This is a genomic window from Rhodococcus sp. OAS809 (assembly GCF_040546695.1).
Classification (GTDB): Bacteria; Actinomycetota; Actinomycetes; order Mycobacteriales; family Mycobacteriaceae; genus Rhodococcus_F; species Rhodococcus_F qingshengii.
Map to the genome: position 1 here is coordinate 634,306 of NZ_JBEPOI010000002.1, position 50,695 is coordinate 685,000.

A 50,695-nucleotide genomic window follows, 5' to 3' on the forward strand; every position below is an offset into this window, starting at 1 on the left:
CACGGTGCCGCACCCGACATCGCCGGGAAGAATCGGGCGAACCCGACGGCACTGTTCCTCTCGAGTGCAATGATGCTCGACTGGCTCGGTGATGCGCGTGGCGATCGGTTGTTGTCTGCGGCAGCACGCCGGATTTCAGATGCCGTTCGCACGACCATCGCGTCGGGCATCGCGACCGCCGACCTCGGCGGTTCGGCATCGACCAGCGAATTTTCCGAAGTCGTGTACGCACACACTCTGCGTCGCTGATTCTTGTACGACAGGCCGGAATCTTGCGAAGTCGGCGACGGTGGAACTCCTGCCGTAACCTACCGTTCGACTGAATTTCGGATGGACGTTGCAAGTGCGGCGATCGACGAGTGGAGAGCAGAGTCGTGGTCGATGAAAACGCACGGGCACCAAGGCCACGTGGCGTGAGTTATGGCTCGAGCAGTGGCGGGCGTATCCGCGCCAACGTGGTGCGAGTCTTGTTGGTGGGCTTGATCGTCGCACTGTGCGGCGGGTGTGTGACCAACAACGAGGGTCTCGTTCCGGAAGGGCCGCCACTTGATGTCCAGAAGGTGCCCGAGATCGCCGCACTTCTGCCGTCCAAGGTCACGGATTCGGGCAAACTGCAGGTCGGGGTCAACATTCCTTACGCGCCAAACGAATTCAAGGACGCGGACGGCAACATCGTCGGTTTCGACGTCGACCTGATGAATGCCGTTGCCGCCGTGCTCGGGGTCGAAGCTGTCTTCAACCAAGCCGACTTCGACAAGATCATCCCCGCTATTCAGTCGGGAAGCTACGACCTCGGCATGTCTTCGTTCACCGACTCCAAGGAGCGCGAGAAGACGGTCGACTTTGTCACGTACTACAGCGCGGGTATCCAGTGGGCCCAGCGGCCGGACAAGCCAGTCGATCCGAACAATGCGTGCGGGCTTCGGGTGGCGGTGCAGACCACGACCACCGAGGACATCGACGAGGTGCCCGCCAAGAGCGAGGCCTGCGTGGCCGAGGGCAAACCCCCGATCGACAAGATCAAGTACGACAGCCAGGACGACGCGGCCAACGCGCTCATTCTCGGTCGAGTCGACGCGCTGTCCGCTGATTCACCAGTGACCGGCTATGCGATCAAACGGAGCAAGGGCCGGATGGAAGCTGCGGGAGAACCCTTCGATTCGGCGCCTTACGGCTGGCCGATCGTGAAGGGCTCCGCCCTCGGTCCCGCCCTGCAGCAGGCAATGCAGTACCTGATCGACAACGGTGTCTATCAACAGATCGCGCAGACCTGGAGTGTCGAGGCCGGCGTCATCGAAGTATCCAAGATCAACGGCGCGGAAAGCTGATGAACATGACAACAACTGAGACCGGCGATCCGGTGCCGATCAAGGCAATTCCACTACGCAGACCTGGTCGTTGGATTGCCGCGGTCGTCGTCGTGGTCCTCTTCGGACTGTTCGTTTACGGCGCGGCGACCAACGAAGCCTTTGCATGGGGGACTTACGGTCAGTATCTGTTCGACAAACGCATCTCCGCTGGTGCGTGGACAACGATCCAGCTGACGGTGCTGGCAATGGTGATCGCGATCGTCCTCGGTGTGATTCTGGCAGTCATGCGACTCTCTCCCAACCCGGTGCTTCGCGCCGCGGCTTGGGGCTATCTGTGGATCTTTAGAGGAACACCTGTCTACGTGCAGTTGGTCTTCTGGGGCCTGTTCCCGTCGATTTACAAGAGCATCGATCTCGGTATTCCCTTCGTACATCAGTTTGCGCACATCAATCTCCAGGACTTGCAGGCAGCGTTTCTGTTTGCCGTGATCGGTTTGGCATTGAACGAGGCCGCCTACATGGCCGAGATCGTCCGCGCCGGCGTGAGTTCGGTCAACGAGGGCCAGACCGAAGCATCTGTTGCATTGGGTATGACGTGGAGTCAGACGATGCGACGAACCGTTCTACCGCAGGCGATGCGCGTCATCATTCCGCCGACCGGTAACGAGGTCATCAGCATGCTCAAGACCACCTCGCTCGTGACGGCGGTCCCTTACAGCTTCGAGTTGTACGGTCGAGCGCGCGATATCTCGGGCGCCAACTTCGAGCCGATTCCCCTGTTGATGGTGGCGGCGACGTGGTACCTCGCAATCACGAGTCTGCTCATGATCGGGCAGTACTACGTCGAGCGTCACTATTCGAAGGGCGCAACCCGAGCACTGACCACGCGCCAACTTCAGGCACTGGCCGACGCGCAAGGAAAAGCTACGGTAGTGGAAACGCTTCCGGATACCCCCGGAGGAGAACGCAAATGACACCCATGGTGAAAGCAGACCGAGTTTGTAAGAACTTCGGCGCATTGGAGGTCCTGAAAGGGATTTCGCTCGAAATCGACCCCGGTCAGGTCCTGTGTCTCGTCGGTCCGTCCGGATCAGGCAAGTCGACGTTCTTGCGCTGCATCAATCACCTCGAGCAGGTCAACGCCGGCCGACTGTACGTCGACGGCGACCTGGTGGGCTACTCGGAGAAGAACGGAAAACTGTACGAACTTCACCCGCGAGCAGCGGCCAAACAACGCCGCGACATCGGGATGGTGTTTCAGCACTTCAATCTGTTCCCGCACCGCACCGCTCTCGAGAACATCATCGAAGCGCCGACGCAGGTGAAGCGCGTCAGTAAGAAGAAGGCTGTCGAACGAGCGAAGGACCTCCTCGATCAGGTCGGGTTGAGCGCCAAAGCCAACGCCTACCCGGCCCAGTTGTCGGGTGGTCAGCAGCAAAGAGTTGCCATCGCCCGCGCACTCGCGATGGACCCGAAGCTCATGCTGTTCGACGAGCCGACGTCCGCGCTCGACCCCGAACTGGTCGGTGAAGTTCTCACCGTGATGAAGCAGTTGGCCAAAGAAGGCATGACGATGGTGGTCGTCACCCACGAGATGGGTTTCGCCCGCGAGGTCGCCGACCAGTTGGTGTTCATGGACGGGGGAGTTGTGGTCGAGGCAGGCGAGCCGCGGGAACTCCTGGCCAATCCTCAGCACGACCGGACCAAGGCTTTCCTGTCGAAGCTCCTGTAGCCGTCAGGGTTTGACGGCGCTGAAAATTGCAGTGCCCGGAAAGAGTTGGCCGCGCAGGGGACTCCACTGTCCCCATTCGCGGTCCAACCACTCCGGCCATTCGGGCTCGATGATGTCGCGCACCTGAAGTCCGGCGGCGACGATCTCACGAACCCGGTCGCCGATGGTGCGGTGATGCTCGACGTAGGTGGGGACTCCGTTGTCATCGACCTCGACATACGGGGTGCGGTCGAAGTAGGGGAGGGTCGCGGTCAAGCCCTTCGGCCCGGGATCGTCGGGGAAGATCCATCGAATTGGATGGTTTACGGCAAAGACCCACGATCCGCCGGGACGCAGAACCCGGGCGACTTCGTTCATCACTCGCTGCGAATCGGCAACGAACGGGACGGCGCCGAACGCGGAACAGACGATGTCGAAACTCCCATCGGCAAACGGCAGGAGTTCCGCACTTGCCTGAATCAACGGGACTGCCGGCCCGCCGGCATTCATCGCGTCCTGCCCGCGGGCGAGCATCCCCATCGAGATGTCGAGACCGACGGCCCGAGCACCGTGTCCGGCGAGCCATCGGGCGCACGGCGCGGAGCCGCAACCCACTTCCAATATGTCTTTGTCGACTATGTCGCCGAGCAAGTGGTGATCGCCCTCGTGCAGCCCTTCGGGGCACCAGACGAACTCACCTTCCGCGCTGTTCACGCCCAGAAAATCGCCGTGGGTTCGGTGGTAATCGTCGGCGTCGGCGTCCCACCACGCACGGCTGGCGCGGTCGCTGGAACTCGAATCGACACGGACTCGGCCGACGCCGCTGGTACCGAGAATGGAATTGGCAGCGGCATGGCGCTCGTCAGACATGAACAACACAGTAGAACGGGTGATGCGGGCGCAGGGTACCCGGGTTTGCCCGGCAAGATAGCCGACGCGTAGTCTTACTCACGCGAGTGTCTGTCATCCGACCGATTGTCTATACGAGATCTTTACCAAGGTCTCGGAATCAGTCGGACCGAGGGAGCTCGCGGTGCGCTTCCGCGGTGTGGAATGTGATCCGGTATTCGGTTGTTCGTTATTGATGCAGCTGGGTACTTCGATCTAGTACTTCACAAAGTACTTCCAACATTTGTACGCCACAGTTGCGCATCTCGTCCGACAAAATCCATCAACCGACCACAACTCGTCCGGAGCAATTCAACATATGCCCTCCACAACCGTCACCTCGCCGCAGGTTGCCATTAACGACATTGGCTCCGCCGAGGACTTCCTCGCCGCCATCGATGCCACGATCAAGTACTTCAACGATGGCGACATCGTCGAAGGAACCATCGTCAAGGTCGACCGCGACGAGGTTCTGCTCGACATCGGTTACAAGACCGAAGGCGTCATCCCTTCTCGTGAGCTCTCCATCAAGCACGACGTCGACCCCAATGAGGTCGTCTCCGTGGGAGATGCGGTCGAGGCTCTCGTCCTCACCAAGGAGGACAAAGAAGGTCGACTGATCCTGTCGAAGAAGCGCGCTCAGTACGAGCGTGCCTGGGGCACCATCGAGGAGCTCAAGGAGAAGGACGAGGCCGTCAAGGGCACCGTCATCGAGGTCGTCAAGGGCGGCCTCATCCTTGACATCGGTCTTCGTGGCTTCCTCCCCGCTTCGCTCGTCGAAATGCGTCGCGTCCGCGACCTCCAGCCGTACGTCGGCAAGGAGATCGAGGCCAAGATCATCGAGCTCGACAAGAACCGCAACAACGTGGTCCTGTCGCGCCGCGCATGGCTCGAGCAGACTCAGTCCGAGGTTCGCAGCGAATTCCTGCACCAGCTCCAGAAGGGCCAGGTCCGCAAGGGCGTCGTGTCCTCCATCGTCAACTTCGGTGCATTCGTGGACCTGGGCGGCGTAGACGGTCTGGTTCACGTTTCCGAGCTGTCTTGGAAGCACATCGATCACCCGTCCGAGGTTGTCGAGGTCGGCACCGAGGTCACCGTCGAGGTTCTCGACGTCGACCTGGACCGCGAGCGCGTCTCCCTGTCGCTCAAGGCAACGCAGGAAGATCCGTGGCGTCAGTTCGCCCGCACGCACGCCATCGGCCAGATCGTGCCCGGCAAGGTCACGAAGCTGGTTCCGTTCGGTGCATTCGTGCGCGTCGAAGAGGGAATCGAAGGCCTCGTTCACATCTCGGAGCTCGCTGAGCGCCACGTCGAGGTTCCGGACCAGGTTGTCGGCGTCGGCGACGATGCACTCGTCAAGGTCATCGACATCGACCTCGAGCGTCGTCGTATCTCTCTGTCGCTGAAGCAGGCCAACGAGGATTACAACGCCGAGTTCGATCCGTCCAAGTACGGCATGGCCGACTCGTACGACGAGCAGGGCAACTACATCTTCCCCGAGGGCTTCGATCCCGAGACCAACGAATGGCTCGAGGGCTTCGACAAGCAGCGTGAAGAGTGGGAGAACCGCTACGCCGAGGCTGAGCGTCGCCACAAGATGCACACCGCTCAGATGGAGAAGACCGCTGCAGACGAGGCCGCTGAGGCTGCCACCGCTGCTGCCGGCTACTCCTCGGAGACGGCTGCTGCAGACGACGCCGAGGCTCCGGCTGCTGCCGGCTCCGCTCCGGCCGAGTCCGCTGGCGGATCGCTTGCCAGCGATGCACAGCTCGCCGCACTTCGCGAGAAGCTGTCGGGCAACGCATAAGGATTACCGCTTGATCTGATCAGGCGAGATCTGTGAAGAACCCCGCCCCTGCACGTGCAGGGACGGGGTTCTTTTCTCTGCCAGGTGTCACTTGCGAGCGAAGAATCAATTCAGTGAGTGAACACAAAAATGACCGGCACCGAGGGGTTGCCGGTCATTTTGTACTTCGTGAAGAGAACTCAGTTTGCGGGAGCAGGCACCCAGTAGGTGGCGGTCGCTTCGGCTGTGCGCTTACGCATCGACGCGAAGCTGTGTCGGCCTTGGCTCACGAGCATCGTGAACCACGTACGACGGTGCTCTGCCAGGGCAAAAGCAACTTCGGGAAACTCTATGCAGTGCACGCCGTTCGGCATTCCGAGGCGGTGCTGACCGTGATGGTCGCGATCTGCTCGCATGGCGTCCACTTTCTCGAGAAGGTGCAGGTACAGGTGCGTTCGCTAGAACATAACCGCACGGTCACCGAAATTGTGGTATTTGAGCCTCGAACGCCCCGGCGTGTTCGATCAGTAGGCGTGTCTGAATCTCTCGGGCGCGGAGATGAGAGACTGTCGAGTGTGTTGAGAGTTGGCCTCACTGGAGGCATCGGAGCCGGTAAGTCGACAGTGTCGAAAATCCTCAGCGAACTGGGAGCCGTCATCGTCGACGCCGACCTGATCGCCCGAGAAGTGGTCGAGCCCGGTACCCCGGGACTTGCCGCTCTGGTCGATGCATTCGGCGACGGGATTCTGTCCGAGGACGGCAGCCTCAACCGACCCGCGCTGGCGTCGTTGGCGTTTGCCGACGACACGTCACGCGGAACTCTCAACGGCATCCTCCACCCACTGATCGGTGCGCGGACGATGGAGCAGATTTCGTCTGCGCCGTCGGATGCAGTGCTCGTTCAAGATATTCCGCTGTTGGTCGAGGGTTCGATGGCGCCGGCATTCAATCTGGTCGTCATCGTTTACGTCGACGAGGAGGAACGAGTTCGACGCTTGGTGGGCTCGCGCGGCATGCCTGAATCCGACGCTCGTGCGCGCATCGCAGCGCAGGCAAATGACGATCAGCGTCGTGCTGTTGCCGACGTGTGGCTCGACAACAGCGGAGAGCCGGGTTCACTCGACGACGTGGTCCGCGACTTGTGGGCGAATCGACTTGTTCCCTTCGAGAAGAACCTCCGCGAGGGCACGGTAGTGCGCGCACTGCCCGAGCTGACTCCAGCCGACCCGTCGTGGCCGGCGCAGGCCGAACGAATCATCGGCCGGTTGTCGTTGGCGTCCGGTGACCGCGCGCGCCGTATCGATCACATCGGATCGACCGCAGTGCCTGGTCTCGATGCCAAGGACGTGATCGACATTCAGATCACTGTCGAGCACCTCGGCGTTGCCGACGACCTCGCGGAAGATCTGGCCGCTGCCGGGTTCCCCCGGATCGAGCACATCGTCGCCGACGACCCGAAACCGTCGTACCTCGGTGGCGAGACCGATCCGGCAGTGTGGGCGAAGCGGATCCACGGGAGTGCCGATCCAGGGCGCCGCGCGAACATTCACATTCGGGTGGACGGTTGGCCAGGTCAGCAGTTCGCGATCCTGTTCCGCGACTGGCTTCGCGCCGATGCGTCGGCGCGTGCCGAATATGCCGAACTCAAGGTCAAGGCAGCCGAGAGTGCCGCAGGCATCGACGACTACGCCGCTGCGATCGACGCCTACCTGGGAGTCAAGACGCCGTGGTTCGACGCCGCTTTCCACCGGGCATGGGAGTGGGCCGAGAAATCAGGCTGGTCCCTCTAACCACTAGCGCCACGTGACCGGCATGCCCACCGAGGTGAGCCAGGCGTCGAGATCGTGACCGTGGGCGGCGATGCCGTCGATAGCGCGGGCCGCGTTCAGCATCGCACGCTCTGACGTCTTCGGGTCGAGAATCCCGGCGGTGTTCGCCGCGAGCAATTCGTCGACGTCGAGCAATTCGACGCTGCGTCCGGTCTGCACAATCAGGTCGAGGTAGTGGTCCTCGGACGTCCAGACCTGGTCGCCGCGGATGAAGTCGCCGATGTCGACATAGAAATCCCAGTCTCGGATGTGTTCCGGGGTGAAGTGCAGGATCGACGCCCGAATTCCGAGTTCGGGAATGATCCAGGACTCCAGGTAGTGAAACCGGGGATGGTCGGCGTGACGCGCCATGTACAACCCCCACGGTTGTTCGCGGTAGTGCTCGACCGGGCGAACGAAGCCCTTGGGATCGACGTTGGTGCGAGCTGCGATGTCGAAGGTTTCGACCTTCGGCCGGTGAATGTGGGGACGTTCCTCGCTCATGGTCGAAGAACCTACCGCCGAACTGCATTTTCGGCTGAACGCGGACGAGCGGGCATTGTGTCGGTAGGTGCGCTTACCCTGGTTTCATGGCGTTTGCTTCCGAACATCCCGTGGTCGCGCATTCCGAGTTTCGGCCGGTTGGTGACATCGAGCGCTCAGACGCGCGCTTCGAGGTCGTCAGCCCGTACGAACCGGCAGGCGATCAGCCGGCAGCTATCGCCGAGCTGGAGAAACGGATCAACGAGGGGGAGAAGGACGTAGTCCTCCTCGGTGCGACCGGTACCGGTAAGTCGGCCACGACTGCGTGGTTGATCGAGAAGCTGCAGCGCCCAGCTCTGGTGATGGCTCCGAACAAGACTTTGGCGGCTCAGCTCGCGAACGAGCTTCGGGAAATGCTACCCAACAACGCGGTCGAGTACTTCGTCTCGTACTACGACTACTACCAACCCGAGGCGTACATCGCCCAGACGGACACCTACATCGAGAAGGATTCGTCCGTCAACGACGATGTCGAGCGGCTGCGCCACTCGGCGACGTCCAGCCTTCTGTCACGACGGGACGTGGTCGTGGTGGCTTCGGTGTCGTGCATCTACGGCCTCGGTACACCGCAGTCGTACCTCGATCGCTCGATTCAGCTGGACGTCGGTGTGGAGGTACCGCGGGATGCGTTCCTGCGTCTGCTCGTCGACGTTCAGTACAACCGCAACGACATGGCGTTCACGCGAGGTTCGTTCCGCGTGCGCGGCGACACGGTCGAGATCATTCCGTCGTACGAAGAGCTGGCGGTCCGCATCGAATTCTTCGGTGACGAGATCGAGGCACTGTACTACCTCCATCCACTGACCGGTGACATCGTTCGCCAGGTCGACACGGTTCGTATCTTCCCGGCGACGCACTACGTCGCCGGCCCTGAACGCATGGAGCGTGCCGCCAAGGACATCGAGGCGGAACTCGAAGAGCGACTCGCCGAGCTCGAAGGCAAGGGCAAGCTCCTCGAGGCTCAGCGTCTGCGCATGCGTACGCAGTACGACCTCGAGATGATCAAACAGGTCGGATTCTGCTCCGGCATCGAGAACTACTCGCGCCACATCGACGGCCGTGGCCCTGGAACTGCCCCCGCAACCTTGATCGACTACTTCCCGGAAGATTTCCTTCTGGTCATCGACGAGTCGCACGTGACGGTTCCTCAGATCGGCGCCATGTACGAGGGCGATATGTCGCGCAAGCGAAACCTGGTCGAGTTCGGATTCCGGCTACCGTCGGCAACAGATAACCGCCCTCTGACTTGGGAAGAATTCAGTCAGCGGATCGGTCAGACCGTCTACTTGTCGGCGACACCAGGTAAGTACGAGTTGGGTCAGTCCGGCGGTGAGTTCGTCGAGCAGGTGATCCGCCCGACCGGATTGATCGATCCCGAGGTCATCGTCAAACCCACCAAGGGACAGATCGACGATCTCGTTCACGAAATCCGCGAGCGAGCGGAACGTGACGAGCGTGTGCTGGTCACCACGTTGACCAAGAAGATGTCGGAAGATCTGACCGATTACCTGCTCGAACTCGGTATTCGCGTCCGCTACCTGCACTCGGATATCGATACGCTCCGGCGAGTCGAGTTGCTCCGTCAGCTCCGCCTGGGGGAGTACGACGTGCTGGTCGGCATCAACCTCCTGCGTGAGGGACTCGACCTTCCCGAGGTGTCGCTGGTCGCGATTCTCGATGCCGACAAAGAAGGTTTCCTACGTAGCTCCACCAGCCTCATTCAGACGATCGGCCGAGCGGCTCGAAATGTATCCGGTCAAGTGCACATGTATGCGGACAAGATCACCGCTTCCATGGCGCAGGCCATCGAGGAAACCGAGCGACGACGCGAGAAGCAGGTCGCCTACAACGAGAAGATGGGCGTCGACCCACAACCTCTACGCAAGAAGATCGCGGACATTCTCGATCAGGTGTACGAGGAGGCAGAGGACACTGCGGCGTCCGTGGACGTCGGTGGTTCGGGTCGCAATGCGACGCGTGGTCGGCGTGCGCAGGGTGAGGCCGGTCGTGCGGTCAGTGCGGGTGTGTACGAGGGGCGCGACACCAAATCGATGCCTCGCGCCGAATTGGCAGATCTGGTCAAGGAACTCACCGATCAGATGATGAACGCTGCCCGCGACCTTCAGTTCGAGTTGGCTGGGCGATTGCGAGACGAAATCTCGGATTTGAAGAAGGAGCTTCGAGGAATGGACGCCGCGGGTCTCAAGTAGGTCGCCTCGCGTGCGTTCGTGCTTTCGACCGCTACGGTTTCAGGTATGGATGCACAGACTGCAGGCAAGACCGCGCGGACTCTCGAACTTCTCCATTCCTTGGCGTACTTCGTCCCGGAGACGGAGAAGGAACTTGTCGGCGTCGGGTTGGAGCCTGGCCGAATGGTGTACTTTGCCGGGCGATCAGCTCCGCTCGGCGCTCCACCCGCGACTGTCGTCACGGCCACCTTCTTCAACTTCAATCCTGAATTGATCGCCAGTGTCATCCCACGTGCCTGGGAATTGGCAAGGCCCACAGAGGTTGTCGCCGCGCGGTATCGGGCAATCGACGCGGCGTACGCCCGCCTGTTCGGTGCAGACGTGACAGGATCGGCGGACATGGCCGAGGCCGCCGAACTCGTGTCGATCGCTGCCCAGAACATTCCTGGAGTGGACGGCCGCCCTCTGTACGCGGGTTGGGCGTCGCTCGACTGGCCGGCCGAGCCGCACCTGCGTTTCTGGCACGCGCTGACACTGCTGCGTGAGTATCGCGGTGACGGCCACATTGCGGCCCTTCAGACCGCGGGATTGAACGGCCTGGACGCGTTGATCACGCACACCGCGACGGGAATCGGGTTTCAGCGCAAATTCGCGCAGACTCGTCGCGGATGGTCGCAGGAACAGTGGGACGAGGCCGTCGAGAGTTTGAAGGACCGCGAACTGCTGGATCGTTCGTCCGGTGCGCTGACCGAGGACGGGCAGGACTTGCGTGACGTCGTCGAAGACCTGACGGACGACCTCGCTTTGGCTCCGTGGGATGCGCTGGGTGAGGAGGGTGCCAAGCGGTTGCTGGAATTGGCGACGCCGTGGCGTACCGCCCTGGTCGAGCAGGAAGTATTTCCGGCGGCGCTGTTCGGGCCCCGCTTTGGCAAACTTCGCTGAGTGGTCACCACCGAACAAATGTGTCTGTGACGAAGAATCACATTCACTGTGGGCTTGTGGCGTGTACTGCAAATAACACTATCCGCGGCACAATCCCGCTAATGTCAGCGCAGCGGTTGTCGAGCGGGCGCAACAGCGTTGCGCCCGGTGCCGGCCGTACCGTCCGTCCCGTAACCATGGAGGAATGAATGAGTGCCTACCGGACCGTTGTCGTAGGAACCGATGGCTCCGAGTCGTCACTGAAGGCAGTCGACAGAGCTGCCGCCATTGCCAGTGGCTCGGACGCTCAGCTCGTCATCGCGTGTGCGTACTACCCGGCTGATCCCAAGGACGTGAGCGCTGCCGCTGATGCGTTGGGTAACGAGGCCTACCAGGTCACCGGTTCCGCTCCGACCTACGAGATCCTTCGCACCGCTCGTGAGCGCGCACATGCCCAGGGGGCAAAGGATGTTGTCGAGCGCGCCGTCGTCGGCGCTCCCGTCGAATCGCTTCTCGCTTTGCTCGACGAGGTGAAGGGCGACTTGCTGGTCGTCGGAAATCGCGGATTGAACACGTTGACCGGGCGTCTACTCGGATCGGTGCCTTCCGATGCCGCTCGCAAGGCGACGTCCGATGTCCTGATCGTGCACACCGTTCGCTGAACTACCCGCAGTAGTCGGCCTCGGCCGCATCGACGAACACTTCAGCCAGCTGATCGGCGCTGGGGGGTGTTGTCGATGCGGCCGAGCCGTTTCCGGAGGTGACCATTGGTTCGCTTGCTCCGTTCAGCGATACCGCCCGCAGATTCGCGATGATCATCGCTCGATCCGTTCCGGCCGCGAGCTGCTGGCAGACGCCGTCACCGAGCGCCTGCAACATGTCGTCGGAAAAGGCGGGCGTGACCCCGGTAGACGCAAGCGCCGCCCGCAGCCGATCTGCCTCGTCTACCGGTTTTTCTGTCGGTGCGGCAGCAACAGCAGCGATGTCGTCGCTGCCGGCAGCAGCCGTCGAACTCGAATCATCCTCTGAGCAACCGGCTGTCACCGCCGCAAGCATCCCGACGCCGATCACCACGCGAGCGATCTTGCGGATGGGTGCGGCGGAACTTGCGGGCAGGCCAAGCACGAGGGGTCATTCCTTCAGTCGTCGACAGAAATTGGAGTGACACCACCATTCGTGGTGTCACGCACGAACCTACTCCGTGATGCTCACGAATCGAAGGCCAACTCTGCTGCTTCGACGCCGTCGAGAACCGAGGGGAGCGACTCGACGTGAATGATGCCGAGCCTCTGGGTAGCGCGGGTCAATGCGACGTAGAGGTCGTTCATTCCGCGTGGTGACTCGTCGAGAATGTCGGCAGGTTCGACGATCAACACTGTGTCGAACTCGAGTCCCTTGACGTCCTTGACGGACAGGACGCTTACGGTGTCACTCGCAATGCCCGCCAGATCGGCAACGACCTCGGAACCGGCGATCACTGCGGTGATACCGGGATGCGACTCGGACTCGATGCAACGGCGCACGGTCGATTCCAATTCTTCGGCCGTGGTCTTGAGTGCCCACGGCGCGAATCCGCTGTCGCGTACCGACCGGGGCACGGATTGCTCCGGGTCGATCTCTTCGAGTACACGGTGCGCGACATCCATGATCTCCGAAGGAGTTCGGTAGTTGACGGTCAGTTCGGTGAGCTTCCAGCGCTTGGCGACGTAAGGCTCGAGAATCTTCTGCCAGGACGAGGTTCCAGCCGGATCCCCGGTCTGGGCTGTATCGCCGACCAACGTCATCCAGCGATTCGGTATGCGCCGCATCAGCATTCGCCACGCCATTTCGGAGAGCTCTTGGGCTTCGTCGACGATCACGTGACCGTAGGTCCAGGTTCGGTCGCCGGCAGCGCGTTCTGCCGTGGTCTGGCGCTGGCCCTGATCGTGGCGTTGGGCGAGTTGGCTGGCGTCGATCAAGTCGTACGCCATCAAGATCTCGGGATCCATCTCGTCTTCGAGATCCTGTGGTGCAGACCCGGTGAGGATGTCGAGGGCGCCCTGGGCGTCGGCGATCTGCGCGCGCCATTCACGTTGTGCGCGTTCGCGTTCGGCGGCGTCGTCGACGCCGAGAATCTCGGCCAGTTCGTCGAGCAGGGGAGCATCGGCCGCACTGAAACCCGGTCCGACGCTCTGCAGAAGCTCGTCGCGTTGGGCGTCGTCGAGTTGCGGCGCTGCCTTGGCCAACCTCGCCGGCGACGTCCACAGTTCCGCGAGGATTTGCTGCGGCGACAATTCGGGCCACAGCTTTCCGATGGCGGACATGATGTCAGGGTCCTCACGCATCTCGTCGCGAATGTCGGCGATGTCGTCCCGACTGAGGAGTGACCCACCGTCGACGAGGTTTCCGCCGATGAGTTCGGCCATTTGCAGTGCCAACGCCTCGATGACTGCTGCCACGAAGATCGGGCGCGCCAGGTTGTGTGGGCGACGCGACGACCGAGCACGCCCGCGCGCCTTCGTGACAGTCTTGCGATCCAGTTTCAAGTCGTACGTGTCGAATCGAAGGGTTATCGGCTTCGACGGAACTTCCTGCCGATCCCGGACGGCGTTCTTGAGTACGTCGAGGATCGCGAGGGAACCCTTGATCTCACCGGCGGCGAGGGAATCCGTACGAGTCGCACGCACTCCGGGATACAGGTCCCCGATCGTCGAGAGCAGAACTCCGGTCTCGCCGAGTGAAGGAAGGACCTGGCTGATGTAGTCGAGGAACGTCGCGTTCGGCCCGATGATGAGAACACCGGCCTTGGCCAGTTGCTGACGGTAGGTGTAGAGCAAGAAGGCGGCACGGTGAAGGGCGACTGCGGTTTTACCGGTACCCGGACCGCCCTGGACGACCAAAACGCTCTTGTGCTCGGAGCGGATGATGGCATCCTGCTCACTCTGAATGGTCTCGACGATGTCGTTCATCTGACCCGTACGCGCTGCGTTCAGAGCGTCCAGGAGAGCGCTCTCACCGGCGACGCCGCCGGCTTCGGTCACCACGCCGGCGGCGCGGGCCGCGTCGAGGTCCAGATATTCGTCGTTGATGCCGGTGACTGTGCGGCTCCGACTGCGAATATGGCGTCGCCGCTTCACGCCCTCAGGTGCCGCGGGCGTCGCCAGATAGAACGGGCGCGCCATCGGAGCTCGCCAGTCGAGGAGCAGCGTTTCGTAGTCGTTGTCGGTGTCCAGGATTCCCAGTCGGCCGACGTAGCGTCGCTCGTCGTCGAAGTCGATGCGTCCGAAACACATTCCGTTCTCGGCTGCGTCGTACTTGGCGAGATCCTCGGTGTACATGGCGTTGAAGGATTCGCGTTCACTGCGTGCTTGCGGGGTTCCGCCGGTCTCGAGGAGGACCGTGCTCAAGCGAGTTTGGGCATACTTTCGAAGATCGTCGAGACGGGAGTACAACATCGTCACGTACTGCTGCTCGAGCTCTTGCTCGTTCAGTGACGGGTCCGCGTCGGGCAAAGGATCTCCTAGGCTTGATGAGAAATTCACGCGCTGCAAAAGCGCCAAGACAGTCTAGTTCCCCCAGATGAACTGCCGCATAGATACAGGTCAGGCCACCCGAAGGTGGCCTGACCTGTCTTTCGGTGCACTCAGTGCGTCAATTCGTCCTTCTTGGCGCGAGCCTTTTCGAGCGCCTTCTCGGCGCGCTTTCGGGCACGCTTACCCAGCACCTCGGTTTGCTCCGACGCCGTTTCGGCCCACTCGTTGCTCTTCTCGAGGGCGAGTTCGGCGAACTCAGAGCTGCGCTTGCTCGCCAGCTCTGCCAGTTCGGCGCTGCGCTCGCGTGCGGTCTCGGCCAGTTCGGAGCCGCGCTTCTGCGCGACTTCGAGGATGTCCGGGCCGCGTTCTTTGGCGACCTCTCCGAATTCCGCGGCTCGCTTGCTCGCGATCTCCGCAAACTCGGAGCTGCGCTCCTTCGCAAGTTCGAGCCAATCCGTGCCGTGTGCCTTCGCGGTTTCGGCAAGCTCGGAACCGCGTTCGGACGCCACCGACAGAGCATGCTCGACGCGATCGCTCGTGTGATCGGTCTGCGATGCGACCAAAGGAATTGCTGCGGCGATAGACGCCTGGGCCTTCTTCGCGGCGCGGCGGCCACGCCAGCCGAGCGACGGCTTGCCCTCGGTGTCGACGGAGGCGATCATCAGTCCGCCGAGCAAGCTGACGTTCTTGATGAAGTTTGTGCGCTGCATCGCTCGCAGTGACGGATCGGTTTCGTTCCAGAAGTCGTGACCGGCAAGCGTGGTCGGTACCAGGCTCCCCGCGAGCACCAACGACGCGAGCCGCGGCGCCTTGCCGGTGGCCAGCAGGGCACCGCCGCCGATCTGGACGGCGGCGTTGATCTTGACGAGTGTTTCCGGATCAGCAGGCACCTTCTGCGTCACTGCTCCTGGCAGCGTCTCGACGGATTTGTCGATCAGCGGTGACGCTTTGGCTGCTCGCTGAGCGGGGTTGCGCAAAGCATCGATTCCCCCGGCGATGAAGATCGTGGAAAGCAGTGGACGAGCAATTCGACGTACCAGCATGTTTCAAGCCTCCCGATGTAGGTTCGTTTTCCACCCTAGCGATCTCACAAGGAATTGGTCCGGTTCGGCGATCCCGGCACGCCTGACCCGGTCGCCGGATTCCTGGTCGCCGAAGCGCGTTGTACTGCGACGATGACTTCTCCACTGATCCGGACACACCGTTCTGAAGTATCCGTTACCGCGTATCCGCATACGGCGTGTTCGAAGGTGTCACAGTATGCGCACCGTTCGAGCACGATGGTGTTGTGACCACCAAGATGACTCAGAACTTCGGCTCGACCCTTCCCACCGGCTGGGGACAGCTGTCGGACGAGGAGAACGAGAGAAACTGGGCGATCTTTCGTGACCGCTTTGGGTTCACGCCCGGCATCGACGCACGGTCTTGGCCCGCCATCGCCGAGCCCATCCCGTCCGTGGTCTTCGATTTGGGTGCGGCGCCAGCTGCGACTCCAGGGGCGTGGGCCGCTCGCGTGGATGCGATCAACGCCGAAGCGTTGCGCTGTTTTGTCACCGATTGGAACGACGATCCCAACTTCGTCGTTCTGGATTGGCAGCATCCGGGCTACACCTTCGACGCGGAGGCACACGCTGCTGCGAAGGAGCTTGCGGAGTGGCGTGTCCCGGTCTATCCGAACGGTGACTACTACATATTCAGTCGGGACGACTTCACGGAAGGGACCTTCGGCCATCCGTGGGAACGCACGCTGTGTGTGTTCGGGGAACGGATGGTCGAAGGACTGGGCCGGACTCTGTCGACCTGGCTTCCGCGACTTCGAGTCAACGGTGAACAGGTCGACAGCCAAGTCGGTTAGCGGGGTCCAGTACGGAACAGGTGAAACGTCACCAACCGCGTTCGCGCCACTCCGCCAGGTGCGGGCGCTCGGCGCCGAGCGTCGTGTCCTTGCCATGCCCGGGGTAGACGACAGTCGCGTCGTCGTACCTTCCGAACAGCTTGTTTTCCACGTCGTCGAGCAGAGAAGTGAACTTCTCGGGGTCGGCGGTCTTGCCTACTCCGCCGGGGAAGAGTGAGTCGCCGGTGAAGAGGTGAACCTGTCCGCTCGGTTCGGTGAGAGCCAGCGCGATGGAGCCGGGCGTGTGGCCGGACAGGTGAATGACGTCGAGGCTCAAGTTGCCAACGGTCACCTTGTCGCCGTCTTCGAGGAGCACGTCCGGGGTGACGGGAAGGACCTCTGCGTCGAGGGGGTGCGCGGCGGTCGGCACCTTGGTTGCGGCGTGAACGTCTTCGAGGGCCAACCAGTGATCGCCGTGCTGGTGGGTGGTGACGATGGAATCGAAAACAGGTGCTTCCTGTTCGATGAGCGCGATGATCTTCTCGGCTTCGTTGGCCGCATCGATCAGGAGAGATTTCCCGGTCGTGGAACAGGCGACGAGGTAAGTGTTGTTGTCCATGGGGCCGACCGACATCTTCGTGATGACGGCGCCTTCGACTGTGCGCCGCTGAGGGGCAGAATCGGGGGAGACCTGACCGGTGTAGGAGTCGTCGATCACGATGGGCTGATTCGTCATGAAACGCAGGCTACCTTCGAATAGGGGCAGGTAGAGCGATGGGCTCGCCTGGTGAGAAAAACGTGTCGGTGGCTCGGCCTACGATGACGATCGCTCGAGGACTCGCGTTTGCGAGGCCACTCGAGACTTCTCCGGGGGGACGGCCCCGGACGATTGACAATGAAGGGAATTGGTGTGGCGGATCGCCTGATCGTGCGGGGTGCGCGTGAGCACAATCTGCGAGGAGTCGATCTCGACCTCCCGCGAGACAGCCTGATCGTCTTCACCGGGTTGTCCGGCTCCGGCAAGTCCAGCCTCGCGTTCGACACGATCTTCGCCGAAGGTCAGCGCCGCTACGTCGAGTCGCTCTCGGCATACGCGCGTCAGTTCCTCGGCCAGATGGACAAGCCGGATGTGGACTTCATCGAGGGATTGTCTCCTGCGGTGTCGATCGACCAGAAGTCGACCAACCGCAACCCCCGTTCGACGGTGGGCACCATTACCGAGGTCTACGACTACCTCCGACTTCTCTATGCCCGCGCGGGTTCGGCGCACTGCCCGGTGTGTGGTGAGAAGATCGCACGTCAGACGCCCCAGCAGATCGTCGACCAGGTGCTCGAGATGGAAGAGGGCATCAAGTTCCAGGTCCTCGCACCGGTAGTCCGTACTCGTAAGGGCGAGTTCGTCGACCTTTTCGATCAGCTCAATACCCAGGGCTACTCGCGAGTGCGCGTCGACGGTGTCGTCCATTCGCTGGCGGATCCGCCGAAGCTCAAGAAGCAGGAAAAGCACGACATCGAAGTAGTGGTCGACCGATTGCAGGTCAAGGCGAGTTCGAAGCAGCGCCTGACCGACTCGGTCGAGACCGCACTTCGCTTGGCTGAAGGCATCGTGGTCCTCGACTTCGTCGACCGTGAAGAAAATGCACCTGATCGTGAGCGTCGTTTCTCCGAGAAGCTGGCCTGCCCGAATGGCCACGCACTCGCGATCGACGATCTCGAACCGCGCTCGTTCTCCTTCAACTCGCCCTACGGCGCCTGCCCGGAATGCACCGGCCTCGGTATCCGCAAGGAGGTCGACCCGGATCTGGTGGTTCCCGATCCCGACCTGAGTCTCGAAGACGGAGCGATCGCGCCGTGGTCGATGGGCCAGAGTTCGGAGTACTTCGGACGGTTGCTCTCCGGCCTCGGCGACATCCTCGGTTTCGACATGAAGACGCCGTGGAACAAGTTGCCGGCGAAGGCCCGCAAAGCAATCCTCGAAGGCAGCGAGGAGCAGGTTCACGTCCGGTACAAGAATCGGTACGGCCGTACCCGTTCTTACTACGCGGAGTTCGAAGGTGTGATGCCGTTCCTGCATCGCCGGCTCGAACAGACCGAATCGGATCAGATGAAGGAACGGTACGACGGGTACATGCGCGACACGCCGTGCCCGGCGTGTGGTGGTGCTCGCCTGCGCCCGGAAATCCTGTCGGTAACTATCGCGGCTGGAGACTTCGGCAGTAAGTCCATCGCCGAGGTCTGTGAACTGTCGATCTCCGATTGCGCGGACTTCTTGAACAGCCTCACTCTCGGTTCGCGCGAAGAGGCGATTGCGGGTCAGGTCCTCAAGGAAGTTCAGGCACGACTCGGGTTCCTGCTCGACGTCGGCTTGGAATACCTTTCCCTCTCGCGTGCCGCTGGCACGTTGTCCGGTGGCGAGGCCCAGCGAATCCGCTTGGCAACGCAGATCGGTTCCGGACTCGTCGGCGTGCTGTATGTACTCGACGAGCCGTCCATCGGCCTGCATCAGCGTGACAATCGACGACTGATCGAAACCCTGACGCGCTTGCGCGACCTCGGCAACACGCTGATAGTCGTCGAGCACGACGAAGACACTATCCGCACGTCCGACTGGGTAGTCGACATCGGACCGTACGCCGGCGAGCACGGCGGCAAGGTCGTCCACAGCGGACCGTACGAAGAACTGCTGACGTGTGAAGAATCTCTGACCGGCGCCTACCTGTCGGGTCGCAGCTTCATCGAGGTTCCGGCCATTCGTCGGCCGGTGGATCGCAAACGCCAGGTCACGGTCGTCGGAGCTCGCGAGCACAATCTCGACGGCATCGACGTGAGTTTCCCGCTGGGTGTTCTCACCGCTGTCACCGGTGTCTCCGGTTCGGGCAAGTCGACGTTGGTCAACGACATTCTCGCGACCGTCATGGCGAACAAGCTCAACGGTGCACGCCAGGTGCCTGGCCGTCACACACGAATCAACGGACTCGATCAGCTGGACAAGCTCGTGCAGGTCGATCAGTCTCCGATCGGCCGGACTCCGCGATCGAATGCGGCGACGTACACCGGTGTGTTCGACAAGATTCGAACCCTGTTCGCGGCCACGACGGAAGCGAAAGTCCGCGGTTACCAGCCCGGCCGATTCTCGTTCAATGTCAAGGGTGGACGCTGCGAGGCGTGCTCCGGCGACGGAACCTTGAAGATCGAGATGAACTTCCTGCCGGACGTGTACGTGCCCTGCGAGGTATGCCACGGCGCTCGGTACAACCGCGAAACGCTCGAGGTCCACTACAAGGGCAAGTCGATCGCCGAGGTACTCGACATGCCTATCGAGGAAGCAGCCGAGTTCTTCCAGCCGGTCACCTCAATTCACCGGTACCTCAAGACGCTGGTCGACGTCGGCCTGGGCTATGTCCGACTGGGTCAGCCGGCTCCGACTCTGTCCGGTGGTGAAGCGCAGCGCGTCAAGCTCGCCGCCGAATTGCAGAAGCGGTCCACCGGTCGCACGGTGTACATCCTCGACGAGCCCACCACGGGTCTGCATTTCGAGGACATCCGAAAGCTCCTGATCGTGATCAACGGTCTGGTCGACAAGGGCAACAGCGTGATCGTGATCGAGCACAACCTCGACGTGATCAAGACGTCGGACTGGGTCGTCGACATGGGACCCGAGGGTGGATCCGGCGGCGGAACCGTTGTGGCGCAAGGTACGCCGGAAGACGTTGCCGCGGTCCCCGAGAGCTACACGGGCAAGTTCCTCAGTGAGGTTCTCACCGCACAGCACGCGCCGGTCAAGGCCAAGCCGATCACCAAGAAGCGTGCGACGAAGGCAGTTGCCGCAAAGAAGGCCGCGCCACGGAAGAAAGCCGCTTCCGTGAGCTAGTAGAACGTGAGCAAGTAGAAATCGGTCAGTGATGCCGGGTCGGAATCGACCCGGCATCACTGCTTTGTCGATCAGGAAGTGCTGGTCTCGAGAATTACGTTGGCGACCTCTTCGGGGCGCGACCACATCGGCCAATGGCCGGTCGGGAGGTCGACGTACGTCACGGGGAGTTTCGCCAGTTCGGCGGCCATCGGATGACCTCCGTCGGCCATCTGGGCGATCACCGCGGAGGGGAACGTGCTGCAAACGACGGTTGACGGCACCTGGTAGCGCTTTTCGTTCGTCAGGACAATCGGCTCACGCGCGGGCCCAGCCGGTTCGGGTACCGCGTTGGCGCGGAACGTCTCCAGAGCTTTCTCGTCGAGTCCTTCGAGGCTGCTGCCGTCCGCTTCGAGCTCTGCCCACGTGGGGAGCGGAATCTCGATGACATCGGAGGCCAGATCCGGTCGCAGCGCTGCGCCGTCGGGCATGGGGCCCGAGTCGACGTAGACGATCCGAGCGACGCGATCCGGGATGCGATCGGTGACGGCGTACCCCACCGGGCCGGCGCCGCTGTGTACGACCAAGACCGTGCGCTCGTCGGAGTCCGATACGGCGTCGACGACTGCACGGACGTGAGCGTCGAAGGTGACCGCTGATCGATCTGTGTCTACTGAGTCGAGCCCGGGCAGTGTCAGGCTGGTCACGCGGGTGTCGGAACGTTCGAGGTGGGGGAGGACTGCGTCCCAAGCCCATGAACCGAGCCAGAATCCGGGAACAAGAACGATGTGAGTTTTCATGTACTCACAGTGCACCCGGGTTGGTGACAACAGAGTGTCACCAATTATGTCACCGTTTGGTATCGGAATCTGAGACACTGGTGAACGTGAATCGAGCTGCGAGATTGCATGCTCTCGTCGAGGAACTTCGGCGACAGGGCGATCGAGGGACTACGTGCTCCCGATTGTCCGAGGAATTCGGTGTCACCACCCGGACGATCAAGAGGGATATCGAGACGCTGATGATGTCGGGTGCGGCGATCGAAGCGCGCTCAGGTCCCGGAGGTGGATACCGACTCGTGGGTCGCGCCACGCTGCCGCCGGTGAATTTCACTGTTCCGCAGGCAGTTTCGATCGCGTTGGCCTTGACGGCGATGGGTGATGCTCCGTTTGCGCCGGATGGGCGAGCAGCGCTGGCGAAACTGCTCGATGTGATGGACGAGGAGAGTCGTCGCAAGGTCGCCGAGCTCGGTGGCCGCGTGTGGATTCGCGGTGACGGCGGGGCTCTGACGGATTCGCGCGCGAACCGGCAGGCCGTCGAGCAGGGTCTCGAACAGAGTCGAGTCGTGTCGTTGCACTACGTGGATGGGGACGGTGCGGAGACGGTGCGGGCAGTTGAGCCGCACATTCTGGCGCAGGACCGTGGTCAGTGGTTTCTCATCGGCTGGTGTCGCGAGCGCGACGCCGTGCGGTGGTTTCGACTCGATCGAATGCGTCGGGCCACGCTGACGAACGATCACTTCACACCACGCGATTCGACCGTCTTCGGGCAACCGCCCGAAGACGCTCGGCCTGTTTCTCCCCGTAGGTGAGTGACTCAGTCGATCATGTTGCGGGCTGCGGCAACGGAATCCGTGATCAGTTCGGTCAGGGTCGTCATATCGACGTCGCTCAGCCGTTTGACGTACAGGCAGCCCTTGCCGATTTTGTGCTTGCCGAGGCGAGCGAGCGTGTCGGTGTAGTCGTCGAAGTTCAGCGACAAGTACAACGTGAGCGCGGTGGCCCTGGGGGAGAATCCGATCAGTGGGGTGTCACCTTCGTGGCCACTCGCATATCGGTAGTGCCGTGCCCCGAATCCGATGATGCTCGAGCCCCACATGACAGCAGGCTCGCCGGTTGCGGCCGACAGCAGGGAGATCAGCTCCACGGCGTCGGCGCGTTTGCGGTCGTCGACGCGTGAAATGAATGCGTCGACGTCCTCGGGCGTCGGTTGAGTCTTGTTGGCGGTTGCCAACTCAGTAGACCGGACCGGTGAACTTCTCGCCCGGTCCCTTTCCTGGCTCGTCCGGGTGCGAGGACGCCTCACGGAATGCGCGCTGCAGGGCTTGGAGGCCTTCACGGATGGGTCCGGCATGAGGGCCGAGGTATTCGACCGACGCAGTCACGAGTCCGGCAAGTGCCGTGATGACGCGACGCGCTTCGTCGAGGTCCAGGTAGGGGCTGGAAGACGGATCGGCGTCGGAGAGGCCGAGTTTTTCGGCAGCCGAACTCATCAGCATCACTGCAGCGCGGCTGATGACCTCGACCGCGGGAACTTCGGAGAGTTCGCGGACGTCGGGGTTCGCGCCGTCGGTGTTCTGTTCTGCCTCGAAGTTCTCACTCATGGATGTAAGGATTCCATCAGGCCGTGACGGTGTTGAATCGGGCCTCTCCCGGCAGCACTGGGAGCGGCACCGATTTCTTTCATCTGTGGCGACCTGTTACTCTTGTTGCAACGACCGCCTCCGACTTGTTCGGGGGCAGCAAGTGGAGTCCGACTCCCACCTCTGCGCGGCAGGTGAAACTGCAGTTCAGTGGTTCCGGTCACCTGTTATCGGAGATCATTCTTCGTCAGGTTCCTCGCTCAGTCGAGGAGATAGGTTTCGGCGTGAGCTGGATCTTATGTGATCGGTCGACATCGGGCCCCGCGGATGAGCAATCATCACAGCGGGGCTTTTTTGTTGGGGTGCGGGCGGTACGGGCTGCGTGCGGTCATGAAGACCGCACCGTTCAACCTAGGAGGCCCCATCAGCACTGAGACCCGCATCAACGATCGTATCCGCGTTCCCGAGGTTCGTTTGGTCGGACCTGGCGGCGAACAGGTAGGCATCGTGCGTGTTGAAGATGCACTCCGCTTGGCCCTTGAGGCCGACCTCGACCTGGTCGAGGTAGCTCCTGACGCCCGTCCACCGGTCTGCAAGATCATGGACTACGGCAAGTTCAAGTACGAGGCTGCACAGAAGGCACGTGAGTCACGTAAGAACCAGCAGCTGACGGTCATCAAGGAGCAGAAGCTCCGACCCAAGATCGACGACCACGACTACGAGACCAAGAAGCGCAACGTCGTTCGCTTCCTCGAAGCCGGTTCCAAGGTCAAGGTCACGATCATGTTCCGCGGACGTGAGCAGTCACGCCCCGAACTCGGCTACCGCCTTCTGCAGCGTCTGGGAGCAGACGTCGCAGATCTCGGATTCGTCGAAACCTCGGCAAAGCAGGACGGCCGAAACATGACGATGGTCCTGGCACCGCACAAGGGCGCCAAGACTCGTGTCAAGGCGCAGGAGAGCGCTCAGGCGCCAGTGGCTCAGGCTGCTCCGCGTCCGGCTCCGGCCGCACCGGCTTCCAGTGAAGCAGCTCCGGAAGCACCGGCGACCGGCGATGCCGCTCCCGAGGCTCCGGCCAGCTAGTCGATTTCCCAAGATCCACCACGTAACAAGAACTGAGGACTCCATGCCCAAGATGAAGAGCCACAGCGGCGCCTCGAAGCGATTCAAGGTGTCCGGCAGCGGAAAGCTCATGCGCCAGAAGGCCGGCCGTCGCCACCTTCTCGAGCACAAGTCCAGCAGGGTTACCCGTCGTCTCGACGGTGTCGCTGTTGTCAGCCCTGACGACGCTCCGCGCATCAAGCGCATGCTCGGCATCTGAGTCGCCCCCTTACTGACCACCCGGGGCCGTACTTTCAGCCCCTAGATTGACAGGATTTTTCAAGTGGCACGCGTAAAGAGGGCGGTCAACGCCCAGAAGAAGCGTCGTTCAATTCTTGCTGCATCCAGCGGCTACCGTGGACAGCGTTCGCGTCTGTACACCAAGGCCAAGGAGCAGCAGCTCCACTCGCTCACCTACGCGTACCGCGACCGTCGTGCGCGCAAGGGCGAGTTCCGCAAGCTGTGGATCACGCGTATCAACGCTGCAGCTCGTGCAAACGACATCACGTACAACCGCCTCATCCAGGGCCTGCGTCTGGCAGAGGTCGACGTCGACCGCAAGATCCTGGCCGAGCTCGCTGTCTCCGATGCCGAGGCCTTTGCCGGCCTGGTCGCACTCGCGAAGGCCGCTCTGCCGGCTGACGTGAACGCTCCTGCCGGAGAAGCAGCCTGATTCACGCATCACAGCAACGGCCCGTGGACCCGCTCACCGAGCGGACTCCGCGGGTCGTTTCTGCTGTCAAGCTCCTGCGCACAGCAGAACGACGCAAAGCAGGACGTTTCCTCGTCGAGGGCGAGAACTCGGTCACCGAACTGTTGAACGGTGCACTCTCGAATGGCGAGGCCCGCCCGGTACACGACCTCTTCTACACCGAGGACGCAGCCGAGCGCTATCAGCACGTCATCGATCGGGCGCTGACCGCTGGAGTTCGTGTTGCTCTTGTGACCGATCGAGCAATCAAAGCTCTGAGCGATACCGTCACGCCGCCCGGACTCGTTGCCGTCAGCGATCTACTGGATGTACCGCTGAGCGCAGCCGTCCATCAGGAGACCCGCCTGCTCGCAGTGCCGGTCGAGGTCAACGAACCAGGTAACGCGGGCACCGTCATTCGCATCGCCGACGCAGTGGGTGCCGATGCGGCAATCCTCGCCGGTGACAGCGTCGATCCGCATAACGGCAAGGTCGTTCGTTCGTCGGCGGGCAGCCTGTTTCACCTGCCAGTCGTCCGCGATCGAGACACAGTGTCGGTGATCGAGCAGATTCGCGCAGCAGGCATTCAGATTCTCGCGACTGCAGCTGACGGCGAGGTCGATCTCGACGAGGCCGACGAGTTGCTGAGCAAGCCGACGGCCTGGCTGTTCGGTAACGAAGCGCACGGTCTCGATCCGGCGATCGCCGCGCAGGCTGATCATCGGGTCAGGATTCCGATCCATGGCCGCGCCGAAAGCTTGAACCTCGCGACAGCGGCGGCAATTTGCCTGTACGCAAGCGCGCGGGTGCAAAATCGCGCCACCGATCACGGCTGAAAACGCACGCGAAGACCTCACGGAATCCCATTTGCGGAAGCCTGAGACAATACAAGAGCAGAGACAATGCTCGAGCGAGTTCGAAAGCTCGCTCGCAGTACAAGAAGTAAGCAGTACAAGAAGCACGCAGTACGAGAAGTAAACCGAGAAGCGACAGGAGCGTCACAGCCGTGGCCAAAAATGAGGGCGCGACACCGCCGGAGGTCGACGCGAGTGTACTCACCGAAGAGGCGTTGACCGCTGCGGCTGAGAACGCCGAGAAGGCGCTGGCGGACGCCGCTGACCTGGACGCGCTGGCGCACGTCAAGGTGGAGCACCTGGGGGACAAGTCCCCGATCGCCCTCGCGCGCCGGGGTCTCGGCAGCCTTCCGGGCAAGGAAAAGGCGGACGCCGGTAAGCGCGTCAACATCTTCCGCACTCGGATCAACAACGCGTACGACGCTCGTCGTGAGGTCCTCCTCGCCGAGCGTGACGCCGCGGTGTTGGTTGCCGAGGCAATCGACGTCACTCTGCCCTCCGATCGCCACCCCGTCGGGGCGCGTCACCCGATCAGCCTGATTTCCGAGCAGGTCGCCGACGTATTCGTCGCGATGGGTTGGGAAGTTGCCGAGGGTCCGGAGGTGGAGACCGAGCACTTCAACTTCGACGCGCTCAACTTCTTGCCGGATCACCCTGCCCGCACGATGCAGGACACCTTCCACCTGGCACCCGAGAACTCGCGCCAGGTGCTGCGTACCCACACCTCGCCGGTGCAGGTCCGCACCATGCTCTCGCGTGAGGTACCGATCTACGTGGTGTGCCCGGGCCGCACGTTCCGCACCGATGAACTCGATGCGACCCACACGCCTGTCTTCTCGCAGGTCGAAGGCCTGGCCGTCGACAAGGGCCTGACCATGGCCAACCTGCGCGGGACTCTCGACGCGTTCGCTCGTGCCCTTTTCGGCCCCGAGACGCGTACCCGTATGCGCCCCAACTACTTCCCGTTCACGGAACCGTCGGCCGAGGTCGATGTCTGGTTCGCGAACAAGAAGGGCGGCGCAGGCTGGGTCGAGTGGGGCGGCTGCGGCATGGTCAACCCGAACGTTCTGCGCGCCAGCGGTATCGATCCCGACGAGTACTCGGGTTTCGCATTCGGCATGGGCCTCGAGCGGACCCTGCAGTTCCGCAACGGTATCCCGGACATGCGCGACATCGTCGAAGGTGACGTGCGTTTCACGCTGCCCTTCGGTGTCGCAGGCTGACCGATCCGGTCCGCGGAACCTTCACAAAGACTTATCGACAAACGAGAGAGCTGAGCAGACGTGCGAGTAGCGCAATCCTGGCTGACCGAGATCCTGCAGCGGGCAACTCCGGACTGGGAGGTGACCCCGGAAGAGCTGGACGCCGGGTTCGTCCGGGTGGGACTCGAAGTCGAGGAACTCGACACACTCGAGGCGATCGACGGCCCGTTGGTCGTCGGCAAGGTCGTCTCCATCACCGAACTGACCGAGTTCAAGAAGCCGATCCGCTTCTGCCAGGTCGAGGTCGGCGAACCCGAGCCTCGCGGCATCGTCTGTGGCGCGCGTAATTTCAACGAGGGTGACCTCGTCGTCGTTGCGTTGCCCGGCGCGGTGCTGCCCGGCGGATTCGAAATCGCCACTCGCAAGACGTACGGCCAGGTGTCCGACGGCATGATCTGCTCCGTCTCGGAACTCGGTATCGGCAAAGACCATTCGGGCATCTTGGTGCTCGAGCCCGGTACCGCCGAACCCGGCGCGGACGGCAACGAGTTGCTCGGTCTCGGTGACACGATCATCGAACTGAACATCACCCCGGACCGTGGCTACTGCTTCTCGGTCCGCGGTCTCACGCGAGAACTCGCGTGCGGCTTCGATCTCGAATACGCCGATCCCGCTTCGGTTCCCGCTCACCCGGCTGAGGGTGAAGCCTGGCCGGTGCGCCTCGAACCGGAGTCCAAGGCTTCGCGTTTCGTGATGCGGAAGATCACGGGTATCGATCCGCAGGCAGTGAGCCCGTGGTGGCTGCAGCGTCGACTGCTGCTCTCGGGTGTTCGCCCGATCTCGCCGGCAGTCGACGTCACCAACTACGTGATGCTCGAACTCGGTCAGCCTCTGCACGCGTTCGATGCGACCGCAGTGCAGGGCGACCTGGTGGTCCGTCGCGCCAAGGCGGGGGAGAAGCTGACGACGCTCGACGACGTCGAACGCACGCTCGATCCCGAAGACGTTGTCATCGCCGACGATTCCGGAGTCATCTCGCTGGCTGCCGTCATGGGCGGCGCAACCACCGAGGTGGGAACGGCAACGACGGACATCCTCCTCGAAGGAGCTACCTGGGATCCGCTCGCAGTCTTCAAGACGGCGCGCCGGCACAAGCTGCCGAGTGAGGCGAGCAAGCGTTTCGAGCGCGTCGTCGATCCGGCAATTCCGCTCGCGGCCGTCGACCGCGCAGCCGCTCTGCTGGTCGAGATTGCCGGCGGACGGATCGAACCGGTCCTGACCGACGTGGGCGATGTCGCCCCTCGCGCTGCCATTCGCATGGATATCGACCTGCCCGACCGTGTCGCCGGAGTCACGTACCCCAACGGCACCGCAGCTCGCCGCCTCACCCAGGTTGGCTGCAACGTCGAGGTCGGCGTCAGCGAAGAGGGACACGGCCAGTTGGTCGCGACGCCGCCGTCGTGGCGTCCGGACCTGGTGCAGCCTGCGGACCTCGTCGAGGAAGTTCTTCGCCTCGAAGGTCTCGAGCAGATCCCGTCTGTGCTTCCCGCCGCTCCGGCTGGACGCGGATTGACTCCGTCGCAGCGGCGGAAGCGCACGGTGTCGAAGGCCGTGGCTCACGCCGGTTACGTCGAGGTCCTTCCTCCGGTCTTCCTGCCGACGAACGTCTTCGACGTCTGGGGCCTCGACGCGGATGATCCGCGCGGCAACACCAGCAAGGTCCTCAACCCGCTCGAAGCCGATCGTCCGGAGTTGGCGACCACGCTGCTCCCGGGTCTGCTGGAGATCCTGGCTCGCAACGCTTCTCGCGGTCAGCGTGATCTGTCGCTGTACGGCATCGCGCAGGTCGTCCTGCCGGGCCCCGACACCAAGCCGGTGGATGCATTGCCGGTGGATCGTCGTCCGACGGACGAGCAGATCGCGAACCTGATCGCGTCGTTGCCGGCTCAGCCCGTGCACATCGCTGCAGTGTTGAGTGGTTTGCGTGAGCCGAGCGGCCCCTGGGGCCCTGGCCGTCAGGCCGAGGCTTCGGACACTTTTGCAGCAGTGCGGGTCATTGCAGCTGCAGCAGGCGTCGAGGTGGAACTACGTGCGGCGCAGTACCTGCCGTGGCATCCCGGCCGTTGCGCCGAGGTTGTCGTTGACGGCAACGTAGTCGGTCATGCGGGCGAACTGCATCCGGCTGTTCTCGAGCGTGCGGGATTGCCTGCGCGCACTTGTGCACTGGAGATCGACCTCGACGCTTTGCCGTTGGTCGAGAACCTGCCGGCGCCGCGCATTTCGCCCTTCCCCGCAGTGCTCCAGGACGTGGCGGTTGTTGTCGATCGCGATATTCCTGCGGCGAAGGTCCAGGAAGCTCTGCGTTCCGGCGGCGGCGAACTACTCGAAGACATTCGCCTCTTCGACGTCTTCGAGGGCGCGCAGGTCGGTGAAGGCCGCAAGTCGCTCGCGTTCGCGTTGCGATTCCGTGGTGTCGACCGGACGCTGACCGAGGACGAGGCCAGTGCCGCGCGTGATGCGGCAGTGGAGGCGGCTTCCAAGGCCGTCGGTGCGCAGATGCGCGGCTGATTTCCTCAACTGATCACAGAGCCCACGTCCATCCCAGGTGGTCGTGGGCTCTGTCGTGTTATCGGCTTTTCGACTGAGGTGAATCGGAAAGCCACACATCTGGCGCAACGGTGTCCGTCCGTCGCCCTTGCTGGTCGAGCAAGTGGCCGAGCAGTTTGCGCAGATACAGCACGATGGATCGTTCCGTGACGCAAAGACCCGGAATCTCCTTGCGCAGACGAGTTTCGAATGCATCGAGTTCTGCAGGAGAATGCAGCCACAACTGAACCACCAGGTTGTCGGGGCCGACTACAGCGAAGCAGTTTCGAACTTCCGACGCCCGACTCAGCACTCGTCCCGCCGTATCGAGAAGCTCGGGTTCGACGCGGCACCACAAAGTGGCGAGCACGGGAAGGCCGGCCAGCGGCCGCGCGAATTCACACCGCAGCGCCACCAACCCCGAAGACGTGAGCCGGTCGATCTGGCGTTTGCACGCAGCGGGACTGACACCGATCGCGTCGGCCAACTCCTTCATGGGAGTGCGCCCGTCGTAAGCGAGCTTCGTCAGAACCTTGCGATCCTGTTCGGATATCCCGGTCGGCCGAGCGCGCACGGCAGGACGGTTTTCGCTGGTGGTCAGCACACCCTTCTCGGACGGTGCCAGCGCATTGAGTCTCCATCGCCCACCTTCGGTGAACCAGCGTGTGATGATCGAGGTACGTGTCGCCAGTACACCGTCGATCGTTGCGACGTCTTCCGAGATGAAGCGCGACATCGACGCCAGATCCGCGGTACCGGCTGTGACGAGCAGATCTGCTCTGCCCGTTGATGCTTCGATGGTCACGGCGTGGGCCGAGCGAGTCAGCCGTGCCGCGACGGTGTCGAGAAGAGCAGGTGAGCAATCGATTTCGATGATCGCTGTGACGATGCTGCCCAGCACCTGTGGCCCTGGAGTGACCGTGACCCAGGCCAACGACGATTCGGAGAGTCGATTCCAACGACGGGCGAGAGTCGCGGCGTCGAGTTCGAGTGGTTCGGCCAACGAAAGCCACTTCGATCGCGGTGCGAGCTGGAGCGCATTGATTATCCTCAGATCGATTTCATCTATCCTGCGACCGTTGCCGGCATCTGGTGCACTCATAACGTCATTATCCGGCATATTGCTGCAAGATTCGGACTATCTGCGACGCTCGACGGATGATCACAGAGGAGAAGTACGCGCTGATCGGAGCGGGCCCGTCTGGATTGGCCGGCGCGCGAAACCTCGATCGGGCCGGGATAGCGTTCGACGGCTTCGAGAGCCACGACGACGTCGGTGGGCTCTGGGACATCGACAACCCGCACAGCACCGTCTACGAGTCGGCGCACCTCATCTCTTCGAAGGGCACCACCGCATTCGCGGAGTTCCCGATGGCTGATTCGGTGGCCGACTACCCGAGCCACGTCGAACTTGCCGATTATTTCCGCGACTACGCCGATACTCACGATCTTCGCAGGCACTTTGCCTTCGGCATTACCGTCGTCGACGTTTCGCCGGTCGATTCGCTATGGCAGGTCACCACGCGCAGTCGCAGCGGTGAGACAACAGTCGCGCGGTATCGAGGCGTGATCATCGCGAACGGAACGCTGTCGAAGCCGAACATGCCGACTTTCCGGGGCGACTTCACCGGCACGTTGATGCACACGAGCCAGTACCGCAGCGCCGAGATCTTCCGCGGGAAGAAGGTACTGGTCATCGGAGCGGGCAACAGTGGATGCGACATCGCCGTCGATGCCGTCCACCAGGCCGAGTGCGTCGACCTGAGCGTTCGGCGAGGCTACTACTTCGTCCCCAAGTATCTGTTCGGCCGACCCTCGGACACCTTGAATCAGGGAAAGCCGTTGCCGCCGTGGATCAAACAACGCGTCGACACCTTGGTACTCAAGCAGTTCACGGGTGATCCGGTGCGGTTCGGATTTCCGGCACCGGACTACAAGATCTACGAATCGCATCCGGTCGTGAACTCGTTGATCCTGCACCACATCGGGCACGGTGATGTGCACGTGCGCGCCGACGTCGACCGGTTCGAGGGGAAGACGGTGCGGTTTGTCGACGGATCGTCTGCCGACTACGACCTCGTTCTCTGCGCCACGGGGTATCACCTCGACTATCCCTTCATCGCGCGCGAGGACTTGGACTGGTCGGGCGCTGCCCCGGACCTGTTCCTCAACGTCGCGAGTCGCCGCCACGACAATCTCTTTGTTCTCGGCATGGTCGAAGCATCCGGTCTTGGGTGGCAGGGCCGTTTCGAGCAGGCCGAGTTGGTGGCCAAATTGATCACCGCACGTACCGAAGCCCCCGCCGCGGCGCGGGAATTCTCGGCGGCGGCGGCCGGTCCTCCTCCCGATCTGTCCGGGGGATACAAGTACCTGAAGTTGGGACGAATGGCCTACTACGTGAACAAGGACGCCTACCGCTCGGCGATCAAGCGGCACATCGGACTGCTTGATGCCGCTCTGACGAAGGGAGGACAGTGATGCCGATCGACGACGTGGTGCTCAACTTCAACCCGGGATCGTTGATGATCCTCAACGCGGTGCTGGCCGCGATCATGCTGGGGATCGCCCTCGACACCTCGGTCGACGACTTTCGTCGTGCGCTCACCAAACCCAAGGCGATGGCGGTGGGTATTGCTGCGCAGTTCCTGCTGTTGCCGGCAGTGACTTTTCTCCTGACGCTGATTCTCTCGCCGGCTCCGTCGGTAGCACTCGGCATGATCCTGGTGGCGTGCTGCCCGCCAGGGAACATCTCGAACGTCCTGACTCACCGGGCGGGCGGCGACGTCGCACTCTCGGTGTCCATGACGGCGGTGTCGAACGTCCTCGCGATCTTCCTCATGCCGCTCAATCTTGCGTTCTGGGGGAGCCGACGCCCGGAGACCGACGCTCTGTTGCAGTCCGTGAACCTGAATGCGCTCGAGATGGTCGCGCAAATCGCCCTGATCATCGGTGTGCCGTTCGTTCTCGGCATCTGGGCGGCACGAAGGTTTCCGGAGATCGCCGCGAAAGCGCAGCCTTGGGTGAAAAACGGTTCGTTGGTGGCGTTGTTGATCTTCATCGTCGCGGGGGTGTCGGGGAATGCGTCGTACTTCGTCGACTACATCGGGGTGGTACTGCTCGCGGTCTTCCTGCACGACACGGTTGCCCTCGCACTGGGATACTTCTGCGGCGCCGTCACCGGGTTGAACGAATACAGCCGTCGCGCCGTCTCTTTCGAGGTCGGCATCCGCAATGCGGGGCTGGGGCTTGGCCTGGTGTTCACGTTCTTCGACGGTCTCGGTGGCATGGCCGTCGTGGCCGGCTGGTGGGGGATCTGGGACATCATCGCCGGGTTGGCTCTGGCGACGATCTGGTCCAAGCGACGCGCCCGAAAGGCGGTACCGGCATGACCGTCGCACTCGTCACGGGCGGAAACGGGTTCCTGGGTACCGCTGTCATCGACGCACTGATCGCGCAGGGCATCACCGTCGTCTGTGTCGACCTCACGGTCAAGGACACGCCGGACGATCGCATCCGCCGCGTCAGGGCGGACGTCTGCGACCCCACAGAATTGGGGCGGGTGTTCGGTCAGTACCGACCGAACGTCGTGATCCACCTTGCGTCCATCGTGAATCCCGGCAAGAACACGACAGCAGAGCAGGAGTACCGCGTCGACGTCGACGGGACACGAAACGTGCTCGCGGCCTGCGTCGAACACGGGGTTGGACGGATCGTCGTGTCTTCGTCCGGAGCGGCGTACGGCTACCACTCCGACAGCCCACCGTGGATCACCGAGGACGTACCTGTCCGAGGCAACGACGAATTCACATACAGTCGCCACAAACGCCTGGTCGAAGAGATGCTCGCCGAATATCGCGTCGAACACCCGGAGTTGGAACAGGTTGTCTTCCGGATCGGCACGATCTTGGGTGAGAGCGTCGACAATCAGATCACCGCGTTGTTCGATCGCCGCAAGCTGCTCAAGGTTGCCGGGAGCGACAGCCCCTTCGTCTTCGTCTGGCACACCGATGTCGCGGGCGCTTTTGCGGAGGCCGTGACCGGAAACCAAGTGGGCATCTTCAATGTCGCGGGCGACGGCTCGTTGACCGTCGACGAGTTGGCTTCCCGGATGGGCAAGAGCACGGTGACGCTTCCTGCATGGTTGTTGCGAGGCGTTCTACGCGTCGGACGGCGATTGGGCGTAACGGAACACGGTCCGGAGCGCGTCGGATTTCTCCAGTACCGACCGGTTCTCGACAATCGGCGGCTCAAGGAACAGTTCGGATACGTCCCCGAATATTCGAGCGAGGAAGCGTTTGCCGCGTATCTCGCGTCACGCTGACCCCTTCGACGGACGGTCGTGGAAGGATCGGAATTGTCCGTCGGCGTTTTCGAGAAGGGACTGACAGTGTCACGAAATGATGGGCCCGAACATGATGGGTCCGAGCACGATGGGTCCGTGCACCAGGTAGTCGAGGCCGCCAGTGCACTCGACGACAAGGACTTCCTCGCGGTCGTCCGCGCAGTGGTCGAGCGTCGTCCGAGCTTGTCGGTCCTTCTTTCCGTGGTGGACACCGCTGCCGCGAGCCTCGAGCCGCACCGTGTAGAGGACGACAACACGATCACGGACGCCGAAGAAGTCGAACTGCCCGACACCGTTGTGGAGGTCGACGAGATTATCGACGTCCCGGTGGTACTTGCGACCGACCCGAGAATTCCCGAACCCGACTACACCGAAGGGGGAGTCCCCACTTTCGACCGTGTTCGGGAGAAGATAGAGGGGCGCTTCGGTACTTCCATAGGTTCGGCCGAATTGGCGCACGAGAGTCCTGCCGGAAAGTCCGTCGACGAGCAGTGGGACGAGCGCCAGAAGGCCGCAAAGGCCAAGCTCGAGGAGATCCGGCGATCCATGGGTAAGTAATTATGCATTCCGATGCACAATGATGCATACTGTGTGACATGACTGAAGGTGGTACGACCGAGAACGCACGCAAGCCGATCAGAGTCGCCGTTGCCGGCGCCAGTGGGTACGCCGGTGGTGAGGTTCTGCGTCTGCTCCTCGGGCACCCCTCCTATGTCGACGGCAGTCTGGTGATCGGTTCGCTGACCGCCGGTGGCAACGCCGGTTCGACGCTCGGTGAGCATCATCCGCACTTGCTCCCACTCTCGTCGCGGGTACTCGAAGAGACCACTGTCGAAATCCTCTCGGGTCACGACGTCGTCTTCCTCGGTCTCCCGCACGGAAATTCGGCTCAGTATGCCAAGTTGCTACCCGAATCGACGGTCATCATCGACTGCGGCGCGGACTTCCGGCTGCAGGATTCCGCAGCCTGGGAGAAGTACTACAAGAGCACTCATGCCGGTACCTGGCCATACGGTCTTCCTGAATTGCCCGGTGCCCGTGAGAAATTGGTAGGCGCAACCCGCATTGCCGTTCCGGGCTGCTACCCGACGGCTGCGAGCCTCGCGCTGGCCCCCGCCGTTGCCGCGGGGATCGTGGAGTCGCACGTGAACGTGGTTGCGGTCAGTGGCACTTCGGGCGCCGGCCGGGCGCCGAAGGCCGATCTGCTGGGTTCCGAGGTCATGGGCTCCGTCCGTGCGTACGGTGTCGGAGGTGTCCACCGCCACACCCCTGAGATCATTCAGAATCTTTCGGCCGCAGGCGGCAAGGACATCAGTGTTTCCTTCACTCCAGTCCTCGCGCCCATGCCGCGCGGCATCCTCGCGACCTGCACGGCAGCCACCACGGCCACCGAAGAGCAAGCGCGTGAAATCTACGAAAAGGCATACAACGACGAGCCGTTCATCCACGTACTGCCTGCCGGAGTCTTCCCGCAGACCGGTGCCGTGATCGGATCCAATGCCGTACAGATCGGGGTCACCGTCGACGCCGACGCCGGTCAGCTCGTTGTCATCTCGGCAATCGACAATCTCACCAAGGGCACCGCCGGTGGCGCGGTGCAATCGATGAATCTCGCCCTTGGCCTACCCGAGACCGCAGGTCTCTCTACCGTGGGAGTAGCTCCGTGAGCACCGACAATCCGCAGCAGATCGACAACGCAACCGAGCCTGACGCGACCGTTGCAGACGTGGTTCACGTCGCCGGGGGACGTCTGCTCCGCACGCAGGGCGTCACCGCACCTGCCGGATTCCGCGGTGCCGGAATTGCTGCCGGTATCAAGAAGAGTGGCAAGTCGGACCTCGCATTGGTGCTCAACGAGGGACCCGATCTGGCCGCTGCCGGCGTCTTCACCCTGAACAAGGTCAAGGCAGCTCCGGTGCTCTGGTCTCAGCAGGTCCTGACGACGGGCAAGCTGCGCGCGGTGGTGCTCAACTCGGGCGGCGCGAACGCCTGCACGGGCGCGGGTGGATTCCAGGATGCACACAAGACTGCCGAGGAAGTTGCTTCGGCACTGAGTAATTGGGGCACCGAGACGGGCGCGATCGAGGTCGCTGTCTGTTCGACCGGACTTATCGGTGACCGCTTGCCCATGGACAAGCTGATCCCCGGTGTCACCGAGGTAGTGCACGAACTGGCCGGCGGAATCTCCGGCGGCACCGACGCGGCATACGCGATCATGACCACCGATACCGTGCCGAAGCAGGCGTCGCTGCACCACGCGAACAAATGGAACGTCGGCGGAATGGCCAAGGGCGCAGGCATGCTCGCGCCTGCGCTGGCCACGATGCTGTGCGTCGTCACGACCGATGCTGTCGCAACGGCCGAGCAGCTCGATATTGCTCTGCGCGCCGCCACCCACCTGAGCTTCGATCGCCTCGACGTCGACGGCGCCACGTCCACCAACGACACAGTGCTCCTGTTGGCCTCCGGCGCCAGCGGTGTCACGCCGACGCAGGACGAACTGAACGCCGCAGTGCTGGCCGTGTGTGATGACCTCGCGGATCAGTTGATGGCAGACGCCGAGGGTGTCACCAAGCGGGTCAAGGTGACGGTTCGCGGCGCGGCGTCCGAGTCCGATGCGTTGATCGGCGCCCGGACCATCGCCCGCGACAGCCTGGTCAAGACAGCGCTTTTCGGTTCCGATCCCAATTGGGGTCGCGTTCTCGCCGCAGTGGGTATCGCTCCCATCGAGCTCGATCCCGATCGAATCAGTGTGTCCTTCAACGGGAGTCCCGTCTGCATCGACGGCGTCGGTGCTCCGGGGGCGCGTGAGGTGGACCTGAGTGGGATCGACATCGAACTCGACATCGATCTGGGAATCGGCAACGAGTCCGTGAGCATTCGCACCACGGACCTCTCGCATGCTTACGTCGAAGAGAACTCGGCGTATTCGTCATGACCGAGACGTATCCCGTGATCAGCGAGCATCAGAAAGCGCATGTCCTTGCCGACGCGCTGCCGTGGCTGCAGCGATTCCGCGACAAGGTGGTCGTGGTCAAGTACGGCGGAAACGCCATGATCGACGAGACGCTCAAAACGGCATTTGCCGCCGACATGGCGTTCCTGCGGACTGTCGGCATCCATCCCGTCGTCGTGCACGGCGGTGGCCCGCAGATCAACGCGATGCTGGCACGCCTTGGCATGAAGGGTGAGTTCCGCGGTGGTTTCCGTGTGACGACGCCCGAGGTGATGGACGTCGTGCGGATGGTGCTTTTCGGTCAGGTCGGCCGTGAACTCGTCGGCTTGATCAACGCGCACGGTCCTTACGCGGTCGGTATCTCCGGTGAAGATGCGCACCTGTTCACCGCTACTCGACGCACTGTTGCGGTCGAGGGGGAGCAGACCGACATCGGGCTGGTCGGGGACGTCACCACCGTGAACCCAGACGCGGTACTCGATCTCATTGCGGCAGGACGTATTCCGGTCGTCTCGACCATCGCACCCGACGCCGACGGTGTCGTCCACAACATCAACGCCGATACCGCTGCTGCAGCACTGGCCGAGGCGATCGGTGCCGAGAAGCTCGTTGTCCTCACCGACGTCGAGGGCCTGTACACCGATTGGCCGGACCGAGCCTCACTGGCCACCGAAATCGACACCGACGCCCTGGCCCAGTTGTTGCCGAGTCTCGACGCCGGCATGGTGCCCAAGATGGAGGCCTGCCTTCGCGCGGTGCGCGGAGGTGTGCCGTCGGCGCACGTGATCGACGGTCGGCTCGAACATTCAGTCCTACTCGAACTTTTCACCGGTGAAGGAATCGGCACGATGGTCGTGCCGGGTTCCTCGGTCGCCGGTCCCCAGCAGGGAGCTATCTCATGAGCACGATCGATCTGCAGCAGCGGTGGTCCGCTTCGCTGATGAACAATTACGGCGTACCCCGGGTTGCTCTCGTCCGCGGTGACGGCGCCGTACTCACCGACGCCGACGGCAAGCAGTACGTCGACTTCCTGGCAGGAATCGCCGTCAACATCCTCGGACACGGACATCCGGCCGTCGTCGAAGCCGTCACTACTCAGTTGTCGACACTCGGCCATGTTTCCAACCTGTACGCCAGCGAGCCGGTCGTCGAGTTGGCGGAGCAGTTGCTCGCTCATCTCGGCAACGTCACCGGGCGCGCGTTCTTCTGCAACTCCGGTACCGAGGCGAACGAGGCTGCCTTCAAGCTCGCTCGCGCCACCGCCCGGAAGAAGATCATCGCAGCCGAAGGCTCCTTCCACGGTCGCACGATGGGGGCACTCGCTCTGACGGGTCAGCCGGCCAAGCGGGCGCCGTTCGAACCGATGCCCGCCGGTGTCGAGTTCGTGCCGTACGGCGACGTCGAGGCACTCGAGCAGGCCGTCGATTCCGACACCGCCGCTGTGTTCCTCGAACCGATCATGGGTGAGGGCGGCGTCGTGGTGCCACCCGAGGGATACCTCGTCGAGGCTCGGCGGATCACCGCCGAGCGCGGTGCACTTCTCGTGCTCGACGAAGTGCAGACCGGCATCGGCCGGACCGGCTGGTTCTACGCCCATCAGGCAGTCGGCATCGTTCCGGACGTCATCACTCTTGCGAAGGGACTCGGTGGCGGAATGCCGATCGGCGCCTGCATCGCGACCGGGGCAACGGCCGAGTTGTTCGGACCGGGTAAGCACGGTACGACGTTCGGTGGCAATCCGGTGTGTGCTGCGGCGGCACTTGCCGTGCTGAAAACCATTGCAGCGGAAGACCTGATCTCACGCGCCGACAGCTTGGGTAAGTCGATCTCGGCGGGCATCGAAGATCTGGGCCATCCGTTGGTCGACTACGTACGGGGATCAGGACTGTTGCTGGGTGTCGTGCTGACCGAGGACGTCGCGCCGGCGGTGGAAAACGCAGCGCGCGAAGCCGGGTACCTTGTGAATGCAGCGCAACCCGGAGTGATCCGGTTGGCGCCGCCGCTCATCCTCACGGACGAGCAGGCCGAAACCTTCGTGGCAGCACTACCTGCCATCTTCGACAGTGCACTATCGGCTGACCAGCCGGGGGAGAAGTGACTACCGTGGTGAAACACTTTCTCAGGGACGACGATCTGACTCCTGCGCAGCAGGCCGAAGTTCTGGAACTCGCTGCGATTCTCAAGAAGGACCCGTTCGCTCGGCGTCCGCTCGAGGGTCCCCGCGGAGTCGGTGTCATCTTCGAGAAGAACTCGACGCGTACACGTTTCTCGTTCGAGATGGGCATCGCACAGATGGGCGGTCACGCTGTCGTCGTCGACGGGCGCAGCACTCAACTCGGTCGTGAAGAGACCTTGGCGGACACCGGACGCGTTCTCTCCCGCTACGTCGACGCCGTCGTGTGGCGCACGTTCGGCCAGAAGCGCCTGGAGCAAATGGCTACGGGCGCAACGATTCCCATCGTCAATGCATTGTCCGACGAATTTCATCCCTGTCAGGTTCTGGCCGATCTGCAAACGCTGATCGAGCAGAAGGGTGAGCTCAAGGGACTGAAGCTGACCTACCTGGGCGACGGCGCCAACAACATGGCTCACTCGCTGATGCTCGGCGGAGTCACCGCAGGCATCGACGTCACCATTGCCAGCCCCGCGGGCTTCGAACCGGCGGACTGGGTCGTGGCAGCAGCACGCAAACGCGCCGAGGAAACCGGCGCGACCATCACCCTGACGCAGGACCCACAGGCCGGCGTCGTCGGCGCCGACGCGTTGGTCACCGACACCTGGACCTCGATGGGTCAGGAGAACGACGGGCTCGATCGAGTCGGACCTTTCCGTCCGTTTCAGATCAACAAGGAACTGCTCGCAAAAGCAGATCCGAAGGCTGTCGTCCTGCACTGCCTGCCGGCCCATCGCGGCGAAGAGGTCACCGACGAGGTTCTCGACGGACCCCAGAGCGTCGTCTGGGACGAGGCGGAGAACCGTCTGCACGCCCAGAAGGCGTTGCTCGTGTGGCTGCTGGAACAGCGAACCCAACTGGACCCGGCGTGAGCGTCGCTCCCACTCGGGCTGGTCGCCAGTCGCGCATCATCGCGCTTCTGGCGGCTCACCCTGTCCGAAGTCAGACGGAGCTGGCGGCCTTGCTCGGTGCCGAGGGCATCGAAGCAACGCAGGCGACGCTCTCGCGTGACCTCGAAGAGCTGGGAGCGGTGAAACTGCGTGCCGCCGACGGCGGCGCCGGTGTTTACGTGGTGCCGGAGGACGGGAACCCGGTACGCGGTGTGTCCGGCGGTACCGACCGTCTCTCACGGCTGTTGGGTGAGCTGTTGGTCTCCACCGATTTCAGCGGCAACATGGCGATTCTCCGGACACCGCCGGGAGCCGCGCACTACCTCGCGAGCGCACTGGATCGGTCCTCGATGCCCGACATCGTGGGAACGATCGCCGGAGATGACACCATCTTCGTGGTGGCCCGAGAACCGCTTTCCGGAGCGGAACTCGCGGCCATGATCGAATCGCTCGCCTGACCCCTTATTCTTTGATAGAGATTTTCAACCGAAGGAGCACAAAAACCATGGCCGATCGCGTCGTACTCGCCTACTCGGGCGGGCTGGACACTTCTGTTGCCATCAGTTGGATCGGTAAGGAGACGGGCGCTGAAGTTGTCGCCGTCGCCATCGATCTGGGGCAGGGTGGCGAGGACATGGAGGTCGTGCGTCAGCGCGCGATCGACTGCGGCGCAGTCGAATCCGTTGTCGTCGACGCCCGCGACGAGTTCGCGGACGAATACTGCCTGCCGACCATCGCGGCCAACGCCCTGTACATGGACCGCTACCCGCTGGTCTCGGCCATCAGCCGTCCGCTGATCGTCAAGCACATCGTCGAAGCTGCACGCTCGCACGGCGGCACCATCGTCTCGCACGGTTGCACCGGTAAGGGCAACGACCAGGTTCGCTTCGAGGTCGGATTCGGCGCCCTCGCACCCGACCTTCAGGTCATCGCACCGGTCCGCGACTACGCCTGGACCCGCGAGAAGGCCATCGCCTTCGCCGAAGAGAACAACATCCCGATCAACGTCTCCAAGAAGTCGCCGTTCTCGATCGACCAGAACGTCTGGGGCCGCGCCGTCGAGACCGGATTCCTCGAGGATCTGTGGAACGCGCCGACGAAGGACGTCTACGACTACACCCAGGACCCGACGGTCAACTGGAACGCACCCGACGAGCTCATCATCAGCTTCGACAAGGGCCGCCCGGTCGCCATCGACGGCCGCCCGGTGTCGGTTCTCGAAGCCATTCAGGAACTGAACAAGCGCGCAGGCGCTCAGGGCGTCGGCCGTCTCGACGTCGTCGAGGACCGTCTCGTGGGCATCAAGAGCCGTGAGATCTACGAAGCTCCCGGCGCCATGGTTCTCATCACCGCGCACCAGGAACTCGAACACGTCACCCTCGAACGCGAACTCGGTCGCTACAAGCGTCAGATGGAGCAGCGTTGGTCCGAGCTGGTCTACGACGGCCTCTGGTTCTCGCCCCTCAAGGACGCACTGGACACGTTCGTCGACAAGACGCAGGAGCGCGTCACCGGCGACATCCGTCTCTTCCTGCACGGTGGAGCCATCACCGTCAACGGTCGTCGTAGCCCCGAGTCGCTCTACGACTTCAACCTCGCGACGTACGACGAGGGCGACAGCTTCGACCAGTCCGCATCGAAGGGCTTCGTCGAGATCCACGGTCTGTCGTCGAAGGTCGCCGCGAAGCGCGATCTGGGACTCTGAGCCATGACGGCTCGCGGTGACGGAGACGCCCAAAAACACGGCACCAACGAAGGTGCGCTGTGGGGCGGGCGGTTCGAGTCCGGACCGGCCGCTGCCATGGCGGCGCTGAGCAAGTCGACTCACTTCGACTGGGTCCTCGCTCCGTACGACGTGCGGGCGTCGCAGGCGCATGCGCGTGTGCTGAACAAGGCCGGTCTGCTCAGCGAAGCCGACCTCGCGACGATGCTCGACGGTCTCGACCGTCTGGCGGCAGATGTCGCCAGTGGCGCCTTCGGACCCAGTGATTCGGACGAGGACGTACACGGCGCACTCGAGCGTGGTCTGATCGAGCGCGTCGGGCCTGAGGTCGGTGGACGCCTGCGTGCCGGTCGTTCACGTAACGACCAGGTGGCCACGCTGTTCCGCATGTGGCTTCGGGATGCGGTCCGCCGCATCTCCACCGGAGTTCTCGACGTGGTCGACGCATTGGCGACTCAGGCCGGGGCGCATCCGGATGCCGTGATGCCGGGCAAGACGCACCTGCAGGCGGCTCAGCCGGTCCTGTTGGCGCATCACCTGCTCGCTCACGCACATCCACTGTTGCGGGACGTGCAGCGCCTTCGCGACTTCGACGTGCGAGCTGCGGTGTCCCCGTACGGTTCCGGTGCACTGGCCGGTTCCTCACTCGGACTCGATCCCGAAGCGATTGCGGCGGAACTGAAGTTCGACAGCTCGGCCGAGAACTCGATCGACGCAACGGCTTCGCGTGATTTCGCAGCCGAGGCAGCGTTCGTGCTCGCAATGATCGGTGTCGATCTCTCCCGTATGGCGGAAGAGATCATCATCTGGAGCACACCGGAGTTCGGCTACATCACGCTTGCCGACGCGTGGTCGACGGGATCGTCGATCATGCCGCAGAAGAAGAATCCGGATGTCTCGGAACTCACGCGCGGTAAGTCGGGTCGTTTGATCGGCAACCTGACCGGATTGTTGGCGACGCTCAAGGCTCAGCCGCTGGCGTACAACCGCGATCTGCAAGAGGACAAGGAACCGGTTTTCGACTCGGTTGCGCAGCTCGAGATGCTGCTCCCGGCCATCACCGGTCTGGTGCAGACGCTCGAGTTCCACACCGAACGCATGGCGGAACTAGCTCCGGCCGGGTTCACGTTGGCCACCGACATCGCGGAGTGGATGGTGCGTCAGGGCGTGCCGTTCCGGGTTGCACACGAGGCTGCTGGAGCGTGTGTGCGTGTCGCCGAAGCGCGAGGCGTCGGACTCGAAGATCTCACGGACGAGGAACTGGCCGGCGTCGACAGCGCGCTGACACCCGCTGTTCGTGAGGTGCTGACAGTCGAGGGTTCCATCGCTTCGCGCAACGCGCGAGGCGGCACCGCGGGGGTGCGGGTTGCCGAGCAGCTGGACGGAGTCAAAGCAGTGGCGCAGTCACTGCGGGAATGGACCCTGTGACCTCGCGGTCACGAGTGTTGTCGCTCTCTTTTCGGCAGTAGTCCTTCGGTCGTACGCGGTCAGGTAGCAGAATTTGCTCCCTGACCGCGTACGCGTATTCGTCGTCAGTAGGCTTGTCGCGCGCGGGAAAAATGAGACTGACGTCACATGGTGAGTAACTTGGGAGTGAAATGGTGGGATTGAATTCCAAGTCTGTGCTGGGCCCGATTCGTCGGGTGGTTGCGACAGCACAAAACGGCCTCGAGGTCGTCCGGTTGGGTGGGCTGGAAACGGATGCGACCACGTCGCCGTTCGAGATCGTCGAACGCGCAGCGATGTATCGGCTACGGCGCTACTTCCCGGACAGTGACCCGGAAACCGTCGGCGCACCGATCTTGCTGATCCCGCCGATGATGATGTCGGCGAACGTGTACGACGTGACCCGTGACCAGGGCGCTGTGGGAATTCTGCATGAGATGGGCCTTGATCCCTGGGTCGTCGATTTCGGTTCGCCCGACTCCGAAGAGGGCGGTTGGGATCGCAATCTCGCCGATCACATCATCGCTCTCAGCGACATCGTCGATCACATCCACCGTCACACCGGAAAAGATGTTCACATCTCCGGTTATTCGCAGGGTGGCATGTTCGCCTATCAGGCTGCCGCGTATCGGCGTAGTCGAAACATCGCCAGCGTCATCACCTTCGGCAGTCCGGTCGACACACTCGCCGCGCTACCCTTCGGCATCCCGGCGGGATTGGCAACCAAGGGTGCAGATTTCCTCGCCGATCACGTCTTCAATCGCCTGGCGGTCACCGGGTGGATGGCCCGTACCGGGTTCCAGTTGCTCGATCCCGTGAAGACGCTGAAGATGCGCGTCGACTTTCTGCTTCAACTGCACGACCGGGAGGCGTTGCTTCCGCGGGAGCAGCAACGACGCTTCCTCGCGACCGAGGGTTGGGTCGCGTGGTCGGGGCCCGCGGTAGCCGAACTGCTCAAGCAGTTCATCGTGCACAACCGAATGATGACCGGTGGGTTCGTCATCAAGGATCAATTGGTCTCGCTCGCCGAGATCACCTGCCCCATCCTGGCATTCGTCGGCGAGGTCGACGACATCGGCCAGCCGCAAGCGGTTCGAGGCATCAGTCAAGCCGCTCCGCGGGCGAAGGTCTACGAATCTACCTTGCGTGCAGGTCATTTCGGTTTGGTTGTCGGTTCCACCGCGGCCAATCACACCTGGCCGACCACCGGTGAATTCGTGCAGTGGACCGAGACGGGTGGACCCCTCCCGGACCGTATCGCGAACATGGTCTACGGCGCCGACCTCGAAGACCAGACCGGTGTGTCGATCAGCAATCGGATCATCCACACCGTCGCCTCGGTCGCTGAAGTAGGTGCAGGAGTCACCAAGGGAATCAGTGACCTTGCCGCCGGTGCGTTGCGCGGCACTTTCGAATTGTCGGGAGAAGCGGCACGAGCGTTGCCACGTCTGGCTCGACTCAACCAGATTCAGCCGCACACCAAGATCTCGCTGAGCCAGTTGCTGGCGGAGCAGCGTCGAAAGGCGCCGAACGGCGAGTGCTTCCTTTTCGACAATCGCGTGCACACGTATGAAGCGGTCAACGCGCGTATCGACAATGTCGTGCGTGGATTGATCTCCGTGGGAGTGCGTCCGGCAGCGCATGTCGGTGTCCTGATGGAGACCCGCCCCAGCGCACTCGCGGCCATCGCGGCCCTGTCGCGACTTGGTGCCGTCGCGGTCATGCTTCCGCCAGGCTCCGACATCACGGCGGCGGTCAAGCTGGGGTCGGTCGATCGGATCATCACCGATCCGGAAAACGTCGATGCTGCAGTGGTTACCGGTCGGCCGGTACTGGTGCTCGGCGGCGGCGATGCCCGTGGCCTCGAGGTGGATCCGTCACACGACGTGATCGATCTCGAACAAATCGATCCGACGAAGGTCAATCTGCCCGGGTGGTACCGACCGGATCCCGGTGTCGCCCGCGAACTCGCCTTCATCATCTTTGCGGAATCCGGCGGTGTGCTCGAAGCCAAGCAGATCACCAACTACCGGTGGGCATTGTCGGCCTTCGGCACGGCCACGGCGGCAGATCTCGATCGCGGTGACACCGTGTACTGCCTTGCGCCACTTCATCATTCGTCGAGTCTGCTCGCGACCATCGGTGGTGCCATGGCCGGTGGCTCACGCATTGCGCTCTCACGTGGACTGAACCCCGCGAGGTTCGTCGAGGAAATCCACCGCTACGGCGTGACGGTCGTGAGTTACACGTGGTCGATGATGCGCGAGATACTCGACGAGGATCTTCTTCTCATCGACGGTAGTCATCCGGTCCGCCTGTTCATCGGTTCGGGCATGCCCCATGGTCTGTGGAAGCGGACAACGGAGGCGTTCGACCCCGCGCAGGTACTCGAGTTCTATGCGTCGACCGAAGGCGACGTGATTCTTGCCAATGTTGCAGGCTCCAAAGTTGGTTCCAAGGGGCGCCCACTGCCGGGTAGCGCGCAGGTGCGGTTGGCGGCATACGACCCGCTGAGTGGTCGGCTCCTCGAGAACGGAAACGGATTTGTCCGTGAGTGCGCCGAAGACGAGGTCGGATTGCTGCTCGGGCGCGCGGGATTCACCGCCGATCTCTCGGGCGGAGCCATGCGAGGTCTCTTCCAAGCCGGCGATTCGTGGATTCCCACCGAAAATCTCTTCCGCCGGGACGCCGACGGCGACTACTGGCTGATCGACCACAAGAACACGGTCATTTCCACGGTCCGCGGTCCCGTGTTCACCCAGCCGATCGTCGACGCGTTGTCGAGTGTGGCGCGGGTGGATCTTGCCGTCGCATACGGAGTCGGTGACGCGCCGCATCAGCTCGCGGTCGCTGCCGTGACATGGCGTCCGGGGCGGCAGTTCCGTTCTGCCGAGCTTGCAGAGGCCCTCTCGCGCATCGCTTTCGACGCTCGTCCGGATATCGTGCACGTGGTTGACGAGATCCCGGTGGGTTCGTCGTACCGTCCGAGCTCCACTGCGTTGGCTGCGGCCGGATTGCCGGCGCCGGGGCCACGGACCTGGTTCCTCGATTCCGAGTCGCAGTCGTACAAGCGGCTGACCAAGGCAATTGCCGCGCAGTTGATGCCGACGAGGGTGAGCACCGGAGCACGGTAGCCTGAGGACATTCTGTTTGATCGGTTCGAGAGGACACACGTGGCTATTGATTCGACGTTGCTCAGCATTTTGGCCTGCCCCCAGGACAAAGGCCCGCTGTTGCTGGTCGGGGACGAGTTGCTCTACAACCCGCGCCTGCGTCGTGCCTACCCGATCGAGAACGGCATTCCCGTTCTGTTGATCGACGAGGCACGCGATGTAGCGGACGACGAGCACGAAAAGTTGCTCGCACGGGCTGAAGGCTAGATCGGCAACTCACCGGTCAGGTACCGCTGGAGGTTCGGAGCCACCAGCGGTACCAAAGCGTCGACGCTCAATGATGCGAGTGGTTCGAGTCCGAGCACATATCGCGTGACAAGCAGTCCGGCCATCTGAGATGCCACCAATTCCGCTCTGATCAAGCCGGTACCAGGTGGTGTGTCCACCCGCGGAATGATGTCGCGCAATACGACATCGAGCAGAAAGCTCTGGATCAACTGCGATCCGTCGCCGGAAATGGCTGATCGAAAAGCCGCCAGAATCGCCGGCTGGTGTTCCGAATCCCATAGCCCGATCACCGCCCGGAGAAGGCTTTCGCCGAGGTTTTCGGTCGGGGAGGTGTGAACCGGTCCCAGTACCTTTGCTGGATCGATCGGTAGCGCGATCGCAGCGGTGAACAACTGCTCCTTGCTCCCGAAATGGTGATGAATCATAGCCGGATCGACGTCAGCGGCCGCAGCTATCGATCGAACGGTTGTTCGTCGAAAACCGTTCTGGGAGAACGCCCGTCGCGCCGAATCGAGAATCTGCGCGCGAGTCTCCGACTTGCCCGGTCGTCGCCCCGAACGAGTCGGCGTCGGCGCGGTGCTGTCGTCGGTCATGGAGTGCGGCGATCGAGTGTGGCCGCGGCCAGCGATAGCGCGGCGGCGGCGAAGCCCGCCATGACGGCGAGATCACGCCACATCTGACCCGTCGCGTCGGCATGAATCGACACTTGCTGAAGTGCGTCGACGGCGTAGCTCAAGGGGAGGACGTTGCTGATCCATTCGAGCCAGGTCGGCAATTGGTCGCGCGGTACCAGGAGTCCGCAGAGGAAGAGCTGTGGAACCACAACTACCGGCATGAATTGCACCGCTTGGAACTCAGTCTTCGCGAATGCGCTGGCCAACAGGCCTAGCGCAACGCCCAGTATTGCGCCGAGAACTGCAATGACGATGACCCAGGCAAGACTGCCGGCGATGGTGAGTCCCAGGAATCCGAAAGCAACCGCGCACGCGAGGGCTGCCTGAGCGGCGGCGGAGAGCGAAAATGCCGCCCCGTATCCGGCGAGAAGGTCGAGTTTGCCCATCGGTGTGGTGAGCAGGCGTTCGAGGGTTCCTGAACTGCGTTCGCGTTGCATCGCGATGGACGTGACCAGGAACATGACGACAAACGGCAAGATTCCCAACATCGTGATCGCCACTCGTTGGAAGAGCGAAACCTGGCCGGGTGGCGTCGGGACGTCTTGGTAGAGGAAATAGAGCAGAATCATCAGTAACGACGGGACCAACAAGATCATGGCCACCGTGCGGTGATCTTGGCGGAGCTGAAGCAGAATGCGTACGGTCGTAGCACCGAAGATCCTGATGCTCACGATATTTCGCCTCCGACGGGTGAAGTCCGAATCAGCTCGAGAAAGGCGTCCTCGAGCCGTTCACATCTGGTTTTGGCGCGCAATTCATCGGGTGTGAGTTGAGCGAGGAGGTGCCCGTCTCGCATCAGGATCAGCTCAGCGCAGTGGTCGGCCTCATCCATGACGTGGCTGGAGACCAACAGGGTGGTTCCGCTGCGAGCAAGGTCAGCGAATCGTTCCCACAATTCGACGCGAAGCACCGGATCGAGGCCGACGGTCGGTTCGTCGAGGATCAACACATCAGGTGACGCCACCAACGCGCAAGCCAGCGAGACTCGCCCGCGTTGACCACCAGACAGATCGGCGGCGGTCTGGTCGGCGTATCGGCTCAATCCGACGGCGTCGACCGCTGCTGCGACGTCGGCGTCGGACTTGCCGTAAAGAGCGCCGAAGTACTGGACGTTTCGAGTGACCGTCAGGTCGCCGTACACGCTGGGGGATTGGGTGACATATCCGACCCGGTGGCGAAGAGCAACGGAACCGGCGAGATCGCCCAGCACTCTGACCTCACCACTTTCGACGATCTGTGTTCCGACAATCGCGCGCATCAGGGTTGTCTTGCCGCAGCCGGACGGGCCGAGCAGTCCGGTGATCGATCCTGCTGATACCTGCAGGTCAAGCGAGTGAAGAACTTCGTGCTTGCCGCGAATGACTCGTAGTCCGCGGATATCTATTGCCGGCGTTGTGGTCACGGTTCGCCTCGTTTCAATAATTCATCACTTGTTGAATTATGCGACTCGGCCGACCGATGAGTCAACGGCGTGGGCACAATCGAAGGGTGAGCATCGAGACCTTGGAAAATGTGGAGAACCCGTTGGAAGCGGGCCTGACAATTCTCGGCTCGACCCTGACCGTCGACGACATCTCGCTGAGGATCGTCGAGGTCGAGGCGTACGGAGGGGAGAAGGACGGGCCATGGCCGGATCCGGCAGCACATTCGTATCGGGGGAGAACGCCGCGGAACAGCGTGATGTTCGGGCGGGCGGGGCGTCTCTACGTCTACCGCAGCTATGGAATGCACTTTTGTATGAACATCTCGTACGGCCCGGATGGTGTCGCGGGTGGTGTTCTGCTCCGAGCGGCAGAAATCGAGGCCGGTCACGATGTGGTGTCTGCTCGGAGATCGCCGGATCGACCATCTCACCAATGGGCCAGAGGGCCGGGTAATCTCGGTGCTTCTGTCGCAATCACGTTGGCGGACAACGGAACAGACGTGTTCAACCCTGCCTCTCGGATTCGGCTCGAATTGGGGGAGTCGAAGGAATGGGTGAGCGGACCGCGGGTGGGGGTCAGTACCGCGGCGGAGGTTCCGTGGCGCCTGTGGATTCCGGACTCGCGAGCGGTGTCCGCGTATCGCCGAAGCCCGCGAGCGCCGGTCATTTCGTGAAGATGGGATGATCGAGTCCGTGACTGAGAATATTCTCGACGAACTGACCTGGCGCGGGCTGATCGCCCAATCAACCGATCTCGACGCTTTGCGTAAAGATCTCGAGGCCGGACCGGTCACGTTGTATGCGGGCTTCGACCCGACAGGACCGAGCCTGCACGCAGGTCACCTGGTTCCGCTCCTCGCGCTCAAGCGGTTTCAGCGCGCCGGCAACCGCCCGATCGTTCTTGCCGGCGGTGCAACGGGCCTGATCGGAGACCCCCGTGACGTCGGGGAACGGACGATGAACTCCGCCGATACCGTCGCGGACTGGGCAGGTCGCATCCGTGGTCAGCTCGAACGATTCGTGGATTTCGACGATTCGCCGACGAGCGCGGTCATCGAGAACAACATGAACTGGACCGGCAAGATGTCGGCCATCGACTTCCTGCGTGATGTCGGCAAACACTTCTCCGTGAACGTCATGCTTGCGCGTGACACCGTGAAGCGTCGTCTCGAGTCGGACGGGATGTCGTACACCGAGTTCAGCTACATGCTGCTCCAGGCCAACGACTACCTGCACTTGCGACGCGACCTCGGCTGCACTCTGCAGGTCGGCGGGTCCGATCAGTGGGGCAACATCATTGCCGGCGTCGAACTCAACCGTCGTGTCGACGGTGAGAGCGTTCATGCAATGACGGTTCCGCTGGTGACCTCGGCCGATGGCAAAAAGTTCGGAAAGTCGACCGGTGGCGGAAGTTTGTGGCTCGACCCCGAGATGACCAGCCCGTACGCCTGGTACCAGTACTTCGTGAACACCGGCGACGCCGACGTGATCAAGTACCTGCGCTGGTTCACCTTCCTGACTGCGGACGAACTCGCAGAGTTGGAGACTGCAACGGCAGAGCGGCCGCATGCGCGAGAAGCGCAGAAGCGACTTGCCGCGGAGATGACGACCTTGGTTCACGGGGAACACAACACCCGTGCTGTCGAGCTCGCCAGTCAGGCGTTGTTCGGCAAGGCGGAGCTGGCGGAACTCGACGAGTCGACGCTAGCCGCGGCGCTGAAAGAAGCATCGGTCAGCGAATTGGCGCCGGGGGAGCCGCGCACGATCATCGATCTGCTCGTGACGAGCGGCTTGTGCGAGAGCAAGGGGGCCGCTCGACGCGCCGTGAAAGAGGGCGGTGCTTCGGTGAACAACCAGAAGGTGTCGGCCGACGACTGGGAGCCCACCGCATCCGATCTGCTTCACGGCAGCTGGTTGGTCGTCCGGCGCGGAAAGCGCAACTTCGCCGGCGTGAGAATCCTTCCAAACTGACGTGTGTGGGGTCACAGTTGTCTTGTGGGGCTCCTGTGGCCGCTGGTGGCCCGCCTCCGGGCGGGCTACCAGCGGATTTAACCTGTCGAACATCTGCGACCTGCACGTTTGACGCTCAGTTTTCATTCGCGTAACTTTGTCCAAGTCAGAGCGACACGGACACCAACCCCGACCGACAGGCCGGGGAAACGCGGTTGGACGAAGTCGGAGACAATCACGCTCAGCGGGAACTTGCTTCCCTGGAGCGAACAAGCTAAGATTGTAACCCTTGCCCCGGAGCTTTCAACCTGGTTGAAGTGATGGTGTGTGCGTGTTCTTTGAGAACTCAACAGTGTGTCGATGAATGTCAGTGCCAAAATTTTTTGGTACTTCACATCCGCGAATGATCAACCGCCTCTTGGGGTTTGGTTGGTTTGTGTGTGGTGTGAGTATTTTTCGTCGGTGATTGTTCATTCTTCCGTCTGAATGGTTGCCGACACATTTTTTGCTAGTTGAGTTTTTTGCTAGTGATTTGACTCTTTTTGTCTATGACTGATTAGCCGGCCTTC

48 protein-coding genes (1 of these 48 cut by a window edge) are annotated in these 50,695 nt (G+C 62.5%); 34 read left to right on the plus strand and 14 right to left on the minus strand.

The features are described from left to right. The 4 genes from ABIE52_RS05990 to ABIE52_RS06005 form a co-directional block, all read left to right on the plus strand. Positions 1-249, plus strand: partial view of an isocitrate/isopropylmalate dehydrogenase family protein gene (locus ABIE52_RS05990; protein WP_030536743.1) — the 3' portion only. The gene continues 849 nt to the left of window position 1, outside the view; 249 of the gene's 1,098 nt are visible here — the last part of the coding sequence; the start codon falls outside the window, past its left edge; its stop codon occupies positions 247-249. 206 nt (positions 250-455) lie between these two features. After that, positions 456-1,328 (plus strand): ABC transporter substrate-binding protein, encoded by an 873-nt coding sequence (locus ABIE52_RS05995; RefSeq protein ID WP_024487476.1) that lies wholly within the window; start codon positions 456-458, stop codon positions 1,326-1,328. Further along, a complete protein-coding gene (locus ABIE52_RS06000; RefSeq protein ID WP_019748635.1) occupies positions 1,328-2,284 on the plus strand; it encodes an amino acid ABC transporter permease in 957 nt (318 codons plus the stop codon). Before ABIE52_RS05995 ends, ABIE52_RS06000 begins: the two co-directional genes overlap by 1 nt. After that, on the plus strand, positions 2,281-3,042 hold the full coding sequence (locus ABIE52_RS06005; RefSeq protein WP_019748634.1) for an amino acid ABC transporter ATP-binding protein: 762 nt from the start codon (positions 2,281-2,283) through the stop codon (positions 3,040-3,042). The genes ABIE52_RS06000 and ABIE52_RS06005 overlap by 4 nt, the downstream gene beginning before the upstream one ends. A gap of 3 nt (positions 3,043-3,045) precedes the next feature. On the opposite strand, the gene ABIE52_RS06010 is transcribed toward ABIE52_RS06005, so the two are convergent. After that, a complete protein-coding gene (locus ABIE52_RS06010; RefSeq protein ID WP_030536742.1) occupies positions 3,046-3,891 on the minus strand; it encodes a class I SAM-dependent methyltransferase in 846 nt (281 codons plus the stop codon). 337 nt (positions 3,892-4,228) lie between these two features. Here ABIE52_RS06010 and rpsA point away from each other — a divergent pair, with 337 nt between their 5' ends. Further along, positions 4,229-5,716 carry a 30S ribosomal protein S1 gene (rpsA, locus tag ABIE52_RS06015; protein WP_003944095.1) on the plus strand — a complete coding sequence of 496 codons (1,488 nt, stop codon included), beginning with the start codon at positions 4,229-4,231 and terminating at the stop codon, positions 5,714-5,716. 179 nt (positions 5,717-5,895) lie between these two features. Here the strand turns inward: rpsA and ABIE52_RS06020 are convergent, their stop codons facing one another. Continuing rightward, on the minus strand, positions 5,896-6,111 hold the full coding sequence (locus ABIE52_RS06020) for a hypothetical protein (RefSeq protein ID WP_003944056.1): 216 nt from the start codon (positions 6,109-6,111) through the stop codon (positions 5,896-5,898). A gap of 159 nt (positions 6,112-6,270) precedes the next feature. Here ABIE52_RS06020 and coaE point away from each other — a divergent pair, with 159 nt between their 5' ends. After that, the gene (gene coaE / locus ABIE52_RS06025; protein WP_030536741.1) at positions 6,271-7,485 is read left to right on the plus strand and encodes a dephospho-CoA kinase; all 1,215 of its coding nucleotides are present in this window, start codon (positions 6,271-6,273) and stop codon (positions 7,483-7,485) included. A gap of 3 nt (positions 7,486-7,488) precedes the next feature. Here the strand turns inward: coaE and ABIE52_RS06030 are convergent, their stop codons facing one another. Then, entirely contained in the window at positions 7,489-8,007 is a 519-nt protein-coding gene (locus ABIE52_RS06030) for a ribonuclease FAU-1 family protein (protein WP_030536740.1), read from the minus strand. A gap of 86 nt (positions 8,008-8,093) precedes the next feature. Between ABIE52_RS06030 and uvrB the strand changes: the two genes are divergently transcribed. The 3 genes from uvrB (at position 8,094) to ABIE52_RS06045 (ending at position 11,818) form a co-directional block, all read left to right on the plus strand. Then, positions 8,094-10,256, plus strand: coding sequence for an excinuclease ABC subunit UvrB (uvrB, locus tag ABIE52_RS06035; protein WP_007728743.1), 2,163 nt, complete (start codon positions 8,094-8,096; stop codon positions 10,254-10,256). 45 nt (positions 10,257-10,301) lie between these two features. Next, positions 10,302-11,177 (plus strand): SCO6745 family protein, encoded by an 876-nt coding sequence (locus ABIE52_RS06040; protein ID WP_030536739.1) that lies wholly within the window; start codon positions 10,302-10,304, stop codon positions 11,175-11,177. 188 nt (positions 11,178-11,365) lie between these two features. After that, the gene (locus ABIE52_RS06045; protein ID WP_003944055.1) at positions 11,366-11,818 is read left to right on the plus strand and encodes a universal stress protein; all 453 of its coding nucleotides are present in this window, start codon (positions 11,366-11,368) and stop codon (positions 11,816-11,818) included. Between the two features lies 1 nt (position 11,819). Here the strand turns inward: ABIE52_RS06045 and ABIE52_RS06050 are convergent, their stop codons facing one another. From ABIE52_RS06050 to ABIE52_RS06060, 3 genes are all read right to left on the minus strand, one after another. Next, positions 11,820-12,281 (minus strand): DUF732 domain-containing protein, encoded by a 462-nt coding sequence (locus tag ABIE52_RS06050; RefSeq protein WP_030536738.1) that lies wholly within the window; start codon positions 12,279-12,281, stop codon positions 11,820-11,822. Positions 12,282-12,364: 83 nt separating this feature from the next. Next, on the minus strand, positions 12,365-14,647 hold the full coding sequence (locus ABIE52_RS06055; RefSeq protein WP_007728751.1) for a HelD family protein: 2,283 nt from the start codon (positions 14,645-14,647) through the stop codon (positions 12,365-12,367). Positions 14,648-14,778: 131 nt separating this feature from the next. Then, entirely contained in the window at positions 14,779-15,711 is a 933-nt protein-coding gene (locus ABIE52_RS06060) for a DoxX family protein (protein WP_030536737.1), read from the minus strand. A 245-nt stretch (positions 15,712-15,956) separates the two neighbouring features. Here ABIE52_RS06060 and ABIE52_RS06065 point away from each other — a divergent pair, with 245 nt between their 5' ends. Further along, on the plus strand, positions 15,957-16,523 hold the full coding sequence (locus ABIE52_RS06065) for a DUF2716 domain-containing protein (protein ID WP_230793111.1): 567 nt from the start codon (positions 15,957-15,959) through the stop codon (positions 16,521-16,523). Positions 16,524-16,551: 28 nt separating this feature from the next. Here the strand turns inward: ABIE52_RS06065 and ABIE52_RS06070 are convergent, their stop codons facing one another. After that, entirely contained in the window at positions 16,552-17,238 is a 687-nt protein-coding gene (locus tag ABIE52_RS06070) for an MBL fold metallo-hydrolase (protein ID WP_054187410.1), read from the minus strand. A gap of 174 nt (positions 17,239-17,412) precedes the next feature. Here ABIE52_RS06070 and uvrA point away from each other — a divergent pair, with 174 nt between their 5' ends. Beyond that, positions 17,413-20,373 (plus strand): excinuclease ABC subunit UvrA, encoded by a 2,961-nt coding sequence (gene uvrA / locus ABIE52_RS06075; RefSeq protein WP_024487477.1) that lies wholly within the window; start codon positions 17,413-17,415, stop codon positions 20,371-20,373. 71 nt (positions 20,374-20,444) lie between these two features. On the opposite strand, the gene ABIE52_RS06080 is transcribed toward uvrA, so the two are convergent. Then, positions 20,445-21,152 carry an alpha/beta fold hydrolase gene (locus ABIE52_RS06080; RefSeq protein ID WP_064444635.1) on the minus strand — a complete coding sequence of 236 codons (708 nt, stop codon included), beginning with the start codon at positions 21,150-21,152 and terminating at the stop codon, positions 20,445-20,447. Positions 21,153-21,232: 80 nt separating this feature from the next. On the opposite strand from ABIE52_RS06080, the gene ABIE52_RS06085 reads away from it, so the two are divergent. Continuing rightward, positions 21,233-21,943: a helix-turn-helix transcriptional regulator gene (locus ABIE52_RS06085; protein ID WP_054827277.1), complete on the plus strand. Its 711-nt coding sequence runs from the start codon at positions 21,233-21,235 to the stop codon at positions 21,941-21,943. A 5-nt stretch (positions 21,944-21,948) separates the two neighbouring features. Here the strand turns inward: ABIE52_RS06085 and ABIE52_RS06090 are convergent, their stop codons facing one another. Both ABIE52_RS06090 and ABIE52_RS06095 read right to left on the minus strand, forming a co-directional pair. Further along, positions 21,949-22,365, minus strand: coding sequence for a DUF1801 domain-containing protein (locus ABIE52_RS06090; protein ID WP_007736263.1), 417 nt, complete (start codon positions 22,363-22,365; stop codon positions 21,949-21,951). Position 22,366: 1 nt separating this feature from the next. After that, entirely contained in the window at positions 22,367-22,735 is a 369-nt protein-coding gene (locus ABIE52_RS06095) for a DUF1844 domain-containing protein (protein WP_007736262.1), read from the minus strand. Positions 22,736-23,104: 369 nt separating this feature from the next. On the opposite strand from ABIE52_RS06095, the gene infC reads away from it, so the two are divergent. The 6 genes from infC (at position 23,105) to pheT (ending at position 29,130) form a co-directional block, all read left to right on the plus strand. Continuing rightward, positions 23,105-23,797, plus strand: a complete 693-nt coding sequence (gene infC / locus ABIE52_RS06100; RefSeq protein ID WP_003944008.1) for a translation initiation factor IF-3 — start codon at positions 23,105-23,107, stop codon at positions 23,795-23,797. A gap of 43 nt (positions 23,798-23,840) precedes the next feature. Beyond that, positions 23,841-24,035, plus strand: coding sequence for a 50S ribosomal protein L35 (gene rpmI, locus ABIE52_RS06105; protein WP_003944043.1), 195 nt, complete (start codon positions 23,841-23,843; stop codon positions 24,033-24,035). A gap of 63 nt (positions 24,036-24,098) precedes the next feature. Continuing rightward, a complete protein-coding gene (rplT, locus tag ABIE52_RS06110; protein ID WP_003944011.1) occupies positions 24,099-24,488 on the plus strand; it encodes a 50S ribosomal protein L20 in 390 nt (129 codons plus the stop codon). 23 nt (positions 24,489-24,511) lie between these two features. Next, the gene (locus ABIE52_RS06115) at positions 24,512-25,342 is read left to right on the plus strand and encodes a TrmH family RNA methyltransferase (protein WP_007736261.1); all 831 of its coding nucleotides are present in this window, start codon (positions 24,512-24,514) and stop codon (positions 25,340-25,342) included. Between the two features lie 170 nt (positions 25,343-25,512). Beyond that, complete coding sequence (gene pheS / locus ABIE52_RS06120) at positions 25,513-26,583, plus strand: phenylalanine--tRNA ligase subunit alpha (protein WP_003944109.1); 1,071 nt, start codon at positions 25,513-25,515, stop codon at positions 26,581-26,583. Between the two features lie 60 nt (positions 26,584-26,643). Further along, positions 26,644-29,130: a phenylalanine--tRNA ligase subunit beta gene (pheT, locus tag ABIE52_RS06125; RefSeq protein ID WP_192712930.1), complete on the plus strand. Its 2,487-nt coding sequence runs from the start codon at positions 26,644-26,646 to the stop codon at positions 29,128-29,130. Between the two features lie 58 nt (positions 29,131-29,188). Here the strand turns inward: pheT and ABIE52_RS06130 are convergent, their stop codons facing one another. After that, complete coding sequence (locus ABIE52_RS06130; protein ID WP_030536729.1) at positions 29,189-30,250, minus strand: Lrp/AsnC family transcriptional regulator; 1,062 nt, start codon at positions 30,248-30,250, stop codon at positions 29,189-29,191. Between the two features lie 56 nt (positions 30,251-30,306). Between ABIE52_RS06130 and ABIE52_RS06135 the strand changes: the two genes are divergently transcribed. The 14 genes from ABIE52_RS06135 to ABIE52_RS06200 all read left to right on the plus strand — a co-directional run bounded on the left by ABIE52_RS06135 (position 30,307) and on the right by ABIE52_RS06200 (position 46,058). Further along, entirely contained in the window at positions 30,307-31,626 is a 1,320-nt protein-coding gene (locus tag ABIE52_RS06135; RefSeq protein ID WP_007736253.1) for a flavin-containing monooxygenase, read from the plus strand. After that, positions 31,626-32,537 (plus strand): bile acid:sodium symporter family protein, encoded by a 912-nt coding sequence (locus ABIE52_RS06140; protein ID WP_007736251.1) that lies wholly within the window; start codon positions 31,626-31,628, stop codon positions 32,535-32,537. The genes ABIE52_RS06135 and ABIE52_RS06140 overlap by 1 nt, the downstream gene beginning before the upstream one ends. After that, positions 32,534-33,469: an SDR family oxidoreductase gene (locus ABIE52_RS06145; protein ID WP_058227020.1), complete on the plus strand. Its 936-nt coding sequence runs from the start codon at positions 32,534-32,536 to the stop codon at positions 33,467-33,469. The genes ABIE52_RS06140 and ABIE52_RS06145 overlap by 4 nt, the downstream gene beginning before the upstream one ends. Before the next feature lie 117 nt (positions 33,470-33,586). Next, entirely contained in the window at positions 33,587-34,048 is a 462-nt protein-coding gene (locus ABIE52_RS06150) for a hypothetical protein (RefSeq protein ID WP_021344370.1), read from the plus strand. Between the two features lie 38 nt (positions 34,049-34,086). Continuing rightward, on the plus strand, positions 34,087-35,157 hold the full coding sequence (gene argC, locus ABIE52_RS06155) for an N-acetyl-gamma-glutamyl-phosphate reductase (protein ID WP_030536727.1): 1,071 nt from the start codon (positions 34,087-34,089) through the stop codon (positions 35,155-35,157). Between the two features lie 20 nt (positions 35,158-35,177). Beyond that, on the plus strand, positions 35,178-36,428 hold the full coding sequence (gene argJ / locus ABIE52_RS06160; RefSeq protein WP_064444684.1) for a bifunctional glutamate N-acetyltransferase/amino-acid acetyltransferase ArgJ: 1,251 nt from the start codon (positions 35,178-35,180) through the stop codon (positions 36,426-36,428). Continuing rightward, entirely contained in the window at positions 36,425-37,348 is a 924-nt protein-coding gene (gene argB / locus ABIE52_RS06165) for an acetylglutamate kinase (RefSeq protein WP_007736229.1), read from the plus strand. Before argJ ends, argB begins: the two co-directional genes overlap by 4 nt. Then, entirely contained in the window at positions 37,345-38,544 is a 1,200-nt protein-coding gene (locus tag ABIE52_RS06170; RefSeq protein WP_192712931.1) for an acetylornithine transaminase, read from the plus strand. Before argB ends, ABIE52_RS06170 begins: the two co-directional genes overlap by 4 nt. Continuing rightward, complete coding sequence (gene argF / locus ABIE52_RS06175; protein ID WP_021334039.1) at positions 38,541-39,491, plus strand: ornithine carbamoyltransferase; 951 nt, start codon at positions 38,541-38,543, stop codon at positions 39,489-39,491. The genes ABIE52_RS06170 and argF overlap by 4 nt, the downstream gene beginning before the upstream one ends. Continuing rightward, positions 39,488-39,967, plus strand: coding sequence for an arginine repressor (locus tag ABIE52_RS06180; protein ID WP_020907875.1), 480 nt, complete (start codon positions 39,488-39,490; stop codon positions 39,965-39,967). The genes argF and ABIE52_RS06180 overlap by 4 nt, the downstream gene beginning before the upstream one ends. A 47-nt stretch (positions 39,968-40,014) precedes the next feature. Then, a complete protein-coding gene (locus ABIE52_RS06185; protein WP_003944066.1) occupies positions 40,015-41,214 on the plus strand; it encodes an argininosuccinate synthase in 1,200 nt (399 codons plus the stop codon). A gap of 3 nt (positions 41,215-41,217) precedes the next feature. Beyond that, positions 41,218-42,660, plus strand: coding sequence for an argininosuccinate lyase (gene argH / locus ABIE52_RS06190; RefSeq protein WP_042450495.1), 1,443 nt, complete (start codon positions 41,218-41,220; stop codon positions 42,658-42,660). A 170-nt stretch (positions 42,661-42,830) separates the two neighbouring features. Next, positions 42,831-45,812, plus strand: coding sequence for an acyl-CoA synthetase (locus ABIE52_RS06195; protein ID WP_007736206.1), 2,982 nt, complete (start codon positions 42,831-42,833; stop codon positions 45,810-45,812). Between the two features lie 39 nt (positions 45,813-45,851). Further along, complete coding sequence (locus tag ABIE52_RS06200) at positions 45,852-46,058, plus strand: Trm112 family protein (RefSeq protein ID WP_003944045.1); 207 nt, start codon at positions 45,852-45,854, stop codon at positions 46,056-46,058. Here ABIE52_RS06200 and ABIE52_RS06205 read toward each other — a convergent pair. Genes ABIE52_RS06205 through ABIE52_RS06215 form a run of 3 tightly spaced genes read right to left on the minus strand, consistent with a single transcriptional unit; the run spans position 46,055 to position 48,155 of the window. Beyond that, the gene (locus ABIE52_RS06205) at positions 46,055-46,672 is read right to left on the minus strand and encodes a TetR/AcrR family transcriptional regulator (RefSeq protein ID WP_042450497.1); all 618 of its coding nucleotides are present in this window, start codon (positions 46,670-46,672) and stop codon (positions 46,055-46,057) included. The genes ABIE52_RS06200 and ABIE52_RS06205 overlap by 4 nt on opposite strands. Continuing rightward, positions 46,669-47,424: an ABC transporter permease gene (locus ABIE52_RS06210; protein ID WP_042450499.1), complete on the minus strand. Its 756-nt coding sequence runs from the start codon at positions 47,422-47,424 to the stop codon at positions 46,669-46,671. Before ABIE52_RS06210 ends, ABIE52_RS06205 begins: the two co-directional genes overlap by 4 nt. Then, positions 47,421-48,155: an ABC transporter ATP-binding protein gene (locus ABIE52_RS06215; RefSeq protein ID WP_192712932.1), complete on the minus strand. Its 735-nt coding sequence runs from the start codon at positions 48,153-48,155 to the stop codon at positions 47,421-47,423. The genes ABIE52_RS06210 and ABIE52_RS06215 overlap by 4 nt, the downstream gene beginning before the upstream one ends. An 86-nt stretch (positions 48,156-48,241) precedes the next feature. Here ABIE52_RS06215 and ABIE52_RS06220 point away from each other — a divergent pair, with 86 nt between their 5' ends. Then, the gene (locus ABIE52_RS06220) at positions 48,242-48,850 is read left to right on the plus strand and encodes a DNA-3-methyladenine glycosylase (RefSeq protein WP_003944023.1); all 609 of its coding nucleotides are present in this window, start codon (positions 48,242-48,244) and stop codon (positions 48,848-48,850) included. Between the two features lie 19 nt (positions 48,851-48,869). Further along, a complete protein-coding gene (tyrS, locus tag ABIE52_RS06225) occupies positions 48,870-50,147 on the plus strand; it encodes a tyrosine--tRNA ligase (RefSeq protein ID WP_007736194.1) in 1,278 nt (425 codons plus the stop codon). The last annotated feature ends 548 nt before the right edge of the window (positions 50,148-50,695 follow it).

Bases quoted from the DNA above. Each gene is read 5' to 3' on its own strand.
- ABIE52_RS06000 (WP_019748635.1), top strand. From the start codon at position 1,328: ATGAACATGACAACAACTGAGACCGGCGATCCGGTGCCGATCAAGGCA.
- ABIE52_RS06005 (WP_019748634.1), top strand. From the start codon at position 2,281: ATGACACCCATGGTGAAAGCAGACCGAGTTTGTAAGAACTTCGGCGCA.
- ABIE52_RS06010 (WP_030536742.1), bottom strand. From the start codon at position 3,891: ATGTCTGACGAGCGCCATGCCGCTGCCAATTCCATTCTCGGTACCAGC.
- rpsA (WP_003944095.1), top strand. From the start codon at position 4,229: ATGCCCTCCACAACCGTCACCTCGCCGCAGGTTGCCATTAACGACATT.
- ABIE52_RS06020 (WP_003944056.1), bottom strand. From the start codon at position 6,111: ATGCGAGCAGATCGCGACCATCACGGTCAGCACCGCCTCGGAATGCCG.
- ABIE52_RS06030 (WP_030536740.1), bottom strand. From the start codon at position 8,007: ATGAGCGAGGAACGTCCCCACATTCACCGGCCGAAGGTCGAAACCTTC.
- uvrB (WP_007728743.1), top strand. From the start codon at position 8,094: ATGGCGTTTGCTTCCGAACATCCCGTGGTCGCGCATTCCGAGTTTCGG.
- ABIE52_RS06040 (WP_030536739.1), top strand. From the start codon at position 10,302: ATGGATGCACAGACTGCAGGCAAGACCGCGCGGACTCTCGAACTTCTC.
- ABIE52_RS06045 (WP_003944055.1), top strand. From the start codon at position 11,366: ATGAGTGCCTACCGGACCGTTGTCGTAGGAACCGATGGCTCCGAGTCG.
- ABIE52_RS06060 (WP_030536737.1), bottom strand. From the start codon at position 15,711: ATGCTGGTACGTCGAATTGCTCGTCCACTGCTTTCCACGATCTTCATC.
- ABIE52_RS06070 (WP_054187410.1), bottom strand. From the start codon at position 17,238: ATGACGAATCAGCCCATCGTGATCGACGACTCCTACACCGGTCAGGTC.
- ABIE52_RS06080 (WP_064444635.1), bottom strand. From the start codon at position 21,152: ATGAAAACTCACATCGTTCTTGTTCCCGGATTCTGGCTCGGTTCATGG.
- ABIE52_RS06095 (WP_007736262.1), bottom strand. From the start codon at position 22,735: ATGAGTGAGAACTTCGAGGCAGAACAGAACACCGACGGCGCGAACCCC.
- infC (WP_003944008.1), top strand. From the start codon at position 23,105: ATGAAGACCGCACCGTTCAACCTAGGAGGCCCCATCAGCACTGAGACC.
- rpmI (WP_003944043.1), top strand. From the start codon at position 23,841: ATGCCCAAGATGAAGAGCCACAGCGGCGCCTCGAAGCGATTCAAGGTG.
- ABIE52_RS06130 (WP_030536729.1), bottom strand. From the start codon at position 30,250: ATGAGTGCACCAGATGCCGGCAACGGTCGCAGGATAGATGAAATCGAT.
- ABIE52_RS06135 (WP_007736253.1), top strand. From the start codon at position 30,307: ATGATCACAGAGGAGAAGTACGCGCTGATCGGAGCGGGCCCGTCTGGA.
- ABIE52_RS06140 (WP_007736251.1), top strand. From the start codon at position 31,626: ATGCCGATCGACGACGTGGTGCTCAACTTCAACCCGGGATCGTTGATG.
- ABIE52_RS06145 (WP_058227020.1), top strand. From the start codon at position 32,534: ATGACCGTCGCACTCGTCACGGGCGGAAACGGGTTCCTGGGTACCGCT.
- argC (WP_030536727.1), top strand. From the start codon at position 34,087: ATGACTGAAGGTGGTACGACCGAGAACGCACGCAAGCCGATCAGAGTC.
- argB (WP_007736229.1), top strand. From the start codon at position 36,425: ATGACCGAGACGTATCCCGTGATCAGCGAGCATCAGAAAGCGCATGTC.
- ABIE52_RS06170 (WP_192712931.1), top strand. From the start codon at position 37,345: ATGAGCACGATCGATCTGCAGCAGCGGTGGTCCGCTTCGCTGATGAAC.
- ABIE52_RS06185 (WP_003944066.1), top strand. From the start codon at position 40,015: ATGGCCGATCGCGTCGTACTCGCCTACTCGGGCGGGCTGGACACTTCT.
- argH (WP_042450495.1), top strand. From the start codon at position 41,218: ATGACGGCTCGCGGTGACGGAGACGCCCAAAAACACGGCACCAACGAA.
- ABIE52_RS06195 (WP_007736206.1), top strand. From the start codon at position 42,831: ATGGTGGGATTGAATTCCAAGTCTGTGCTGGGCCCGATTCGTCGGGTG.
- ABIE52_RS06205 (WP_042450497.1), bottom strand. From the start codon at position 46,672: ATGACCGACGACAGCACCGCGCCGACGCCGACTCGTTCGGGGCGACGA.